The following is a 57,671-nucleotide window of genomic DNA, read 5'->3' on the forward strand; positions in this document are numbered from 1 at the left end:
TGCGGCGCAGGCCAGGTGGGCTGGCAGATCGCCCGCCATTTGGCGAATGAGCGCAATGACGTCACAGTTGTGGATAACAATCCGGACTTGGTGCGGCGTGCAACCGATACGCTTGATGTGCAAGGCGTTGCAGGCTTTGCAAGTTACCCTGACGTGCTTGATCGGGCAGGGGCGCGGGATGCGGATATGATTATCGCCGCGACCTATTCTGACGAGGTCAATATGGTGACCTGTCAAGTGGCGCATTCGGTGTTTGATGTTCCGCGCAAGATTGCGCGCCTGCGGGCGCAATCCTATTTGGATGCCATCTATTCTGACCTTTATCGCCGCGATCACATGCCCATCGAGGTGGTGATCAGCCCCGAACGCGAAGTCGCTGCGGCGGCGTTGAAACGTCTGGCCGCGTCTGCAGCTTTTGACACGGAATTTTTCCTAGAAGGCAAAATGCAATTGATGGGCATCGTTTTGGACGAAGATTGCCCCGTTGTTAATACGCCGCTTCGGCAGCTTTCTGACCTGTTCTCAACCCTGCGCGCTGTGGTGGTTGGGGTTCGCCGCGATGGCACCTTGTTTGCGCCGGAGCCGGGCGATCAGCTTTTTGTGGGCGATGATGTCTATGTCATGGCCGATGTCCGCGACACGCTGCGCACGATGGAGATCTTTGGCAAAACTTCCCAGACCCAAGAGCGCGTTGTGATCATTGGCGGCGGTAATGTGGGCCGCATGGTGGCTCAAGAGTTGGAAGCGCTGCCAAACCGCGCAATCCGCGCGAAGATGATTGAGAAAGACCGTAAAACGGCTGAGATTTCTGCAGATGCCCTTGAGCGCACCATTGTGTTGAATGGCGACGGAATGGACGCGTCGCTGCTGCGCGAAGCAGGCACATCACGTGCTGATGCGGTTCTTGCGGTGACGGATGACGACAAAACCAACATCCTGTCTGCTGTGCGCGCGAAATCCCAAGGCTGTCCGATGGCAATTGCGCTGATCAATGACCCAACTTTGGTGCCTTTGATGGCACCATTGGGAATCGACGCCCATATTAACCCTCGTGGCACCACGGTTTCCTCGATCCTGCGCCACATCCGCCATGGGCGCGTGCGTGACGTTTACTCTTTGGGCGACGCTGAAGCCGAGATTATTGAAGCCGAAGTCCTTTCGACCTCACCGATTACGGGCGAACAAATAAGAGACATTGATTTCCCAGAAGGGGTTCTCATTGGCGGCGTTCTGAAAGACGGTGAGTTGCTTAAGCCAACCGGCAACATGCGCATTGAAGAGGGCGACATTATAGCGCTTTTCTCGTTGTCCAAAGATGTCGGTGAAGTGGAGCGCCTCTTGCAAGTCTCCATCGACTATTTCTAGGTTCTCATGATCCGCGCCATCCAGAATATCCCCCTTATCCTGCAATTTGCCGGGATCAGCGGGTTGGCGATGTTTCTGCCAGCGATTTATGCCCTGCGGCTTGAAGATTTCCATGAGGCGCGAAGCTTTTTCTACGGCGGTATTCTAACTTTATTTGCCACATCGCTCATTGCAGTGACCCTGCGCGAACCAGAAGGTCGGGACGTGCGGCTACAACGGTATTTGCTGGCGCTTTTTGGGGCCTACACGGTTTTGCCCATCGTTTTGGCCTTCCCATTTTATGAAGCCCTGCGAACGACCAGTTTCTTGAACGCTTACCTTGAAATGGTGAGCTGCCTGACGACCACAGGGCTTGTTTTGTTTGATGAGCCATCCCGATTGTCACCTGCATTGCACCTATGGCGATCGCTTGTTGGCTGGATGGGTGGCATGATGATGTGGGTGGCCGCTGTCGCGGTCTTTTCGCCGCTGAGTTTGGGTGGTTTTGAAGTCACGACGCGTGGCGAAACGGGGCAATATAATGAACAAGGTCAAAGGCTTGGCAGTCTTGACCCGGGCAAGCGTTGGCGTCGGACTGCGGTGCATTTGCTGCCGATCTATATCGGCCTGACGGCGGTTTTGTGGATCTTGCAAATGGTGATTGGCGAGCGGGCTTTGACTGCGGCGACCCATGCCATGTCCGTCATGGCGACCAGCGGAATTTCCAATGTGGGCGGCGTGCAAAATGCATCGACTGGTCTTGGCGGAGAAGTCTTGGTCTTCTTGTTCATGTTCTTCGCTCTGTCTCGGCAAACCTTCGCGACCGATCTAGGGGCGACCCGGCGTGGGCGCTTGTTTGATGACCCTGAGTTCCGCTTTGGGCTTTTTCTGATCGCGATTGTGCCAACCCTTTTGCTTTTGCGTCACTGGTACGGGGCGATTGAGGTTGATGAAGAAGCAAACGTATTGGCCGCATTTAGAGCGGCGTGGGGTTCGGTCTTCACTGTTTTGTCCTTCCTGACCACCACGGGGTTTGAAAGTGCAGAGTGGCAAACGGCACAGAACTGGTCTGGTTTGGGAACGCCTGGCCTTATTCTATTAGGTCTTGCCATGGTCGGCGGTGGCGTCGCGACAACAGCGGGTGGCGTCAAACTGCTCAGGGTATATGCGCTTTATCTGCAAGGCCTGCGAGAGATGGAAAGGCTGGTGCATCCGAATTCTGTGAGTACCACGGGCATGAGGAGCCGGCGTATTCGAAGCAAAGGCGCTTTGATTGCCTGGGTCTTTTTCATGCTGGCTGCACTGTCCATGACCGCAGTCACGTTGTTGCTGACAGGGCTCGGTATTGGTTTTCAGGACGGGATCGTTTTGGCAATCTCAGCGCTATCGACGACAGGACCGTTGGCGCAAAGCGCCGTTTCTGTACCCATCGACATCCTTGGTGAAAGCTGGGGCGTCAAAGCGGTTCTCTCAGCAGCCATGGTTCTTGGACGTCTTGAAACCCTCGCCATTATCGCACTTTTGTCTCCCAATCTTTGGCAAAAGTGACGAAATACGGGGGAACTAAGTGGAATTCCTCGCGTTTTGGGGGTGGAAACTTGTTTACTGTCCCTCCATACTTATGGTTAGGTATCCTTAACCGCAGCATAAGAAGAATAAAGGCGAACAAACAATGGCTTCGGATAGACAGAACCTCCAGGACGCATTCCTGAATCACGTACGTAAGACCAAGGTTCCGGTCACAATCTTTCTCATCAATGGTGTGAAATTGCAGGGTGTCATCACTTGGTTTGACAATTTCTGCGTTCTTCTGCGCCGCGATGGGCAAAGCCAACTGGTCTATAAGCATGCGATTTCGACAATCATGCCGGCCCAGCCGATCAGCCTTTATGAGGGCGAAGACGCCCAATAAACGAGGGTGTAGAACTATCCTATGATGGAACACGAAACGCATGTCACCCGCGCTTGGGTGCTGCGTCCCGAAGTAAAATCCGCAGATCAAAAACGCGACGCCTCTTCTGCTTTGGAAGAGGCGGTTTCACTTGCGGCTGCGCTTCCGAATTTGGAAGTTGTCGGCGCAGACGTTGTGCGGCTACAAAAAATTCAGCCCGGTAAGTTGTTTGGCTCAGGCAAGATTGAAGAACTTGCCGCAAAACTGAAGGCTGAAGAGGTCGAATTGGTTCTCATTGATGGACCCGTGACGCCTGTTCAGCAGCGCAACTTGGAAAAGGAATGGAAGGTTAAACTTCTGGACCGGACCGGGTTGATCTTGGAAATCTTCTCTGACCGTGCGCGAACCCGAGAAGGGGTACTGCAGGTCGAGATGGCGGCGCTGTCCTATCAACGGACCCGGCTTGTGCGCGCTTGGACCCACTTGGAACGCCAACGTGGTGGTTTGGGCTTTGTGGGTGGTCCTGGTGAAACCCAGATCGAGGCGGACCGCCGGGCGATTGACGACCAACTGGTGCGTCTCCGCCGCCAATTGGCGAAGGTGGTCAAAACCCGCGAGCTGCATCGCGGTGCGCGGGCCAAAGTGCCTTATCCAATTGTTGCGCTTGTGGGCTACACCAACGCCGGAAAGTCTACGCTTTTCAACCGGGTAACCGGGGCTGAGGTGCTCGCGAAAGACATGCTTTTTGCGACACTTGACCCAACCATGCGGCGGCTTGAGTTGACCGATGGGCCAGAGGTCATCCTGTCCGATACGGTGGGCTTCATCTCTGATCTGCCGACCGAATTGGTCGCAGCCTTCCGCGCGACTTTGGAAGAGGTGTTGGCCGCGGACATCATCCTGCATGTGCGGGATATTTCGCATCCAGAAAGCGATAATCAAGCCGAAGACGTGCATACCATCCTGACCCAACTAGGTGTGTCAGAGGATATTCCCCAGCTTGAGGTCTGGAACAAGATCGACCTTCTTGAAGAAGACGATATTGCAGCGATGCATGCCAAAGCGGCGCGGGCAGACGATATCTATTCGATTTCAGCCATCACTGGCGAAGGCATCGACCTGCTGCTTGCAGAGGTCACAAAGCGCCTTCAAGGCGATGTGAAAGTCGAAGTGCTGAATTTGCCGTTCTCGGCTGGAAAAGAACGGGCTTGGTTGTTCGCCGAAAACATTGTCGAAGATGAGACGCAAACAGATACCGGTTTTGACATCACGGTGAAATGGACCCCGCGTCAGGCGGCCAAGTTCAAATCACTTTAGGCGGTGCGTGGCTTGGGCTTAATTGGCCTCTGCGAACAGTCCCAGACCTTTCAAAGATGCCTTGGCCGTGATCCAAAGTTCAGCTTCGCTGTGCAACGCCTTTGAGAGCGTGTTGAGGCCAAGTAGGGACGCTTGAAGGGCCAGCGCCTTGGCATGTGCATCGGTGTCCGCCGGGAGTTCTCCGTTTTGGATGGCGATCGTCAAAAGGTGTTCCAAACGTGCTGCGCTTTGTAAAATCCAGTCTTCTAAGAATGGACCGAGTTCGTCGTGGCTGCCGGCGAGCTCTGCAAGCGCATTCACAATCATGCAACCGCGGTGGTGCCGATCCTCTGCGCGCACCCTGCAGATCGTTTTGAACATGACAGTGATCAATGGAAGTATGGGTTCGTCGTCATCAATCTCGGCCAATACATGGTCGGGCGAGAGGGCCGCATATGATGTCAGCGCGGCTTTAAACAGCGCTTCCTGCGAGCCGAAGGCGTTGTAATAGCTGGATCGAGTGATCCCCAGGCGTTCTGACATGGCTTTTACGGATGTGGCCGCATAGCCGTCGCTCCAGATTGCCTGCATGGCTTCTGAAACGGCCAGATCTTTATCGATTTTTGACGGGCGTGCCATTTTGCTCCTTCACAGCTTCGTGAACAATTTCATTTTGTACATATATGGACAAAACCAGTTCACCATGTTTTATACATAGGTGTTCAAAACTGATTTCGTCAAGCTAAACTCGCATGATTTGTACATGGGGCACGCCTTTTGGGCGTGGCCGCGGGATCGGTTTGTCCAAAAACGCAAAAAGGACCAAAAATGATACGACCGATCATTCTGGCGGCCTGTCTTGTGGCAGCGACCGCGCTAACTGGGTGGGCGGAGCCGAAGCTCCCTGTGCCCGAAATTTCTGAAGACCAGCCGTTTCCAGTTCAGGAAACGCGCGTGCTGGACAGTACCATGACATGGATTGAGACCGGCGAGGGCGCACCAGTGCTCTTCCTGCATGGCAATCCGACGTCGTCTTACCTCTGGCGCAATGTTTTGCCTGAAGTCGGCAAGACACACCGCGCGATTGCGGTGGACCTGATTGGTATGGGTGGGTCAGGCAAGCCTGACATTGCTTATACATTCGCAGATCATGCCCGGTATCTCTCTGCTTTCATTGATAAAATGGAACTAACTGAGTTTGCGCTTGTGGGTCATGATTGGGGGGCGGCGCTTGCTTGGGACTTTGCATCCCGTCACCCTGAACGAGTCACAGCACTTTCCTTCATGGAAGGCGTATTGCCGCCATCCTTCCCATTGCCTGGTTACGAGGTCATGGGTGAAACCGGAGAGGCGCTGCGCGCTTTGCGCACTCCTAATGTGGGTGAAGAGCTGGTCATCACGCAAAACATGTTCGTCGAACAAATGCTGCCGGGATTTGTAAATCGCCCGCTTGGTGAGAAAGCAATGGCCGCATATCGGGCGCCGTTTGAACGCCCGGCGGATCGTTTCCCAACTTTGCAGTGGCCGCGCGAACTGCCGATTGGTGGCTCTCCTGAAACCAGTGTTGACCTGATGGGGCGGATCACCCGCAGCATGGCAGCACCCGCGTTCCCGGTTCAGCTGCTTTATGTGGAGCCCGGCGTCATTGCCCCTGCCGAAGCGGTGGAATGGTACCGCGTGACGATCCCTGGACTGGAAACCCATTACGTCGGGCAAGGGCTGCACTTCTTCCAAGAAGATCACCCAAAAGCCATCGGTCTTGCCATCTCTGATTGGCTGCGCCGCCAGAACTAATCTATTCTTAAAAAACTAGGATTAAAAATGTTTACCTATCACGACGAAACCACTGCGCCGAGCGCGTCAGTGCCGCTGCTGCAACAATCTAAGAAGGCTTATGGTTTTCACCCTAAACTCCACCAGACCATGGCCGAAGCGCCCGCAACTTACGCAGCATATCTCGAAACCTACCGATTGTTCACGGAAGAGACCTCGCTGACACCACTTGAGCAGCAGGTGGTGATGATGGCGTCAAATTTTGAGAACCGCTGCCATTATTGCTGTGCTGGCCATACCATGTTGATGAAGATGATTGATGCGCCAGCGGACGTGATTGAAGCGTTGCGCGATGGACGTGAACTCGCAGATCCAAAGCTGGAAGCGCTGCGGACATTCGCACGGGACCTGCTTTTGATGCGGGGCCATGTAGGGGATGAGCGTCTGGAGGCGTTTTTGGCAGCTGGATATGATCGAAAGCAGGCGCTTGAGGTCTTGGTTGGCCTGTCTTCTAAACTCCTGTCGAACTTTACCAATGCCCTTGCACATACGGAACTGGACGACGCGGTTGCGCCATTTGAATGGATCCATCCGGACCAGCGTGCGGCCTAAGCTTAACGGATTTTGGTACCAAACCGCGCATCTGAAAACAGGTGCGCGGTTTTTTTTGCGTTTAGGGCAGAAGCCTCGTAACGCCAACCGCAGCCGCACGCGCGAGGTCTTCATCCAATGACATCGGCACATATTCCCCGCGACGCCATAGCTGGGCCATGTCGTCGTAATAACGGCTTAAGAAGTGACCCGATTGACCCGTGGAAATGATAAAGACAGAACTGTCAGGATCCGCAAAGTCATAAACGCCGCGATAGGCTGCTGCATGGCTGTTCAGGAACGGATCTGGTCCTTTGCCAATGGTCTTGCCGCGCTGCAAAGTGTTATCCCCACCGCTGGTGGATTGGCGGATGTTTACAAAGGCTTTCAACAAAGACACTTCGCCCAACACTTGGTGGTCATGGGTGGCTTGGTGCGCATCGCCCCAGCGCAGGCTTTCCAGGTTGCGGCCGTATTTCTCTTCAATCCAGATGATCGCGTCATCCAGTGCAAGGCGAGCAACATCGGAGCAGCTTTCAACGGCAGCACTCTGGATCACGTCACACCAAGCGCCAGCGCCATCTACGTCACGGAAAACCCGCTCAATAAACAGAGGCTCGACATGGGTGAACTCCACTTCCAACGGGCCGAGCTCGTCTTTAATGAGACGGGTCTGAAGAGCGCGCATCCATGCGGAATAGATCAGCGGTTCGGGTAGATGCTCGTTCATCTCACCGTTCCACTCAGCCAAAAGCGCTAAGGCGCGCTGGCGTTGGCGCTCTGGCGTGCCGTCTGGTGCGCTTTCACCCGTGAACCAAAGGTCTGCGGCGACGAGCGGCAAGAGGCTGCGCGCCGTGAAGCTGACAGTATCGAGCTGCGCCTCGATAAAGCTATCACGCGTGTGCACTTGACGCCCTTGCATCAAACGCTCCCAGCGATGAACGCGTTGGCTGTCACCCCAAGTGAAGGACATGTGCAGCGGGAAGGCCCGGTCGATGACTTTGTTGTTTGTGTTTCCGATTATACCGCCGATTGGCGCGATGAACTCGGGGTTGGAGGCGTAAGGAAGGCGGCCTTGCCAACGGTTTTCGGGGCGCCAGCCAAGGCTTGGCATACGGCCTTTGGATTGGTGCAACGCCGCTCGGCGTGGGTTTGCGCCCACGGTTTTCATTGCGATATTTTCACGATCAGCAAGAGTTAGGTTTTGGGCAGGCGCAATGTACTTTTCCGCCGCTGCAATCGCGCTGCGTACGTCGTCCGCGTACATCAGGCCAATCGCGGCATCCATTGATGTGTCACGTGGGCTTAAAGAGGTCCAACTTAAAGCAGCAACGTGGCCCTTGGGAGTGACGGTCTTTAGGTCGAATTGATTGCCCTCAAGGATCGGACCGTTGTCCGACCAACGCAGAGTTAGCGTGATCGGCTCAGCGTCTTTGATGTTGATGATAGAGCTACGCGTGCGGAACTCTTTGAACCCATTTGGTGTGCGATATTGATTTGGATTGGCTGGGTTTAGCTCTTCAATCAAAACGTCTTGGTCGTCGAGATAGGCAGATGTCAGCCCCCAACCCAAACGGTCGCTGCGCCCCGTGAGAACCGCTGGAATGCCGGGAATTGTGCCGCCTATCACGCCGCCTTTTGAAAGCTCCATACGGGCCAGATACCAGATGGCAGGTGCACTCAATTCCAGATGCGGGTCGTTGGCCATCAGCGTGCCACCAGAGGCCGAGCGGTTGGTGGCTGCGGCCCATGCGTTTGACGCACCTGCCATACCGCGGGGTTTGAATGGTGACAGCGGGTGGTGGGCGCGTGGCGCGGCCTCAACATAGCGTTTTGTACCGGGCACCATCGCCGAATACTCGGGCAGGGCAGCAATGCCCGCGCCCGGGAAGTCGGGCATGATGTCAGAAAGCCGCGTCTCGTCAGGTATCAACAATGAAATGCGCGCTCTGAGCACCTCCTCTTCCAGATGACCCGCCAATTGCAACGCCATAACGCGCTGTATTGAGAGGGAGTCAGCAACCCGCCAAGGCGCGATAGGGGCATTGAACAGGAACATCTCGGGTGCACCGCGGCCAAGCGCTTCGCTGTTCACCTCATTGATGCGCGCGTTTACGCCGTTGGCATAGGCGCTCATCATCGCGCGTGTGTGGTCAGATAAGGCGTCGACCGATTGCACTGACAACGGATAGATATCAAGCCGGCGGATTAGACGGTCAATCTCCACCGTTTGCGTGCCAAACACCTCGGACAAACGCCCTTGGGCCGTGCGGCGCATGGTCACCATTTGCCATAGCCGGTCTTGGGCATGGGCATAGCCGAGACCAAAGAACACATCTTCATCCCGAGCGCCAAAAATATGCGGCACATTGGCGTTGTTGCGAACGATTTCGACGGGCGCAGTTACAAAGCCCGTTTGCAGGTCTTTGTCATAGTCAGGCAAGGAGCGGGAGGCAAAATAATAGATCAGCGAAGCCGCCAATCCCATCACCACCAGAAGGCCACTTACGATTCGTAGAAGCCATTTAAAAATCACTGCCATATCTTGCCTTTATTCGTACTGCGTCGCGGGGTAATGCTTGCGAAAGTATTACTGCATTACTGGGAAATGTTGGAAGGGGAAAGCACATGGCAGAGCAGAAGGCAAAAGTCGCGTTTTTGGGGCTTGGTGTGATGGGGTATCCAATGGCGGGTCACCTGAAAGCTGCTGGTTACGATGTCACGGTGTTCAACCGCACCACTGCCAAGGCGGAGGCTTGGGTGGCCGAGCATGGTGGCGCCTTGGGTGTGACCCCAGCAGAGGCAGTCGCAGGGGCGGATTTCGTCATGTCCTGTGTGGGCAATGACGATGACCTGCGTCAGGTCTGCGTCGGAGAGAGCGGGGCATTTGCCGCGATGAAACCTGGGGCCATTTTTGTCGATCACACCACGGTTTCCGCAAAAGTCACATCAGAGCTTTATCGTGCTGCGAAAGAAGCAGGGCTGAATTTCGTCGACGCTCCAATCTCTGGCGGCCAAGCCGGTGCGGAGAATGGCGTCCTTTCTGTCATGTGTGGTGGCGATCAAGAGGCTTATGATGCCGCCGAGCCAATCATGCAGGCCTATTCCCGCATTTGCCGCCGGATTGGCGAGAGTGGGGCCGGTCAGATGACAAAGATGTGCAACCAGATTGCCATTGCGGGGGTGGTGCAGGGCCTGTCAGAAGCGCTGCATTTTGCTGAAAAAGCTGGTCTTGATGGTCGGTCCGTTGTTGAAGTGATCAGCCAAGGGGCGGCCGGCAGTTGGCAAATGAGCAATCGCTACGAAACCATGCTGGATGATCACTTTGATCACGGGTTTGCGGTTGACTGGATGCGCAAGGATCTAGGGATTTGTCTCGATACAGCGGATGAGACCGGCGCAAGCTTGCCGGTTACCGCTTTGGTGGATCAATTCTACAAAGATGTTCAGAAAATCGGTGGCGGGCGTTGGGATACGTCGAGCCTGATCAAGCGTTTGCGCGCTTTGGACTGATTGAGTGTACCCTCGCCCGGTCAGGACGAGGGCCCCAACTTTTAGGGAATAATACGGGTGTATTTTGTACCCTCGAGTGTCGCGCCTATACGCAGACCCGCACGTCCAAAGACAACGGCCAAAACTGGTGCGGTGAGTGTCGTGGTTTCCGCAGCAAGGCTGTCGCCGCGATCAGACACAACATACTCCAAATCTGCGCCTGCCGCCCAGCCGCTAGAACGGCGGAAATTGTAAAGCGCATCCTGAGTCATGAAAAACAAAACATGGGCATATTGCTGCGCGCCGATCTGAAGGCCAAAGTTGGCGCGGGCGTTGGAATAATAGTCAACGGTTACACCATCAACCAGCAATGCCCCACGGCCAAATGCGCCGCCCACACCCAGACCCGCCTCGGTCACCAGTGGCATCACCAGCATACCGGCGGATTTTGCTTCCAAATCCACGGTGTTGGGGAACTTGCTATACATGTGGTTCAGCGTTTGGCTGACTCGCGCGTCAATCGTGGCCGCGCCATTGCCGCCAATCCCGTTGCCGCATGCGGCGGTCACAGATGCACCGGCCAAAGCGGTCATCGCGAAAGTTCGTCTGTTCATACGTGTCATGATCTTGCCCGTATCCAATATAACTGCAAATCGCCGCATTTATGCGGTCGTTGAGCGAACTATAGCCAATCGCCCAAGCCTTGTCATCCAAAGCCGGGTTAATTGAGCGAGTTAGCGCTGATTTTTGCAGTGTTAGGCGAGGGCCTTCGCCACATCAGGCGCGAAATAAGTAAGGATCCCATCACAACCAGCGCGTTTGAAAGCCAAAAGGCTCTCGATCATCGCTTTGTCTCCGTCGATCCAGCCGTTCTGTGCGGCCGCTTTGATCATCGCGTATTCGCCAGAGACTTGGTAGGCGAAGGTCGGAATGCCAAAGGTGGATTTCACGCGGGTGCAGATATCCAGATATGGCATGCCGGGTTTGACCATCACCATATCCGCACCTTCTTGCAGATCACGCTCCACAAGGCGCAGCGCCTCATCCCCGTTGCCCGGATCCATCTGGTAGGTTTTTTTGTCACCTTTCAATGCCCCTGATGCGCCGACCGCATCTCGGAACGGGCCATAGAAAGCACTGGCGTATTTTGCAGAATAGCTCATCAGCGTCGTATCTTGATGGCCCGCGGCTTCAAGCGCCGTGCGGATCGCGCCAATGCGCCCATCCATCATGTCTGAAGGGCCAATGATGTCAGCGCCTGCATCTGCCTGGCTGAGCGCTTGCTTGACCAAAGCTTCAACTGTGCGGTCATTGACGATCTCGCCGTTCTCCACAAATCCGTCATGGCCGTTGATGTTATAGGGATCTAGCGCAACATCCGTCATGACAGCGATATCGGGAACGGCCGCCTTGATAGCTCGTGTCGCGCGGTTGGTAAGGTTTTCCGGGTTCCAAGCCTCTGCACAGTCTTCGGTCTTCAACGCAGCGTCGGTGTAAGGAAACAGGCAAATCACTGGAATGCCCAGATCGTGTGCTTGTTTTGCCGCTTCCACCACGCGATCCACCGAATAACGGACAACGCCCGGCATGCTTTCGATGGGTTCCTCAATGCCTTCACCGTCACGCACGAAGACCGGCCAGATCAGGTCTGAAACCGACAAAGTGTTTTCCTGCACCAAAGCACGAATGGCGCTGGATTGGCGGGTGCGGCGCAGGCGCGCTGCGGGGAAAGATGCAACTTTTGGGCGCATGTTAACCTCTCAAAGTGTTGCTAATGAGTTGCCACGGATATTCCTTCGCGACAAGGGTAGGAATTGCCGCGCTTGCAGGGTATGTGAGGGCGCTCATGACGAAGGACCTATCCCTTGAATTGGTATGAAACCGTACTCGAACTGATTGATCTGCGCAGTTTTTCCAACCTGTGGTTCTGGATCATGCTGGCGGTGATTTGGTCTTCGGCCAGCCATTGGATCCTTGGGGTGCCTTATGATCTTGTGCTGCGGGCACGGCGTAAGGGAGGGCAACATGAAGACGATTTGCATGATCTCGTGCGCATTAACGTGGGTCGTTTGATGTATATCAGCCGTGTTTCCGGGTTGTGGATGACCTCTTTTGGCTGCTTTTTGCTGAGCATTGTTGCTGTGCTTGGGTTCTATTACCGGATCGAATTTGCGCAGGCGACGTTTCTCATTTTTTTCCCGCTGGCATTTGTCGGCCTTTTAACGCTTGCGACAGCGCGCGGCATTGAAGCGGATGCCTCAAGCGGAGAAGAGCTTTACAAACGGCTGGCGCGGCATCGGGTTTATGTTCAATTGATTGGTACTATGTCCATTTTCGTGACCTCCATGTGGGGCATGTATCAGAATTTCCAGATATCTCCACTTGGCTAGCCAGACCAGCAATCAGGCAGGGTATTAGGACGCTCAAATGCAACAGAACCACGTGACCATCGGCGGCGCGCCGGAAGGCTATGATGCCAAGTTGATCTTAGATGAGGTCGCCAAATCCGGTGGCCCGGTCATCCATGTCGCGCGCGATGACAAGCGGTTGGCGGCCATGCAGGCCGCGCTTGCATTCTTTGCACCAGACATGCCCGTTGTGACGTTTCCAGGTTGGGATTGTTTGCCTTATGACCGCGTGTCGCCCAATGCAGATATCTCTGCTGCGCGCATGTCGACCTTGGCGGGGATTTTGCATGGGGCCATGCCCAAGCAATTTGTGCTGCTCACGACCCTGAATGCCGCGACCCAGCGTGTCCCGGCGCGTGAAGTGTTAAAAGACGCGGTGTTTCGGGCGCAGGTGGATTACCGCGTGGATGAAAAGGCGCTGCGCGCGTTCTTGGTCCGTATGGGCTTTACCCAAGCGCCAACGGTGATGGAACCGGGCGATTATGCGGTGCGCGGCGGCATTATTGATATCTTTCCTCCGGGCGATACCGGCCCTGTGCGGCTTGATCTTTTTGGTGACGTCCTTGATGGCGCGCGCCGGTTTGATCCTGTGTCCCAGCGCACCACGGAAAAGCTTGATATCATTGAACTTGCGCCGGTTTCTGAGGTCATTCTAGACGAGGCTGCTATCACGCGGTTCCGCCAGAATTACCGCATCGAGTTTGGTGCTGCTGGCACGGATGACCCACTTTATGAGGCGGTTTCTGCAGGGAAAAAGCATCAAGGGGTGGAGCATTGGCTACCCTTCTTTCATGAGAAGCTTGAGACGCTGTTTGATTATCTGCCAGATGCGTCCGTGTCGCTGGATGATCAAACGGACGCGGTGCGTCTCGCGCGTTGGGACTCTGTCGCGGATCAATACGAAACCCGCAAACACGCGCTTGAGCAAAAGACGCGGCTTGATTCCGTTTATAAACCGGTGCCTCCTGAGCTGCTCTATATGGATGACAGTGCCTGGACCAAGGCGATTTACAATACGCGCGTTCTGAATTTCAAGCCGCTGCCGCAAGCGTCGGGTCCTGGCGCGATTGACAGTATGGGGCGGATTGGGCGGAACTTCTCGCCAGAACGTCAGCAGGAAAATATTAGCCTCTTCGGTGCCTTGGCGGATCATCTGAAAGCAAAACTTCAGGATGGACCGGTTGTTGTGGCGTCATATTCTGAAGGTGCGCGAGAGCGGCTTTCGGGGCTTATTGAAGATGAAGGTCTGTCCGAAACGATCCTCATCGACAATGCCAAATCGATTGGAAAATCGGGCCTGTATCTGACAGTCTGGGCGCTGGAAAACGGTTTTGAAGCACCGGGCCTAACGGTCATTTCAGAACAGGACGTGCTTGGGGACCGGTTGATCCGCGCGCCAAAGAAAAAGCGCCGTGCTGAGAACTTCCTGACTGAAACACAATCGCTGTCACCCGGCGATCTGGTGGTGCATGTGGATCACGGGATCGGGCGGTATCATGGGATGGAAGTGATTTCCGCTGCCGGGGCAGCCCATGAATGCTTGAGCCTTGAATATGCCGAGAGTTCGCGCCTTTATCTGCCCGTAGAGAATATCGAACTGCTCTCACGTTATGGCCATGATGAAGGCCTGCTTGATAAGCTGGGTGGCGGCGCTTGGCAGGCTAAGAAAGCCCGTCTCAAAGAGCGTATTCGCGAGATGGCGGATAAGCTGATCCGCGTGGCTGCCGAACGCGCCTTGCGCAAAGCGCCGGTGTTGGAAGCGCCTCATCATGCATGGGAAAGCTTTGCGGCGCGCTTCCCGTATCAAGAAACCGATGATCAACTTTCAGCAATCGAAAACGTGTTGGATGACCTGACCGCCGGTCAACCCATGGACCGTTTGGTGTGCGGTGATGTGGGCTTTGGTAAAACTGAAGTAGCTATGCGGGCTGCTTTTGTGGCGGCCATGACGGGCGTGCAAGTGGCGGTGATTGCGCCAACCACTCTGCTGGCGCGTCAGCACTTGAAAAGCTTCCAAGAACGGTTCCGGGGTTTCCCATTGGAAGTGCGTGGCTTGTCACGGTTCATCTCTGCCAAAGAAGCAGACCAGACCCGCGAGGGGCTTGCCAAAGGGACCGTTGATATTGTGGTCGGCACCCATGCGCTTCTGGCAAAATCCGTGCGTTTTAAGGACCTTGGTTTGCTGATTGTCGATGAAGAGCAGCATTTTGGGGTTGGACATAAAGAGCGTTTGAAACAAATGCGCTCTGATATTCACGTGCTGACCCTGACCGCGACACCGATCCCTCGGACTCTGCAACTCTCTCTGTCTGGCGTGCGTGACCTGTCGATCATTGGCACGCCGCCGGTCGACCGTCTGGCGATCCGCACCTATGTCAGTGAATTTGATGCGATCACTATTCGGGAAGCACTGCTGCGAGAACACTATCGCGGTGGTCAGAGCTTCTATGTGGTGCCGCGCATTTCCGATCTGCCAGAGATCGAAGAATTCCTGAAAGAGCAATTGCCAGAGCTGACCTATGTGGTCGCCCATGGTCAGATGGCAGCGGGTGAGCTCGATGATCGGATGAACGCCTTTTATGACGGCAAATATGATGTGTTGCTGGCCACGACCATTGTGGAATCCGGTCTGGACATTCCGACCGCGAACACGATGGTGGTGCATCGCGCGGATATGTTTGGTCTAAGCCAGCTTTACCAAATCCGGGGTCGTGTGGGTCGCTCCAAAACGCGCGCTTACGCTTACCTGACGACGCAACCGCGTAAGAAACTGACAGCAACAGCCGAAAAACGCCTGCGCGTTCTTGGCTCACTGGATACCTTGGGCGCTGGGTTTACACTGGCAAGCCAAGATCTCGATATTCGCGGGGCGGGCAATCTGCTCGGCGAAGAACAATCGGGTCAGATGCGCGATGTGGGTTACGAGCTTTATCAATCCATGCTGGAAGACGCGATTGCTAAGATCAAAGCGGGTCAGCTGGAAGGCCTATCAGAGCATGACGATCAATGGGCGCCGCAGATCAATCTGGGTGTGCCGGTTCTGATCCCAGAGAAATACGTGCCCGATCTGGATGTACGTCTTGGCCTATATCGTCGTTTGAGTGGACTGACCACCAAGGTCGAATTGGAAGGCTTTGCCGCCGAACTCATTGACCGCTTTGGTAAATTGCCGCGCGAAGTCAATACCTTGCTCTTGGTCGTGCGCATCAAAGCGATGTGTAAGAAAGCGGGTATCGCGAAGCTGGATGGCGGGCCAAAAGGCGCGACCATTCAGTTCCACAATGACAAGTTTAAGTCCCCGCAAGGGTTGGTGGAATTTATAACCGATCAAAAAGGGCTAGCGAAGATCAAAGAGAATAAGATCGTCGTGCGCCGGGATTGGAAAAAAGACTCGGATAAGATCAAAGGTGCTTTCGCCATTGCCCGCGATCTTGCGCACAAAGCGCGAGTTTAGAGGCGAGGCCTTTAGGCCTCGCTCAAGACCCGCGGTCCAAGGCGTAGCATGGCTGCCAGAGCAATCGCTTCAAACACCAGAACGCCTAACAGCAATGGCAGCGGGGTGCCGTCAAAGCTGAGGCTGATCGGCATGGAAAGCGCCGCTGCGGCGATGGCTGAGACCGCGCCGCTGATCGAAGCCGCCATGCCGGCCACATGGCCCAAAGGTTCCATCGACAGGGCATTAAGATTGCCCAGCGTGAAGCCGATGGACACGAACAAAGTCGTGGACCATGCAAAGAATACCCAGACATTCATCAACCCTAGGGCCCAAAGCGCGAGGGCGATCACAGTTGATGCCACAATGCCGATGAGCGCCGATTTGATCATAATGCGCATGCCAAACCGCATCACCAATCTCGCGTTCACCATGTTTGCAGGCATCGCGATCAGGGCAGACGCCGCAAAGAAAATTGGGAAACTGCTGCCTATATCATAAGACTGGACGTAAATCGGCTGGATCGTTGCCACCATTGAGAAGAGAGAGCCGAAGATAAAGATCTGCGCAACCAGTGCGTATCGAAACACGCGGTTCGCGAAGCAGGCGATGAAACCCTCTTTCACCAAAGTGAAGGAAACGGGCCGTCGCGCGTCTCCAATATGGGTTTCTGGCTGGCGCAGGCCCACCCAAAGCGAGAGGATCAACGCAAAAAGTGCGAAGGAAAAAAAGATCGCACGCCAACCAAAACCAAGCATGATCATCTGACCCAGCGCAGGCGCAATGGCGGGCACCAGAGAGAAAATCGTCATGGCAAACGAGATGATCGAGGCCATACGTTCGCCTGAATAAAGATCACGCACCAGCGCCTGACCCGCTACACGAGGACCAGCAACGGCAATGCCTTGCAAGAAGCGTCCCATCAGGACCTGATCCAGATCTGAGGCGAGGCCAGCCCAAAGCGCGCCCACGGTGTAAATGGCGAAACCACCAAGAATGATGGGTTTTCGACCATATGCGTCGGATAAAGGACCCGCCACAAAAGTACCAATCCCCATGCCCAGCACAAAAATACCGATCACCAGCGTGGCGTTCTCTGGTTCAGACGGGCTGAGCTCTTGGCCGATCTGTGTCAGTGCAGGCAGCATCGCATCGATGGAAAAGGCGATCGTGGCAAAAAGCATTGCGAGCAACGCAATGAACTCCGGCTGCGAAAGGCGGCGCGGTGTGGTCATGAGAGTATTCCAGAACAAGAAAAGGTCCCTCGAAATGCGGGACCGTTAGCGCCAACCTATCTGGTCGGCGCTGAAATACAAGCGGTTATTGGGTCACGCGTTGCTGGTTTGCTGCTCGCGCAATTCTGCGATCACCTTGCGCCACAGTTCTGGCTGTTGCGCACCGGGTACCGCGTGACGGCCGCCAACAATGAAGGTTGGCACTGAATTAACGCCCATTTCCCGGGCGGTTGCGTCCCTTTGTTTAATCTCTTCCACGTCTGCATCGCTTTTCAGAAGGCGTTGCACAACAGCCGCATCCATACCGACGCTGTCAGCAAGATCTCCGAGAACCTCGTGATCGCCAATGTCGCGCCCGTCGATGAAATAAGCATGGAACAACGCATCGACGATGGCGTTTTGCTTGCCTTCGATTTTGGCCCAACTGATCAGGCGGTGCGCGTCCAAAGTGTTGGGTGTGCGTTTGATGGCTCCTACATCCAACTTGATGTTCGCCGCTTCCGCATGCTCGACGATCTGTGAGTACACCTTTACCGCATTCTCTTGGCCGCCAAATTTGGTTTCCAAATACTCGGCCCGGTCCATGCCACCCGCAGGCATGTCAGGGTTCAATTGGAAGGGATGCCACTCAATCAGAAACGGGTGATCGCCTTCTTGTTCCAAGGCGCGCTCTAGGAGGGTCTTACCGATATAGCACCAAGGGCAAATCGGGTCGGACATGATATCAAGTTTGATCGGATCCATTGGAAGGGGCCTTATACTCGGCGCGCAGCCGTTTGCGGTTGAGCTTACCATTGGCGTTTGTCGGCAAAACGTCAACGCGTTGATAAATGCGGGGCTGCTTGTAACGGGCGAGTGTGTCTTTGGCAAAGGTTTCGAGCGTCGCCTGGGTTACATTTTCGTCAGCGACATAAAAGGCGGCGATCAGATGGGTGTCGGCTTTGACTTCGACATCCGTGACGCCGATTTGTTGCAGGCCGGGACAAGCAGCAAGCGCGTGTTCTACCTCTAATGGCGATACTCTGAAGCCACCCGCATTCATCATGTCATCTGCGCGGCCTTCGTAATGAATGCTGCCGTCTTCGTCCATGCACCCCAGATCGCCCGTAAGGAACCAGTCACCTTGAAAACGATGTTGCGTCTCCTCGGGGGCATTCAAATAGCCAAGCATGAGGCCGGGGTCGTCCTTTGACACAGCGACTTGGCCCGTTTCGCCAATCGGAACAGGGCCTGTGTCATTTATCAGTGCAACGTGTCGCCCGGTTTGCGGCCGACCTAAAGCGCCCTCAGCAGCGCGGCGGCCGGGGGCGTGTGATACGAATGTGGAGCATTCAGACATTCCAAAGGCTTCGAGAATGTCGGTGCCTGTTCGTATGTTCCACTGTTCGCGCAGGGGTTCAGAGAGCTTCTCTCCTGCAGACAGTGCGTGGCGTAATGCTGGAAAGCTGGGCAAATCCTTTGAATGCAGAAGCTTTCGGAAGATGCCGGGCACCGCAGCGAAAAGCGTTGCTTGATGGGTATTTAGGATGCCTCCGATCTCATTTATATCTGTATCGGGCTCTAGGATCAGGCTGGTGGCCCCAAGGCTCCACGGATCCATCAGGCCAGTGCCCAAAGTGAAGGTCCAGTTGAACGCCCCCGCGTGAAGCAGCCGGTCGGTTTTAGAAAGTCCCGTCCAATCCTCAAACATCATTTGCCGTGCCCAGATGGCGCGATGGGCGTGCATGACCGCGCGGGGCTGACCTGAGGTGCCGGAGGTGTAGACGATATAGGCTAACCGGTTTGGATCACCCAATTGGTATTGTGCTTTCGGGCCTGATTTCAGCGGCACCAAGTTTGACTGAGCTAAGCACAGACATTCTGGATTGCCGATGGCGATGCCAGGTGCGTGGACGACCAATGCTGGTTTTAGCTCATCCAGCATTTTGTCCACTTCGCGATCGGTCAGGAGGCTAGAGGTCGGAACGGGCACCAGACCCACTGCGAGCGCCGCGAGATAGGTGATTGGGAAATCAACCGTGTTTCCAAGGCGAATGAGGACTAGGTCACCAGCGGTGAGCCCAAGATCCAGAAAGCCCTGTGCGATACCTAGAACGGCGCTTTCTATCTCGCCGAAACTGTAATTTTCCGCACTGCCTTTACTGACAACTGAAAGTGCAGTTTTCTCGCTCAGATCGGCAGCGTGACGCAACACATACTGCGCCATGTTGAATGGCGCAGGGCAGGGTGGTAGCGCGCCTTTATCAAAGACCGAAAGCATATGGGCTTGCTACTGGGCTTTGCACAACAGCGCAATATCCTTACCTTTTTCCGCTACGTGATAGGCTTGATGTTTGCAGCATTGCGCCCTAATGACAAGGTATGAGCGAACTGACACCGAAATCTTTGATCCAAGTAGCGCGGGAAAACGGCAGCCAAGAGGAAGCCGAACCGTTGGACTTGGGTATGCGCGTGCGCGAATTGCGCAAATCCCGTAATTGGACGCTAGAACAAGCGGCCAACCAAGCGGGTTTGGCGCGTTCGACCCTGTCAAAGATTGAAAACGGTCAGATGTCCCCGACCTTTGATGCGCTCAAGAAGCTTGCCGAAGGACTAGAGATTTCGGTTCCACAGCTCTTTACACCGCCCGTCAAAGGCCAGGTGAATGGGCGCATGGTTTTCACGAAAGAAGGCCAGGGCGCTGCACGCCCGACAACGACCTATGAACATGAGCTTTTGGCAGAGAACCTGACCAAGAAGAACATGCTGCCATACCGTGCGCGGGTTCGTGCGCGCAGTATGGATGAGTTTGATGGCTGGGTGCGGCACGACGGCGAAGAGTTTTTGTACGTGCTGACCGGTGTCGTGAAGCTCTACACCGAATTTTATGAGCCGGTAGAAATGCGCCGTGGTGACAGCGCGTATTATGACGGCTCTATGGGCCACAACGTAATCTCACTGAGCGATGATGACGCAAATATCCTTTGGGTAACATCGCTGGTTTAAGCGTTTGATTTTGAGACGGATTCCAACGACGTCTCAAGATCTCCATAGCCAGTGAAGCGATATTCAAAAGCAAGTCCAAGTCGCTCAGCGCAGTCTTTTGCTTTGTCGATCAGAGCCTGATCTTCTTTTTGGGCTTGATAAACAAGCTTCTCGTAATTGCCGAAATACATGTCCCGAAGCTCTGGATGGCGATCAAGCCCCATCGGCCTCCAGACAAAAGCGTCAAACTGACGGACCAGAAAATCTGTTAGATAGAAGGTAGTGATCTCATCTGCTGAAACTTCTGCAAATCGTTCATTGCCTTCAAAGAAGCTGTAGCAATGCGGTCCGGCAATCATTTCCACGCCCAGTTCGGCACAGAGACTTTTGAGAATGCCGCCTGTGCCGCAATCGGCATAGACCACAAAGATCGTATCAAAATTGTTCTTTTCGCGCGTGACCACATCGCGCACCGCATCGGGGATTTTTTGCGGATGGATATGATAGATCGCCGGCAGGCACTGAAGCTCCATATGGTCCCAACCATTGACCTTTTTCAGATCAACAATTTCGCGCGCCAAGGCACCGCAGGCGATCAGAAGGATACGGCCCTTTGAGGCAGCGGGCGCTAAACCTTCTTCGGTCAGCTGTTGGTCGGTGAAGTCAGTCATTTGCGCCTCCAAAAAGAAAAGCCCGCGCTGGAAAGCGCGGGCCATGATCAGGGGAGATCTAAAACGGGCTTAAGCGCTCATTTGGTTGTGTTTGCGTGACATCATCTCTTTGGCAGTTTCCACCGCTACAGCGGCGTCACGGCAATAGGCGTCTGCGCCAATCGCTTTGCCGAACTCTTCGTTCAGCGGCGCACCGCCCACAAGTACGATGTAGTCGTCACGTTTGCCTGTGGTCACGAGATGGTCGATGACGACCTTCATGTAAGGCATAGTGGTGGTCAGCAGAGCGGACATACCAAGGATGTCAGGCTGTTCTGCTTCCAGCGTCTCCATGTAGCTTTCGACAGCATTGTTGATGCCAATGTCGATCACTTCAAAGCCAGCGCCTTCCATCATCATACCCACAAGGTTCTTGCCGATATCGTGGATGTCACCCTTCACAGTGCCGATAACCATTTTGCCGATCTGAGGCGCGCCGGTTTCTGCCAGCAATGGCTTCAAGATCGCCATACCGCCCTTCATCGCGTTCGCCGCCAGAAGCACTTCTGGTACAAACAAGATACCGTCACGGAAGTCAGCACCAACAACGGTCATGCCGCCCACCAGGGCACGGGTCAGGATGTCATAAGGTTCCCAACCACGTTCCAGAAGGATGTTAGTTGCTTCTTCAATTTCTTCTTTCAGACCATCGTAAAGGTCGTCAAACATCTGATCGACGAGCTCGTCGTCGTTGAGTTCCGACAGGATGATTTCTTCTTCGTCTGACATTCAAAGGTTCCTACGGATGTTCGTTTTCCTGACATCCACTTATTCAGTTTTCTGGTTCGGTGCCTGTCTTAATAGCGACTTCGGCGAGATCAGTTCCGACTTATAGACAGGAAATTCGGGGATTGCAGGCGAAAAAGATTCATCGAAATCATGTGCCGGATTGCATTTGTTCTTGTTTTGTTCCAGTCTTTAGCCATGTCGGATGATGTTTTTTCTCAAACCACGCTAAAAATCGATGAAACCCGCCGTAAAGCCCGGGGAGCGTTGACGAATTTCAGTGGCCGCTATGAAGAATCAGAACGAGTCGAAACCCATGATGATTGGGATATTGAAGAAGACCGGATGGCGTTCAAAACCCATGTGGAAGAAGAGCACGCCAAGTCGATCATTACACGCAATAGCTCACCGGATTTGCCCTTTGATCGATCGATCAATCCGTATCGGGGCTGCGAACATGGCTGTATCTATTGTTTCGCTCGCCCGACCCATGCCTATTTGGGCTATTCACCGGGATTGGATTTTGAAACGAAGTTGATTGCCAAGGTAAATGCCGCGGAACTTTTGGATAAAGAGTTGCGGCGGCGCGGATACCCGGTAGCACCCATCGCTATTGGGACCAACACCGACCCTTACCAACCAATTGAAAAGCAATACCAATTGATGCGTCACATTTTGGAAGTGCTGCGTGCGTTTCAGCATCCTGTCACGGTTGTGACAAAGGGAACTTTGATCGAGCGCGATGTCGATATTCTCGCAGATATGGCCACCAATGGCTTGGCGCAGGTCGGGGTTTCCGTCACGTCTTTGGATCCGCGCATTTCTCGGCTGATGGAACCCCGTGCACCTGTGCCTAACCGACGCTTGGCTTTGATTGAGCGGCTGACCCGAGCGGGTATCCCTGTCAGGGTGATGATGGCACCGGTTGTGCCCGGCATAAATGATCATGAAATTGAGCGTATTCTTGGATCAGGTGCGCAAGCAGGAGCGACCGCGGCCAGTTGGATTTCTTTGCGATTGCCGTTGGAAGTGTCTGAGCTGTTTCAGGAATGGCTGAACGCACATTTTCCTGACCGCGCCAAAAAGGTGATGTCTCAAGTGCGAGATATGCACGGGGGCAAAGATTATGACCCGGAATGGGGGAAGCGCATGCGCGGTGAAGGGCATTTTGCCGAGATCATGAGCCACCGCGCGGCTTTAGCGATGCGGCGCAATGGGCTGAGTAAATCTTTGCCGGCGCTGCGAACGGACTTATTCACGGTGCCCTTTGAACAGGGCAACCAATTGAGTTTGTTTGAATAAGTCTAGTTAGCGAACCGTATTAACTGCGTCGACGACGTCTGCGTTTCGGCGCTCCGCCGTCGTCTTCGGTGCCATCTTGTGCGGACGAGAAACCACCGATTTGATCTGCGATTGATTCCAAAGTTGGACGTTCAGATCGAGGGCGTGTTTCAAGCGCTTCGCGCATTGCCACCAAATGCTCTCCTTTAGTGCCACAACAGCCGCCGATGATCGTCGCGCCTGCATCACGCGCCATAACCGCATAGTCAGCCATCAATGTCGGTGTGCCATCGTAATGAATGTGTCCATCTACGTATTTTGGAATACCGGCATTGCCCTTCGAAATAATTGGGCGTTCAGTCCCCTGTGCAGAGAAGCCCAAGACTGTGCGCAGCAAATCAGAAGCGCCAACACCACAATTGGCCCCAAAGCCGATAGGTGGGTTTGGCAATTCTTCGACCAGTTTCACCAAATCCGCAGATGTCACGCCCATCATGGTGCGACCAGCAGTGTCAAAGCTCATGGTGCCGCACCACGGCATATCTGCAAGCGCAAACCCTTCCGCAGCAGCTTTGAATTCTTCAGGAGCGGAAATGGTTTCCAGCCAAAGAACGTCGGCACCACCTTCCTTCAATCCTTCTGCCTGTTCATGAAACATTTCCACTGCATCAGCATGGGAAAGGTCACCGACAGGCTCCATGATGTCCCCAGTCGGTCCAACGGAACCCGCGACCACAATGGGTCGATTTGCGGCATCTGCAATCTCGCGACCCAGTTCTGCAGCTATTCGATTCAATTCAAGGACACGGTTCTGAGCATCGTGCAATTTCAAACGAGATGCGTTTCCGCCGAAAGAATTGGTGAGGAACAAGTCGCTGCCAGAATCCACAGCGATTTGGTAAAGCGCTTTGATTTTAGCGGGCTCATCCGCGTTCCAAAGCTCCGGTGCGTCACCAGACATCAGGCCCATATTAAACAGGTTCGTGCCCGTCGCCCCGTCGGCCAGCAGCCAGTCGCGGGTTTCAAGCAGTTTTGTCAGAGCGTTTGTCATTGGTGTGTCCTAGGCGCGAGTCGCAAAAATATTCCTCCCAATGCCAGTTTGGCACAGGGAGGACAATTGCAATCTCTTCACGATGATTATGAAAGCCAGTTTACTCGGCTGGGAATGTTGGTGTTTTTGCCTCAGCGTAAACAGGAACTGGCTTGGGTGAGGCGCGTTTGACCGAGCGGATCAGGTCAACTGCCGCCAAGGCGAGTTGCGCAGGTCCAGGCGCCGCCATGTAAAGCGGTTGCCAGCGTGGGTTAAAGCAAGCCTTGAATTGACGCAAACCTGGGCCGCCTGCTTTGGTAAAGAAGTTCCGACGCAAGGATTTTTCAAGCCAATTGTGATGTGTCAAAGCGCCCGCAGGAGCAGCGGCGAGGGAAACACACGAGACGTTTTCGTGTTTTGCCGCCTCAATGGCTGTTTGTACGAGGAGGTGCATCGTTCCGTCCGGTGCATCATCAGTGGCGCGCATGAGGTCTAAGCACCATTCGTGGCTTGTTTTATGAAAACTTACGAAGCCGATGAGCTGCTCGCCAAGGTAAGCCAAAAATACCGCTTGACCAGAGACATAGCTTGCTTCGAACTGGCCCATCGACAACCCGCGCGCACCGCCATTGCGGGCTTCCCAGGCTTCGCTGATCTGCGCCATATCTTCAAAGGGAAGGGTGTCTTTTGCGATTGCAATCTGAACACCAGCCTTTTCCGCCTGACGCAATTTGCGCCGCAGCTGACGGTACTTTGAACCTTCAAGTGCGTGGTCGCTTGGTACGATCAGAGCTTCATCGGATACATGGAGTACGGTCCAGCCTTCGCGGCGCGCGCGCAGTGCATGACGGCGGGAGATTTTGTATTTGCACACAACGCGGTTCTGCTCGCGCGCAATGCGCTTTAGGGGAGCGGCGAGATCGGAGGAATCTCCAATCACTGGATCAAAAATTGTCGTTAGCGTTTGGCCTGTCCGAACAACGCCACATGCACCGGCCGTGCAATGCAGGATGGATCCACCGTTTTGGCGCACAACACCCAGCTCGGCACGCGCTGACTTATTGGTCAAAGCGGTGTCGATACAGCCGTTGACGCTCTCTGCCCAACCATCAGCGCCGCGGGCAATGGGGCGCAGCACCATGATACCGCCGATTGCAGCAGGGATGGCGTAATAAACCATCCGGAACGCGAGGATCGCGGCCATCAGCTCCATTTCAGGGAAATGCGGAAGCATCGCAAGGACTGTAAGCTCGAATGGGCCGACGCCGCCGGGAGTGCCTGAAAGGATAGCTGCGCCGAGCGCAATCAGATAAATCGGGAAGAGGGCGGCAAAGCTGATATCAACGCCTGCTGGCACAAGGATCCAAAACGCTAAGGCCGCTGCTGCGACGTCCAATAGGCAGAAGCCCAGCAAGGCACCCATGGCGGGAAGTGTCGGCATTTCAACATCTTGTCCTGCACGTTTCAACACAGGGTTTAAGAAGGCGATGCCGGCAAGGCCTGTTAGAATGGCCAGAACCGAGCACGGAATGGCGAGCGGAATGTCAGCGGCTGGCAGAATGAGCACAGCGATAGAGGTGATCGCTGCCCAAGATGCCAAGAAAGCAAGTGTTACAAACGCGGTGATCTTCGCGCTTTTCACAAGACCCAGGCCCGGTTGCATGCGCCAACGTATGAACGCGCCAACCACGGCACCTGCGCCGGTGGTCTGACCAACTGAAATTGCCGCAGCACCAGTAAGCGTGGCGCGCCGGTCAGAAACGCCCGTTCGGAAATGGCGATGAGCGATCACATCATAACGCGCGACGGCCCAAAAACTGACCCCGGTCGCAGCAAAGGCCAGCGCCCATTGCCACAGCGACACGGCCATGACCGCGCCCCAAAGCTGCGCGAAATCAATATGTTGGAGTTGATTGTAAAGTGCCCAACAGCAAACGATCCCGATCCCAATCGGAATAGTATGCCGCAGCACAGTTCTTGTGCGACGGATTGCCTGCCCCAAAATCCTAGTCCTCAGTATATTCTGATCCCTCCGTCGCGTTCGGCGCGGAAGGTTGTCGGGAATATTAACAATGTCCGGATTAAAGGAGGTTTAAAGCGAGCGCGATGCGACACGTCATCCGCTCGCCTTTTGGTTGTTTTTGCAACAGTTTTCGAAGTCCCGTTTACGCGTCGGGGTCTTCAGCAAGCTGTCCTTTGGCGGCGATCAGGCACTCTTTGCGCTTCGCGCGGATCTCGTCAGAAGTGACTTTACCTTCAAAATCCGCTGTGACTTTACGGATCACATCCTCATCGCCTGCCTCCTCAAAGTCGGCCACGATGACGGTTTTGGCATAAGCTTCAGCCTCATCGCCGGAAATGCCCATCTTTTCAGCCGCCCACAGGCCCAACAATTTGTTGGCGCGCGCTTCGGCTTTGAAGGTCATTTCTTCATCATGTGCAAATTTCGCTTCAAATGCTGTTTCGCGGTCGTCAAATGTGTTCATGTCCTACCTCTTGGAACTTAACGCGTTTCTCTTAATGATATGCGCATCTGCGACGGATGTCGCAAGAGGTAAGCCGACCTTGCGGCATGTTTATTCATAGCTTAAAGAGCGCCTAAGAAGCGGGGAGTCGGTTCCCGCCCATCTGGAAAGAGCTCTCATGGCACGCGGCAAAAAACTCTACGAAGGCAAAGCAAAGGTTCTTTATGAAGGTCCAGAGCCGGGCACCATTGTGCAATACTTCAAGGATGATGCCACAGCGTTTAACGCTGAGAAGAAAGATGTGATTGACGGCAAAGGTGTGCTGAACAACCGCCTGAGCGAGTTTTTCATGCTGGGTCTGGACCAGATTGGCGTTCCGACACACTTCCTGAAGCGCCTGAACATGCGTGAGCAACTGGTGCGCCGCTGCGAGATTGTTCCGCTGGAAATCATCGTGCGCAATTTTGCCGCTGGATCGATGGCCAAGCGTTTGGGTATGGAAGAGGGCACAAAGCTGCCGCGTCCGATCATCGAATATAGCTACAAAGACGATGCTCTGGGTGATCCGCTGGTTCCAGAAGAGTATATCGCGGCCTTTGGCTGGGCGAGCCAGCACGATATGGACGACATCTATTCAATCGCAATGCGCGTGAATGACTACCTGTCCGGTGTCATGTATGGCGTTGGCATCAAACTGATCGACTTCAAAATCGAAGTGGGTCGGGTGTTTGAAGGTGACTTCCAGCGTTTGGTTGTGGCCGATGAAATCAGCCCTGATAGCTGCCGTTTGTGGGATATTGAGACCGGTAAGAAGCTCGACAAAGACGTGTTCCGTCAGGATTTGGGCAATTTGACCGATGCTTATACCGAAGTCGCACATCGTCTTGGGGTTCTGCCGAAGAACCCGACGCCGGTGACCAAGCCGACGCTGATCAATTAAGGGAAGGCCCTGCCGATGGCAGGGCTTTTTGAGTATTTTTGCAAAGAAGAAGCCAGAGGGTGGTTTCTTGACGAGCTGGAGAGAAATGACATGAAAGCACGTGTCTATGTGATGCTGAAAAACGGTGTTTTGGACCCACAAGGTGAAGCGGTGCGCCATGCGCTCGGTTCCCTTGGCTTTGACGGCGTAGAAGGCGTGCGTCAGGGCAAGGTGATTGAGCTGGACTTGGCGGAAGGCACCACCGAGGCAACTGTGACCGACATGTGTGAGAAGCTCCTGGCGAACACCGTGATCGAAAGCTACCGGGTGGAGCTGTCCTAATGAAAGCGGCGGTTGTTGTTTTTCCGGGATCAAACTGTGACCGCGACCTCGCGGTGGCATTTGAGCGCGCCGGAGCAGATGTCACCATGGTGTGGCACAAAGAGACTGAGCTGCCTGAAGGCATCGATATTGTTGGTGTTCCTGGCGGCTTTTCCTATGGCGACTACCTGCGCTGTGGTGCGATTGCTGCGAACTCTCCGATCTGCCGCGCGGTTGTGAAACATGCTCAAGCGGGCGGTTACGCCTTGGGTGTTTGCAATGGTTTCCAGATCCTGACAGAGACCGGTCTTTTGCCCGGCGCGTTGCGTCGTAATGCGGGTCTAAAATACATCTGCCGGACGGTAGGCTTGAAAGTTGAAACTTCTCAGAGCGCTTTCACCGTTGGCTACAATGCCGGTGACGTGATCGATATCCCGATCGCGCACCATGATGGCAACTACTTTGCGGATCCTGATACGCTGTCTTTGTTGAAAGACAACGACCGCGTTGCTTTCACCTACACCGACAATCCAAACGGGTCCGTGGAAGACATTGCGGGTGTGCTCTCTGCGAACAAGCGGGTGCTTGGCATGATGCCTCACCCAGAGCGCGCGGCGGATTCCGGCCATGGCGGCACCGATGGGACGGCAATGTTTAGCGCATTGATGGACCAAGTGGTCACAGCCTGACTTGAGTGCGCCGCTCAGGCGGCGTACCGTACCGCTTATGAGCGGGGAAACTTTGAATAGCACCAAACCTAGTCGACTGCGGACGATCTCGTGGCGCGTACGCGCGTCGATTTTGCTGCTGACGGTGGTGGCAGGCGCAGTGATTTGGTTCACCAACGCGCTGCTGACGGACCGGTTCACCCAAAACACCCATAACCGCGCAGAACTACGGCTTGCGCTTTATTCCGGGAACCTGCTTTCGGAACTGCGTCGCAGTGCAATCGTGCCCCAGCTTTTGGCGCGGGACCCGGAATTGATCCGCGCCTTGGAAACCGGGGACTTTAGCTCGTCCACAGCGCGATTGATCTCTTTTGTTGAAGAAATTGGTGCGGCGTCGCTTGTGTTGCTCGATACCGATGGACGTACCGTTGCGGCGACGGATCGCAACCGTTTGGGCGAAAATCACCGGCAATCGGCCTATTTTGTCGATGCGATGCGCGCCAATGCAACGGTGTTCACCGTCGAGCCACGGCAAGGGGTGGGCTATAGTTTTACCTATTCGCGTCGTCTGGATAACCAGAATGTAGCGCTTGGGGTCATCGTTGTTGAGGTGGATCTACAGAAGTTCGAACGCGCTTGGGCGGGGATTTCCGATGCGGTGCTCGTGACTGACTCAGAGGGCACCATCATCCTTGCGACCGAGCCGCGCTGGCGTGGATTGACGGAAGAGGCGGCACTTGTGCGCCAACCGGCGCAAGGGGCCATTGAACGGGCTATTCAGGCGACTTCGGATTGGACGTCACTTTCCGCGGACGCGTATGTGCAGGGCGAGGCGGTGATGCGCAAGGAATCCCGCATCCCGTTCAGGGGGTGGCAGATGGCCAGTTTCACCACCTATGCCTCTGTGCGCGAACGGGTGAATGCGGTGCTTGCGCTGGAAATCATGGGATTCGCCATTCTACTGGCGCTGGCCTTCTATTTTCTCAGCCGAAAGAACGCGTTGCGTATGGCGTTGTTTCAACGTGAATCGGCGAGCCTTCGCGCATTGAACCATAGGCTGCAGCGAGAAATCGCCGAGCGTGAACGCATGCAAATGAGCCTTGAAGTGGCAGAGCAAAGCCTCGCGCAGAGCTCGAAACTGGCCGCTTTGGGCGAGATGTCTGCCGCGGTTTCCCACGAACTTAATCAGCCATTGGCGGCGATGAAAACCTACCTTGCTGGTGCGCGACTTTTGCTAAGGCGGAACCGCCCGGAAGAAGCGCTGACATCGTTTACACGCATTGATGATCTGATCGAGCGCATGGGGTCCATTACCAAGCAGCTCAAGAGCTACGCGCGTAAGGGCGGCGAGGACTTTCGCCCAGTAGAACTTGGGGGTGCGCTCGGGTCAGCGCTTTCGATGATGGAGCCGCAACTGCGCCAGAGACATGTTAAAATCAGCCGTATCATTCCTGATGATCCGGTGATGGTCATGGGGGATCAGGTGCGCATTGAACAGGTGATGGTGAACCTGTTGCGCAACGCCCTTGATGCCACCAAAGGGGTAGATGACCCAGAGATCGAAGTCCTGCTGGCTGCCGGTGAAACTGCCACTTTGACCGTGCGCGACAATGGTCCGGGTATTCAGGATCTCGATAGCCTGTTTGAACCATTTTACACCACCAAACAGCCCGGCGATGGGGTTGGGCTGGGGCTTGCCATTTCCTCGGGGATCGTGAACGACCTAGGGGGACGGTTGACCGCTCGCAATGGGCAGGCGCCGGATGGCAAAGGGCAGGGGGCTGTATTTGAGGTGCAGTTGCCTATCTTAAGTGGTGAAATTGAAGCTGCGGAATAAGCGCGGAGACGACGAATATGGCACAGGCAATGAAGATCGCGATTGTGGATGACGAGAAAGACATGCGTCAGTCCATCAGCCAATGGTTGGCCCTGTCAGGATATGACACGGAAACATTTGCCAGCGCCGAGGATGCGCTGAAGGTGCTAGGGCCTGAATATCCGGGCATCGTGATTTCTGACATTAAGATGCCGGGCATGGATGGCATGCAGTTTCTGAAGAAACTGATGGGGTCAGACAGTGCGCTGCCGGTTATTATGATCACCGGCCACGGTGACGTACCCATGGCGGTCGAGGCGATGCGCGTGGGCGCGTTTGATTTCCTTGAAAAGCCGTTTAACCCGGATCGCATGAGCCAGTTGGCCAAGAAGGCTGCAAATGCGCGCCGCTTGACCTTGGACAACCGTATTTTGCGCAAGGAGCTGTCTGACGGCTCCCAGCTGATGAAAAAGCTGATTGGCTCTTCACCGGTTATAACGCGTTTGAAAGAGGATATCCTCGATCTGGGGCAGGCCGATGGCCACGTTCTGATCGATGGCGAAACCGGCACCGGTAAGACGTTGGTCGCCCATGCGCTGCACGCGGTGGGCAGCCGTGCAGGTAAGAAATTCGTTCTGGAAAGCTGTTCCGCTCTGGAAGAGGACGCATTGGCGAAACGCCTGTTTGGTCCAATGTTGCCGGAAGACACGCAATTGCCTGCGATTGAAGAAGCGCGCGGCGGTACGCTTGTGTTGGAAGATGTCGAAGCGCTGTCTGACACGCTACAGGCGCGTTTGCTGAGTGTGATCAACGATCAAGGCACGCCCGCTGAAACCCGTATCATCGCGATTTGTAACCTGCAGGAACAAAACCGTACCTGCGAAGACGCGCTGCGGTCTGATCTGTTCTATCGCCTGGCTGCATTGCGCATCACGGTGCCACCGCTGCGTCAACGGGGCGAGGATATCCTGACGCTGTTTACCCGCCATGCAGAGCAATTCTCGGATGAATATGGCTGTGACGCACCGCAGGTATCCGCACAAGAGGCGGCGCAATTGTTGCAAGCGCCTTGGCCGGGCAATGTGCGTCAGCTGATCAATCTGGCGGAACGCGCTGTGCTGCAATCTCGTCGGGGTGGGGGCACCATTGCGTCGCTCTTGATGAATGATCACGAAGAAATGCAACCGGTTATGACCACCGAAGGCAAGCCACTGAAAGAATACGTGGAAGCGTTTGAGCGTATGTTGATAGACAACACCATGCGTCGCCATCGAGGCTCGATTGCGTCGGTCATGGAGGAGCTGTGCCTGCCACGCCGGACCTTGAACGAGAAGATGGCAAAATACGGCCTGCAACGGGCGGATTATCTCTAAGTTTGCAACAGCTTGTCACGCTTAGTGATCGCAGGTGTCATTGGTTCGTTACACGAAGATTGGTATCTCACGGCCATTCTTTTGACCGGAGTTTCCAATGACATCTTACGCCGCTTACCTCTTTGATATGGATGGTCTTCTGCTGGACACCGAGCGGCTGTTTATGGTGCCGTTTGTCGAGATGGCCGTGCGTGAAGGTATTCAGAGGGGCGAAGCAGAAGCGTTCTATTTGAGGCTGATTGGCACGAGCAGTTCGGTCACTTCTGAGCGTTTGAAGGTATTTCTGCCGGCGCACCTGAATGCGACGGAATTTGAGCAGGAATGGCGCGAGCGCTACGAACAGTTGTTGGAAGGTGGCGTGCCTTTACGTCCCCATTCTCGTGATGTGTTGTCAGCTTTAAAACGCAATGGCGCGCGCATGGCGGTTGTGACGTCCACCCACGGGGCATCGGCACGCAAAAAGCTCCAACAAGCGGAACTCATCGATTTTTTTGAAGTCGTTAAGGCCGGGGACGAGGTGTCCGCGAACAAGCCTGATCCAGCGCCGTACTTGGAGGCTGCCGCCGCACTTGGTGTTTGTGCAAGCGAGTGTGTGGCATTTGAGGACAGTGACACGGGCACTACTGCAGCAGTTCGAGCAGGCTGTCACACATTTCAAATTCCCGACCTGCGACCCGTGGGCCAACCTTTCCCTGAGCTTGAACAGGAAATCGAACAAGACTTGGCCAAGGCTGCGCTAAAACTTGGTGTATTTGACACGGCATTAACCTCTTAAGCGGGTCTAATCTGCGATTCCCCATTGTGTTTTCCACAGGGCTACCCTTATGTAGGGGGGACGGATTGCGTTTTTTCACGCTCCGCATGAGTTTCGCTGGTTGAAACAGCCGCAGGCCCCCAAAAAGCGCCCGGATTTCATCCAGACCGATTATGCCCTTGCACAAACGAGGGCAAAAAAACCGCCCGGACCGCGACACCGCGACGGGCATGTCATTGGCGCCGACAAAGGCGTCGGAGAAGAACCGCGATGAAGCGCGCGCTGATAGAGACAAACCGAGCAGAGGCCGCAAGCGGCCCCCTTGGTCGCACGCCAGCCATCGCCACGACTAGACACTCCTTGCAAACCAATGCTCCGCCCGGACTGACACTCCGACGGCTTGATGACGCACGGACGTGCATACGGACAACATGGCTAAGAAAATGCTTATCGATGCCACCCACGCTGAGGAAACTCGCGTTGTGGTGGTCGACGGAAACAAAGTTGAGGAGTTCGACTTTGAATCCGAAAACAAACGCCAGCTCGCTGGCAATATCTATCTAGCAAAAGTAACTCGGGTTGAGCCGTCGCTGCAGGCGGCCTTTGTAGACTATGGCGGAAATCGTCATGGTTTCTTGGCGTTTTCAGAGATCCACCCGGATTACTATCAGATCCCAGTGGCGGATCGTGAAGCGCTGATGGAAGAAGAACGCGCCTATGCGGAAGCGATGAAGGCACGCGACGAAGAAGAAGACAAACCCAAGCCAAAACGCAGCCGTCGCTCGCGCGCTAAATCGCGCAATAAGCAGACTGAGGCAGCGGCACCAACAGAGACCGCAGCAGATCAGATCGAAGGTATGGAAACCATTGATCTGGATGAGGACGGTACTGAAGCGGCTGTTGAAAACGCGCCAATTGATGATGCAGCGCCGGCTGTAGAAGCTGAAACTGCAGCACCAGAGGGTGAATCCGAGGCGGCGCCTGAAGCGGAAGCAGAAGAAAAGCCGAAGAAAAAAGCCCCTGCAAAGCGCAAGCCGCGTGCACGCAAATCCACCAAAAAGGAGGATGAAGAAAAGGTTGCATCGGAAGCACCTGCAGAGGAAGCGGCAGATGCCGCACCCGTTGAGGCGAAAGAAGAGCCAAATACAGAAGACACACCTGCGGACAAAGATGATGACGCGCCGGGTAAAACCATGGCAGCGAAATCTGATGGCGATGAAAAAGACGCGGTTGCCACTCAGGATCCTGAAACTGGTGAGGAAACCGTAAAGGACGCCGCACCTGTGGAGGAAGAGCCAGCAGAAGACGCCGCGGCCGAAGAAACCGCTGAAGACGCTGCTGAAGCCAAAACAGATGCAGCGCCTGCGGAAGAAGCTAAGTCGGAAGAAACTGCCGAAGCACCAGCTGAAGCTGAAGAGACCAACGCAGAAGAAGCGAAAGCCGACGATGCCGACGAGGAAAAACCACGTCGTAAGCGCTCTAAAGCCAGCGAAAAAGACGCGTCTATTGAGTCTGTAGCCGACGATGATGACAGCGAAGACATCCGTCCACCGCGCAAACCGCGCCCGCGTCGCTACAAAATCCAAGAAGTCATCAAGGTGCGTCAGATCCTTCTGGTTCAGGTGGTGAAAGAAGAGCGCGGCAACAAAGGCGCAGCGCTAACAACCTATCTCAGCCTTGCAGGCCGTTACTGCGTTCTGATGCCAAACACCGCACGCGGTGGCGGGATCAGCCGCAAGATCACCAATGTGACCGACCGCAAGAAGTTGAAAGAAATCGCGAATGAAATCGACGTGCCAACAGGCGCGGGTCTGATAATTCGGACCGCTGGTGCAAAACGCACCAAGACCGAGATCAAGCGCGACTATGAATATCTGCAACGGCTTTGGGAGCAGATCCGCGAGCTGACGCTGAAATCCTCAGCGCCGGCCAAAATCTATGAAGAAGGCGACCTGATCAAACGCTCGATTCGCGACCTGTATAACCGCGAGATTGACGAAGTGATGGTGGAAGGCGAACGCGGCTACCGCATCGCCAAGGACTTCATGAAGATGATCATGCCGTCCCACGCCAAAAACGTGAAAAACTACCAAGATCAGCTGCCGCTTTTCGCGCGCTATCAGGTGGAAAGCTACCTTGGTGGCATGTTCAACCCAACGGTGCAGTTGAAATCCGGTGGCTATATCGTGATCGGTGTCACTGAGGCGCTTGTGGCGGTCGATGTGAACTCTGGTCGTGCGACCAAAGAAGGCTCCATTGAGGACACAGCTGTAAAGACCAACCTTGAGGCTGCCGAAGAAGTGGCGCGCCAGTTGCGTCTACGTGACCTCGCCGGTCTGATCGTGATCGACTTCATCGATATGGACGAGCGCAAGAACAACACCGCTGTTGAGAAGCGCTTGAAAGATAAGCTGAAAACCGACCGCGCTCGCATTCAAGTGGGTCGCATCTCGGGCTTTGGTTTGCTGGAAATGTCCCGTCAGCGTCTGCGTCCGGGTATGATTGAGGCGACCACCCAGCCATGTCCGCATTGTCATGGTACGGGTCTTATTCGCTCTGATGACAACCTTGCGCTCAGCATTCTGCGCCAGATCGAGGAAGAGGGCACCCGCCGTCGCTCCCGTGAGGTTCTGGTGAAGGTGCCGGTGGGCATTGCCAACTACCTGATGAACCAGAAGCGCGAGCATATTGCGCAGATCGAAGCGCGTTATGGCCTGTCTGTGCGTGTCGAAGGTGACCCACATCTCGTGTCGCCTGACTTCACGCTTGAGAAGTTCAAAACCGCGACCCGCATTGTACCAGAGGTGCAAGCACCGGTCGTATCTGTCGATACAAGCTTGATGGAGCAGATCGACAGCGACATCGAAGACGCGGAAGTGGTGGATGAAACGCCTGCGGAGGATGAAGAGGCGAAGCCGAAGAAGCGTCGTCGTCGTCGTCGTCGTCGCAAGCCGCGTGGTGGTGATCAGAATGGTGAAGAGGGCTCAACCGAGAACGCGGACACATCTGATGCGGAAACATCCCAAGAAACGGATGGCGAAGCCGTAGATGCTGCGCCTGTAGGGGCCGCTGAAGAAGCACCTGCCGAAGTATCTGAAGAAGCCAAAGAAGAGAAGCCAAAGCGCAAACCACGTCGCCGCTCTTCCAGCAAGTCTAAGAAGGCCGAGGAAGAAGCGAAGGCTGCGGAGCCAGTGGCTGAAGAAGCGCCCACAGAGGCCCAAGCGCCAGTTGAACCGGTGGTCGACGCAGCGCCAGCGCAGGCTGAACCTGCCGCAGAAGTTGCTGTTGCCGAACCTGTGGCAGAGCCAGCGCCTGAACCGGTCGCTGAGACTGTGGTTGAAGAGCCCAAAGCGGAAGCGCCAAAGGTTGAAGAGCCGAAATCTGACGCGCCACCCAAGCCAAAGCGCAAGGGTTGGTGGTCGATGAAGTAACCGACTGATGGGTTAGAATTGCAAAACGCCGGGTCTTTGATCCGGCGTTTTCGTTTTGGGCTAACCCTTTTGAACCGTGAAGAAAATGCGCGCGCCGTCTTCGCGACGGTCGATCAGTTCGTGGCCCTGTTCATTACAAAAATGTGGCACATCGACGATGGACGCCGGATCATCAGCAATCAAAACAATCTGGTCACCGGATGCCAAAGGCATCATGCGTTTGCGCAATTTAAGGACGGGAAGGGGGCAAAGCAGCCCGACCGCGTCGATCTCAGTTATTTCGGTCATGAAGCCGAATTAGCCTTGATGTTTCAACAAGTCCACAGGCTTGTGATGGTGCGTGTGCCCATATGCCCCGTGACGCTCGTGTCTATTTCGCCTATGTGAGACATATGTTTGGAATAGACATCATAGATGCGGCCCTATTGCCGGCCATGATCGTTGCGCTGATGGCGGGGTTTATCTCTTTCCTCAGCCCATGCGTGCTGCCCATCGTGCCGCCCTACCTTGCTTACATGAGCGGAGTTTCGGTGACGGAACTGTCTGAAGGCAAATCCGAAAACAAAGCCATATTGCCTGCGCTGTTCTTTGTGCTGGGCCTGTCGACGGTGTTTTTGTTCCTTGGCTTTACGGCATCGGCGATCGGGACGCTGTTTTTGCAATATCAGCAATGGTTTAACACCATTGCAGGTCTGTTGGTCATGGTGTTCGGCGCGCATTTTGTTGGCGTCTATCGCATCGGTTTCTTGGACCGTGAGGCGAGATTGGACGTCGGTGACCGCGGCGGCAGTGCCTTTGGTGCATATGTGCTGGGTCTGGCTTTTGCCTTTGGGTGGACGCCATGTATTGGCCCTCAGCTTGGCGCGATCTTGTCTATGGCTGCCTCTGAGGCGTCTGTGACCCGTGGCACGCTCCTGCTCGCAGTCTATGCGCTGGGGCTCGGTATCCCGTTTCTTTTGGTCGCTGCCTTCCTGCCGCGCCTCAAAGGGCCGATGAACTGGATGAAGCGCCATATGGAGCAGATCGAGCGCGTAATGGGCCTCTTGCTGTGGACCATTGGTCTTTTGATGCTCACCGGTGGTTTTTCTGCCTTCTCCTACTGGTTGCTAGAGACATTCCCGGCCTTGGCGGTTTTGGGATAACAGGTTAACCTGCGGCAAAACGAACCTGTGCTAAAGCCACGGGAGTCACGATTGGCCGAGCAGATGCCCAAAACAGTAAAAACGCGCCGGGTGTTTTACATTCCGGGTTACGACCCGATCCACCCCCGTCGGTATCGCGAACTTTATCGCAAAGAGGGCGCGGCGCAGGCGGAGATTTCTGGCTATGACATCAATTTGCGCCCAAAGACCACCAAGGGCGGCTATGGCTGGCGCGTCGAAGGGGCCATGGATGGCGCTGATGTGGTTGCGGATTTCGAGGTGCTCGTTTGGTCCGACATCGTACGTGACAGTATGGAGCAGGGGATCTGGGCCACCTACCGTCAACTGTTCCGCACCGCGTGGTGCTATATTGGATCAGGTACACTGTGGCCACTGATCAAGTTGCGTAAAGGGCCGTTTGTGGCGTCGCTTTATCCGGTGGTGTTTTTACTTGTGCAAGCGCTCTTGGCATTTGCGGTCGCCGCTGTGATTTGGTGGGGCATCTCTTTGGTGCTGCCTTGGTGGCTCGGTGTGGTTGGGCTGGCCGTTGTGCCCTTCATCCTCAAGTGGTTCAAAGACAACGACAATCGGTTTTTGGCCTATTACCTGATGCATGATTATTCCTACTCGGCTTCCACCGACGGAGCCAACCCGCCCGAGCTTGAAGCGCGTATGGCGGAATTTGGGGATCGTATCGCTGAGGTTTTGGAGAAAGACACCGATGAGGTGCTGATCGTGGGCCATAGCTCTGGCGCGCATTTGGCGGTGTCGGTGATTTCAGACCTTTTGCGGGATGGTCGCGTGAACCCTGATGGGCCCGCTCTGAGTTTCCTGTCTTTGGGCCAAGTTGTGCCCATGGTGTCCTTTTTGCCAAAGGCCCACAGGTTGCGGGCGGATTTGGGATATTTATGCCAAAAAGAAGAGATCACCTGGGTGGACGTTTCGGCCCCGGGGGATGGTTGCGCGTTCGCGCTTTGTGATCCTGTTTCGGTTACGGGTGTTGCGCCAAAGAGTGGCAAACGCTGGCCGCTGATCTTATCGGCCGCCTTTACGCAGACCTTGAGCCCGGAACGTTGGAAACAGCTGCGGTGGGCGTTTTTTAGGCTGCATTTTCAGTATCTTTGCGCCTTTGATAACCCCGGCGATTATGACTATTTCCAGATCACCGCTGGACCTTTGACATTGGGCGACCGGTTCAAAGATCGCCAACCCTCTGCATCACGTATTGAAACACCGGTGAACAAGTTCACCTCGGTCACCTCATGACGCGCCTGCCGCCCAAACCCACGCCAAGGCCTCCAAGAGTGAGCTTGCGGCGCTATGCAAAGCTCTTTCGCCAAGACATCCTGTCTGCGCAACCAGCACGGCTTTATAAAGCTTGGATGGCGGAGTTTAAGACGCCTTTTTTCAGGTCATATTTGGTCAATCAGCCGGATCTGGTGAAGACAGTTTTGAAAGACCGACCGGAGGACTTTCCAAAATCCGGGCGTGTGGCTGAAGGGCTGCGACCGCTGCTCGGCAATTCGCTTTTTGTTACAAATGGCGAGGTGTGGAAAAAGCAGCGGCGCATTGTCGATCCGGCGTTTGAAGGCGGTCGATTGCGCGACACATTCCCGGCCATGTGGGCTGCGTCCGAGTCAGCGGTTGCGCGGCTGTCCAAACGGGTTGGGCAAGACATTGAGATTGAATCAGAGACCAGCCACGCCGCAGCGGATGTGATCTTCCGCACCTTGTTTTCAATCCCGATTGAACATGAGATTGCGAGCAAGGTGTTCGCTCAATTCAAAGATTACCAGCGCAGTCAGCCCCTGTTTAATGTTGCCGCTCTGATCCCTTTGCCGCGATGGATGCCCCGGTTCCACAAGCGCAGCACCAAATCAGCGGCGGCATCCATTCGCGCTTTGATCGCCGAACTCACCCAGACGCGTATGGCAGAGATCGAAGCAGGCACCGCGCCGGATGACCTTGCCACCAAAATCATGACCACGCGTGATCCCGAAACCGGCGACAGTTTTTCGGCGGAAGAGATGGTGGACCAGGTGGCGATCTTCTTTTTGGCGGGACATGAGACCAGTGCGTCATCGCTGGCGTGGACGCTATATCTGTTGGCGCTTTACCCGGAGTGGCAAGAGAAGGTTGCAGAAGAAGCGCAGGTTCTTACGGAAGAAGACTTTGGTCTCGTGCGCCAGTTGAAACTCAGCCGAGATGTGTTTCGGGAGTCTTTGCGGCTTTATCCACCGGTGCCCATGATGGTGCGCGAAAGCAAATGTCCGGTACAGTTCAGGGATCGCGATGTGAAGGCCGGGAGCCAGGTGGTTTTGTCCCCTTGGCATTTGCATCGCCATGAACGGCTTTGGGACAATCCCGATGGGTTTGACCCAAGCCGGTGGGCCACGGAGAATGGCAAACAATGTATGCGAGAGGCTTATATTCCGTTTTCAGCCGGACCTCGGGTTTGCACAGGCGCTGGCTTTGCCATGGTGGAAGGGCCGTTGCTTTTGTCGATGATCTTGCGGGATTTCAGGATAGATGCGGTTGCGGGTCGTGAACCGGTTCCGGTGGCGCATTTGACCGTGCGCAGCAAAGACGGGATCTGGTTGCGGCTGAGCCCTCGTACATAGGCGCAAAAGAAAAGAGGCGCCGGAGCGCCTCTGGTTCGGTGTTTGCCTGCTGGGATTAGAACCAGCCTGAGACTCGGCGTGCGCCGCCAGATATATCGTCGCCGATGCCTTCGACAGTCGCGCAGCTGGCCAATGCGGCGCAGGCAAGTAGGGTAAATGCTAATGCTCTCATTTATTCCTCATACCACCAGATTTCCGGTGTCATCCAATAGCCTTCGCCATAAATCGGCGTGACTTCCGGGTACCGCATTTCCTTGATATGGGCAATGCGCCCTACCGCATAGTTCCAGAACGGGATCACATAGCGACCTGCCATCAAAGTGCGGTCCAGCGCTTTGGTTGCTGCGATGAAGTCCTCTTGGCTTTCTGACGTCAACATGGCGTTAATCAAACCATCCACCGCAGGAGACTTAACACCCATTAGGTTACGAGCGCCTTCTTTGTCGGCAGCTTCCGTGCCCCAATATAGGAATTGTTCGTTGCCTGGGCTTAGGGACAGACCGCGACGGAACCATGTGATGTCGAAATCATAGCTGCTGGTGCGCTCTGTGTATTGTGCGCCGTCCAATGCGTCGATCTTAAGCGCCACCCCCAAGCGATCCAGCGCTTCTTTATAGATATCAACCACGGTCTGGGTTTCCGTGTCGCCTTGGCGCAAGACAATGTTGAGCACCAATGGTTTACCTTCCTGGTCAACAAGCTCGCCGTCCGTGATGGTGAAGCCAGCGTCTTCAAGCAAGCTTGCTGCCTTGCGGATATTGGCGCGGTTGCGCGCTGTTCCGTCGGCGACAGGCAAGTCGTAGCCCTCGACAGCGCCTTCTGGGAGTGCCGCCGCATGCTCGTTCAGGAAATCCAATACGCGGCCTTGTGCAGGGCCATGCTCCATTCCAAGAACTGAGTTGCTGAAGTAAGATGTGATGCGTGGCTGGCGGCCGCCGGTGATTGTGTCGTTGATGAACTCAAAGTTGAAGGCCTGAAGTAACGCCTCACGGACGCGGATGTCATCCAGAGGCGCGCGGCGGGTATTCATGACTAGACCGGTCATGCCTGACGGTTTCTGATGTGTGAATTCAGATTTCACCACGTCGCCGGATTGTGCACGGGGGAAGTCATAGGCTGTCGCCCATTTCTCGGCGTTGAATTCACGCAAGAAACTGACTTCGCCCGCTTTGAAGGCTTCGTTCAATACGCCAGAGTCGCCAAAGAACTCAATCCGAAGCTCATCAAAATTGTGTGTTCCGCGTCGGAAAGGTAATTCTTTGCCCCAATAGTCGGGGTTTCGCGTGAGGGTGACATATCGGTTCGCTTCAAAGTCGCTGACCATATAGGGCGCTGTGCCCATTGGAACCTGCTCAAGCGTGCTGTCGTTGATGTCGATCCCGTCCCACTGGGCTTTCTTTAGGATGGGTCGCAAGCCAGCGATCAGAGCGAGCTCGCGATCCTCAACAGCGAAGGTTATGCGGACAGAGCGCTCGCCAGTTTGTTCGATGGTTTCGATTTTGTTCCAGAACCCGTGATAGCGTGGGTGACCCACGGTTCCGAGGGTTTCATAAGACCACAAAACATCTTCAACGGTGACCGGACTTCCATCCCAGAATTTGGCCTCTGGACGCAGGGTGAACTCAACCCATTCGCGATTAGGGCCGGTCTCGATGCTTTCCGCCAAAAGGCCATAAAGCGCGAAAGGTTCATCGCGATTTCGGCCCATGAGGCTTTCGTAAGCGAAAAAGCGTAACTGCCACGGCACTTTGCCTTTGCGCACGAATGGATTGAGCGAATCGAATCCGCCGCTATTGCCGGTGACGATTCGTCCACCTTTAGGTGCATCGGGGTTTGCATAGGGCAGAGAGACAAAATCCGCCGGAAGCTCTGGTTCCCCATACATAGCGATTCCATGTTTGGGTTCTGCAATCGCGGTAGACCCCATGAAAATAAGAGCCAAAGCGGCGCTTTTTTGAATAAATCTGCGGAAACTCACTGATGCCATCTGCCGAACAATCCCTCGTAGCCCTTGTTTCTTTGGGCTTAGCGTAACGAGGGATTCCTGCCATTTCAAACTTTTAGCTTGGACTCTGCGCGTGAGATTGCTTATAACGGAGTCACTGCTCGATAGGTTTCTTGCCTGTATGAAACCTGCCTCAATAACTTTACGCCCGCTTCGTGCGGGCGTTTTTTTTGGCAGAACGGTCTGAAATGAGGCACCCGTAGGAATACGGCCTGAGGCTCTGATCTGTGATTTCCCCTTATTTTGCTTATGCAGCATGTTATGTTGCAGCCGCAAAGCAGCGCAAAGAATTGAAGAGGACATTTCCATGACAGTGCAGGGCAAGACGGCCATCATCACCGGATCAAATTCTGGAATCGGTTTGGGTGTAGCCCGCGAATTGGCCAAGGCCGGTTCCAATGTGGTTCTGAATTCTTTCACCGATCGGGATGAGGATCATGCGTTGGCGGCAGGGATTGCGGAAGAATTCGGGGTAACGGCCACTTACGTTCAGGCGGATATGTCCAAAGGTGACCAATGTCGCGCGTTGATTGAGAAGGCCGGTGGCTGTGACATCTTGGTGAACAATGCAGGTATCCAGCACGTTGCTCCGATTGATCAGTTCCCGCAGGACAAATGGGACGCGATCATTGCGATCAATATGAATTCAGCTTTCCATACCATGGCAGCGGCATTGCCTGTCATGCGTGAACGCGGCTGGGGCCGGGTGGTAAACATCGCATCCGCCCACGGCTTGACCGCGTCGCCCTATAAGGCGGCTTATGTGGCCGCAAAACATGGGGTTGTTGGGATGACCAAGACCGTAGCTTTGGAAACGGCACAAGAGCCGATCACCTGTAATGCGGTCTGCCCGGGCTATGTGCTGACGCCATTGGTTGAGGCGCAGATCCCTGACACGATGAAAGAATACAATATGAGCCGCGACGAGGTGGTGAAGAACGTCATGCTGACGCGCCAACCCTCTAAGGAGTTTGCGACCGTCGAGCAGATGGGCGGCACTGTTGTGTTCCTGTGTTCTGATGCAGCAGCTCAGATCACCGGGACAACGATCAGTGTCGATGGCGGTTGGACTGCGCTCTAAGCGAGAATTGCACTCTCAAAGATGAGGGGCGTTGCCCCTCAAACTCCCCAGAGTATTTTTGCAAAGAAGAAAGGGACGGGTTGTGGTTCGAATAAACCTGGCTTTGCAGGGCGGCGGTGCGCATGGTGCCTTTACCTGGGGGGTGCTGGATGTGCTATTGAGCGCGCCCAACATTGAGATTGCCGCAATCTCTGGGACGTCCGCTGGTGCTCTGAATGGGGCCGCCTTAAAAGCGGGTTTTCTTTCTGGTGGTGCGGAAGCCGCGCGGGAGAACTTGGACTGGCTATGGGGCAAGATGGGCGCATTGTCAGGCCCCGCGGTCAGCCAATGGCTCGCAGGTTGGGGGATGGGCAGCTGGGGCGCGGGCGCGGTGGCCAAGGCGCTTGAGTATTCCGCGCCCTTTATGATGGCTGATATGGCAAGCCGGATGATGTCGCCCTATGCCTATGGTCCCTTTTACAGTCATCCTTTAAAGCCAATTGCGGACGCCTTTTCCTATGAAAAAATCTGCGCGCAGGACGGACCGCAACTGTTTGTCTGCGCCACAAATGTGCGCACGGGTAAGGCGAGGGTGTTTACCCGTGAAGAGATCAGCACCGATGTGATCTTGGCGTCGGCCTGCCTGCCGACCCTGTTTCAGGCCGTCGAGATTGACGATCCGCAAACCGGCCAGCGCGATGCGTTTTGGGATGGGGGCTATACGGGCAACCCAGCGCTATGGCCGTTTTTTGAGCCGCATTTGCCCGATGATATTCTGATTGTGAATATCAATCCGATTGAACGCGCAGCGACGCCAGTCACGCCGCAGCAAATTCAGTCGCGTATGAATGAGATCAGCTTTAACTCTTCTTTGTTGAGTGAGTTAAGGGCGATCTCTTTTGCAAAACGGTTGATTCATCAAGGTGCCATCAAAGAAGGCGACATGAAGGATGTGAATATCCATATGATCGCTGATGATGAGCTGATGAATGAGCTGTCTGCGGCCACAAAAATGGTGCCGGTTCCGACGATTTTGACAGAGCTTAAACATGCGGGCCAAAGGGCCGCGCGCAGTTTCTTAGAACATCATCGCGACAAGATCGGCAAAGAGAGTTCCGTCGACATCTCTGCCATGTATGGCTGATTATTCCGCTGCCTTTTGCGCCGTGTCTTCTAGGTCCAGCATTGGCTGGCTTGGGTCTTTCGCATTTGGATAAACAAGACCTGCGGAGATCACCAGTTTTGCTGCATCTTCCACCGACATGTCGAGCTCGATAATGTCGCTTTTTGGGAAGAACAACAGGAAGCCCGATGTTGGATTCGGTGTTGTGGGCACAAAGACCGACATGAGTTGATCCTCATGTGGCGCGCGTTCATTCACTTCGCCTTTGGCTGTTGTCGAAATGAAACCCACCGCCCAAATGCCTTTACGCGGATATTGCACAAGGCAGGCTTTTTCAAAACTACGGTCCGCTTGGGCAAAGACGGTTTCTGCGATCTGCTTCACACCCGAATAGATGGAACGCACGACTGGCATGCGATCGACCAGGTTTTCAGCGTAGCGGATCAGGGAACGGCCCATCAGGCCTTTTGCGATCCAGCCGATGAAAACCGTAAAGATCAGGAAGAAGACAACACCAACGCCGCGGATGTTGATTTTCACATCCTCACCGATCCAAGCATTGTAGCGCTCGGAGCCGATCACATAGCGCACCAGATTGTCCGGTTGATAGAAGTCCGGCACGAAGGGCAGAACAAACCCATCGACCCAACCAATAAAGGTCCAGATCAGCCAAATGGTGAACGCTACCGGCGCGATCACCACAAGGCCCGTTAGAAACGACGAGCGCAGCCGGGCGAGAAAGCCAGGTTTGGAAGGGGCGACTGGTTCGTCAAAGGGTGTGGTCATCGGGTGCTCATTGTCTTTCTGGCTAGATAGGTTCTCTGGCCTGAGCCTTCAATAACGCGAGAATGACGATGCGTTAACCCTTCAAATCACATTCTCGATCTAAATCGCTTGCTCCAAATCAGAATGCGCCTTTGCAATTGCCGCTGCCAGACGCGCGTTGTTCAAAACCAAGGCGATGTTTGCTTCCAAAGAACGCCCTTCAGTGAGTTCAAAGATTCGCGCGAGCAGGAATGGCGTCACGCCTTTGCCTGCGACGCCTTGCTCTTCGGCTTCTTGAGTGGCTTGCGCGATGATCGGGGCGAGCTCTTCCGCTGGGATTTCGGCGTCTTTCGGGATCGGGTTGGCGATCAATTGGCCACCGGGAAGACCCATCGCGGTGCGCATCGCTTGGCTTGCGGCGATCTCTTCTGCTGTGTTCAAGCGCAATGGCGCTTTAAGCCCTGCGCTTTGGGACCAGAAGGCTGGGAAGGCATCTTGGCCGTAAGCGATCACTGGGACGCCTTGGGTTTCCAGGACTTCCAATGTTTTCGGGATATCAAGAATGGCTTTTGCGCCCGCCGCCACAACGCTGACGGGGGTTGCCGCCAGCTCTGTGAGATCGGCAGAAATGTCAAAGCTTAGCTCAGCGCCTTTGTGTACGCCGCCAATGCCGCCGGTCGCAAAGACTTTGATGCCCGCAAGATGCGCGCCGATCATGGTGGCTGCGACGGTGGTTGCGCCCGTGCGTCCTGTTGCCATGCAAACAGGCATATCGGCGCGGGAGACTTTCATCACATCTTTCGCCGTTGCGAGCGCTTCAAGTTGCGCATCATCCAAACCAATGTGCAGCGTGCCATTCAAAACCGCAATGGTGGCCGGTGTCGCGCCGTTTTCGCGGACTGTTGCCTCTACTTTGCGCGCCACTTCCACGTTTTGTGGGTAAGGCATGCCGTGAGTGATGATGGTGCTTTCCAAAGCGACAATAGGCGCTCCCGCGTCTTTGGCTTTGGCGACTTCGGGGGACATAACAAACAGCGTCATTTTGGGCTGCCTCCTGATACATAGGTTGCCGCCGCGCGCAGGGCGCGGTTGAGGCTGTCTTCTCGGTTTGCGCCATCGTTTTCAGAGGCGATATGGGCGGCCATGAATGTGTCACCCGCGCCGGTCACTCGGGTCACCATGACCGATGGTGGGATTTGTGTGATGATGCCATCAGGCGTTGCGTCACTGGCGCTATTGCCGCCATCAGTCACAAGGGCGCGGCGCGCGCCACGATCTAGCAAGCCCTTGGCGGCTTCCTCTGAGGAGGTGAATTCTTTTTGGCAAAGCAGGCCCGCTTCCTCGAGGTTCACATAGAGTGTCGCACGGTCGTGCACGAGGAACGGCAGAAGGCGTTCCGCTTTGCCGGGGCTTGCCGGGGCCACGCGCAGGTCCGCTTTGGCAAAGGCCGGGCTCACGGCGATCTTTTCGAGCAAGCGCTGGGTCAGGTTTCCGTCCAACGCGATGAAGCCTTCATAAGGCGCATCATCGCTGCCCAAAGTGCCATCATTCAAAGCCCGCAGAATTTTGCTGCCAGCCGCTTCTAGCGAATGCGCGTCGGCAATGGCTGCGATCAAACCGTTTGCGCCTTCCACAGCCATGTAACGGTCTGTTGGTAGGTCTTCAGATCGGTAGACATGGGTGGTGTCCATGCCCAACTCTTCACAGGCCTGAATCAATTCATCGCCCTGAGTGTCCCGGCCGATTGCCGTCAAGAGCGAGGCTTTTAGGCCAAAGCGCGCCAGCGTCATGGCGATGTTCATGGCAACACCGCCGGGAAGGCGCGTGATGCGGCCAGCGACGTCAGAGCCTTGGCGCATGTGAACCGGGGCACGGCCGATCACGTCCCAAAGAACGGAGCCGATGCAGAGAATGTCATGTGATTTGCTCATAAATCCGCTTTTGGACCGTTTGGTCAGTTCTTACAAGCGGTGTTCTTAGTTGGGCACGGCAAAAGTCAGTGCTGCCCAAAGACTTTCCCAATCCAGTTCCAAATTTTCAGCCAACGCAGCGGAAGGCCGGCGTAAAACGACAGAGTCGATCAGATAGCGATGGCCGGGTTCTACTGGAACCAGAACATGGCCGACCGGATCTGTTCGGAGCAATGTGATGGTCACAAGCCCATCGGGTGACTTCTCAAATACCTCGACCTGAGCCCCTGCGCGCGGAGAGCCTTGATAGAAGAGCTGTAAAGGCAAACCATCCGATAGATCGTCGACATAGGGGTTCTTCAGCGCGACAAACTCGATTTCCAATCCCGCGTAGTCATCGACCCCGACACCTGTTCCAAGCGCCACCAATGACTTTGCATAGCGCCGATAGCCTTCCTTGATTGGATAGATAGGATCGGGCAGGGCGGATGTGTCGAGCTCCTTGTGGTCGACAAAGGCCTGAAACTTTTCCGGTTTTTGGTAGGTCAGACTGGACAGCGTGGTCTCATGGATGATGCGCAACAGCCCGTTTTGCGATGGAGAGACTTTGATAGCGGGTCTATCCCCAGAACGCCGCACGATGTCTTGAACGTCTTCGCCCAGTCTCGTTTCAGACCGGGCAACCCGCCGTTCAAACCAACCGAGGGAAACCCCTTCAAATTCCTGACCATTGCGAAAGTCCGCAATCACCGCTTCACCAGTTTCCACTTGAAACTTCTGAGGTTCGATCCAAAACTCATGGGCGAAGCAGGGGGTGGCGCATAGCGCTGCCAGTACACAAGATTTGAGTAGGCGTATGTATTTCAATCCAAAAAGCATGGCACACAAGCTGGCGCATTTGCTGATTTTGTCAATCTTCTCGGTATGCGTTGGTGTGGCAGCTTTCGCGCCGCAAAACGCGCGGGCCCATGAACTCAATCCCACGGTGATGGATTACATCGTCGAAGACGGGGTTTTGACCATGGCGCTGCGGTTAAATGCCGAGGCGTTTTTGGCAGATCTAGATCTGGATGGTCTGGCTGACACTAACGATGCGGACGGGGTTGGCGGTTATGATTCCCTGCAAGACGCACCGGGTGTGGATATTCAGGCGATGTTCACGAAGAAGGTCGGTGGGTTTCTGGAAGGCCTTTCTGTCAACGCAGATGAAACACCGCTGAAATTAGATCTGGTGTCGATCCAAACCCCAGCGATTGCCCTGCCTGAAGTCGCGCGTCTTAGCGAAGTGACGTTCACATCAGACGTCCCGCGCAGCACGCAAGCACTGACCATGGCATGGGGGCAGGGATATGGCGAGATAGTTATTCGCCAGCAAGGCGTTGATGAACCCTATACAGGCTTTCTTGTCGGCGGTGAGGTCACGCCTCCAATTGCGATCTATGGCGGCGCGGCTTTGACGGGATGGGAGACGTTTGTCGGCTATATACCCGTTGGGTTCGATCATATTCTGCCCAAAGGGCTGGATCATATTTTATTTGTGTTGGGCTTATTCTTCTTATCTCTGCGCATGGGAGCCTTGCTGTGGCAGGTGACGGCCTTTACCGCAGCGCACACGGTCACATTGGCCCTTGGCGCTTTGGGGATCGTGAATGTGCCCGGCAGCATCGTGGAGCCGATCATCGCTGCATCGATCGTCTATGTCGCGGTGGAGAACATATTCTCTAACGGATTAAACAAATGGCGACCAATTGTGGTCTTTGCCTTTGGCTTGTTGCACGGGCTTGGGTTTGCCTCAGTTCTGGGGGATTTTGGCCTTCCAACGGGGCAATTTATCCCAGCGCTTCTGGGCTTTAACATAGGGGTGGAACTTGGTCAGCTGACCGTGATTGCCATCGCGTTTCTGGCCGTCGGGCTCTTGTTCGGTAACAAGCCTTGGTACAAGAGCTATATCGCAAACCCCGCATCAGCAGTCATTGCGCTGGTCGGGGCCTATTGGGTGATCGAACGGGTGTTTTTGTAGGGTGGGGTTTTACCCCACCTAAAACCGGTAGAACGGTGGGGTGAAACCCCACCCTACGTTTATTTCATCGCGTCCATGAAACGCTGCATTTGCGCCAGTGGGTCGTCTTGACGCCAAATCTCTTCGCCAATGCCGAAGAAATCAGTCACTGGTGCGAGTTTGCGGATCGTATCCTCATGCAGCGCGCCTTCCGCAACCACTGGGACTTCGATCATCTGAGACCACCATTCAAACAGCTCATGTTCTGCAGTTGTGCCATCACCAAGCGGTGTTTCAGCGACAGGGCCAAAGCACACATAATCTGCCCCCATTTCACCGGCGGTCATGCCATCATGGCGGGAGGCGCCGCAGAAAGTGCCGACAATGGCGTCATCACCCAGATCCTTGCGCACCTTGCGCACAGACCGGGACCCATCGGTTAGATGCACGCCATCAAGGCCTAGGCGTTCGGCAAGCAACACATGTTCTGAAATCACCAAAGCTGTGTCGCGTGGATAGCAGACTTCGCGCACAGCATCTGCGGCGCGGCTCAGGCGGTCTTCATCGCGGGTTGCCAAGGCCACACGCACACAGGCCACATCCACCGCGTCCAAAACCTTGGCCAGCGCCGTCGGGAAGGTGCTGAGTTCAAATTCTGGTGGGGTGATCAGATAGATCTGTGGTTGCTCGATATCGGACATGGTGCTGTTCCCAAATGATCTTTTTTAGGAGGATCGTTTGCGCTGCTATAGCGCGGAACATCTCATTTGACCATCCTTGGTTAGGCGTAAACCGTCAAACAGCGAAATGCCTTGTTTTGCTGGGCCTGTCTTTGTAAGACCCGCTGAAAGTTTCCGGAGACACCCATGCCTAGCCCAAACCCACAGCCAGCCATTGTTCTTGTGCGTCCACAAATGGGCGAGAATATCGGCGGAGCCGCGCGGGCCATGTGGAACTTTGGTCTGGATCGCATGCGCATCGTGAACCCTCGGGATGGGTGGCCAAATCAGAAGGCGATTGCCATGTCCTCTGGGGCGGGGCGGTTGCTTGAAGAAGCGCAGATATGTGACTCGGTCGCCGACAGTATCGGTGATTGCACCTATGTGTTTGCGACAACAGCACGGGCGCGCGATCTCACCAAGCCAGTCATGACCCCGGAACATGCTATGGAAGTCGCGCGGGAGAAGATTGCCGCGGGCGAAAAGGTCGCCGTGCTTTTCGGCCCTGAGCGCGCCGGTCTTGAGAACGAAGACATCGCCCATGCCAACGCCATTATCAACGTCCCGGTCAATCCGGAATACGCCTCACTCAATTTGGCGCAATGTGTTTTGTTGACCGCTTACGAGTGGATGCGCGGCAAAGTTGACGTTGCACCTGAACGCATGGAGTTGGCCAAAACCGAATGGGCCAATCAGGCTGAAATCGAAGCGCTGGCGCGGCATTATGAAGAGCGGTTGGATGAGGCTGGGTTCTTCTTCCCAGAACCAAAAGCCGAGGGCATGAAGGTGAACCTGCGCAATATGTGGTCGCGCCTGCCGCTGACTCGGGCCGATGCGCAAATGCTTCATGGCATGCTGCGGCAGCTATTGCGTCGCAAAGACTAGTCGGACCATCCGACGCAGCCTTTGAAAAACCCGTTCCATTGGCTTGAAGAGTGCAGGGCGCGGCCCTAGTCTCCGGTCAAACCGCAAGGACAAAGCTATGAGCCAAAAGCGTAATATTTTCGAAGACGTTTCCGAGACGCAACCAACCAAAGAACCCACCAAGGGCGCGATTGATGCGGCGCCCAAAGGCGCGCGGCGGGGTATCCGCGCTTGGTTGATTGCGCTTTTCGCCCTGGTGGTTGTGATGATCGTTGTGGGCGGTTTGACCCGTTTGACCGATAGTGGCCTGTCGATCACCGAATGGAAACCGGTTACAGGCGCAGTTCCTCCGACATCCGAGACGGTTTGGCTGGAAGAATTTGAAAAATATAAACAAATTCCCGAATACCAATTGCAAAACCAAGGGATGACTCTTGCAGAGTTCAAGGTCATCTACTGGTGGGAATGGGGGCACCGTCAGTTGGGCCGGGTGATTGGTCTGGTTTGGGCGGTTGGTTTTCTTGGCTTCGCTGTCACGCGAAACATTCCGACCGGTTGGACCGGTCGTCTGTTCCTGATTGGCGCTTTGGGCGGTCTTCAAGGGGCAATTGGCTGGTGGATGGTCTCTTCCGGTCTAGAAGGCGCCATGCTGGATGTCGCCTCATATCGTCTGGCAACCCATCTGGGCCTAGCCTTTTTGATCCTAGGCTTCATCACTTGGTACATTCTTTTGCTCGGCCGCGAAGAGCGTGACTTGCTTCAAGCGCGTCGAGGAAAAGAGGCAAAGCAATTCTCGCTGGCAACTGGTCTTTTGCACGCGACTGGGGTTCAAATCCTGCTTGGCGCTTTGGTTGCTGGCATCGATGCAGGGCGCAGCTATACCGATTGGCCACTCATGGGCGGGCGCGTGCTGCCCGAAGGCATGTTTGACCTAGCGCCGCTCTGGACCAACTTCTTTGAAAACGCCGGGACCGTGCAGTTCATCCACCGTATCTGGGCCTATCTTCTGTTGGCTTTTGCCATCGTTGTATGGCGTCGCGGACAGAAATCTGCCCATGAGAAAACCCGCTTCGCATTCAACCTCGTCATGGCTGCTATGACGATTCAGGTGGTACTCGGGATCATGACAGTTTTGTACGTTGCCCCATGGCAGCTTGCAATTGTGCACCAGTTAACAGCGGTTGCCGTTTGGGTGTTGATCCTGCGGGCCCGTTTCCTCAGCCACTACCCAATCTCGACTGGGATTAAGGGAGGCTAGACTTATATGAATGCTTTCAATGATTTGATGGCGTTTCAAAAGGATACCGAGGCGTTGGCCCAAGTGGCGGGCCGCCTTGGATGGGACCAGGAAACCATGATGCCAGGGGCGGCTGCTCCGCAACGTGGCGACGAAATGGCGGCGATAGAGAAAGTCCTCCATGCGCGTCGCATCGATCCGAAAATCGCTGACTGGCTTGAAGCCGTGGATGCAGACGCGCTTGATGAGGTTGGCAAAGCCCAGCTGCGCGAGATCCGTCGGTCTTTTGAGCGTACCTCGAAGATTCCTGCGGAACTGGCAGCTGAAATCGCACGCGTCACCAGCATGTCGCAAGGCACTTGGGCGAAGGCTCGCGCTGCGGAGGATGTGGCTGCGTTTCTGCCTGCGCTAGAAGAGGTTGTGCGCCTGAAGCGTGAAGAAGGTCAGGCGCTAGCGGACGGCGGTGATGTTTATGACGCCATGCTGGATGATTACGAGCCTGATATGACCGCCGCACGCTTGTCCGAGATGTTTGACGCCATGCGTCCACGGCTTGTGGATTTGCGTGCCAAGGTGCTCGCCGCCAAAGCGCCCCGCGCTTTAACAGGTTGGTATCCTGAGCAAGCCCAGCTGGCTGTATCAGACAAGCTTGCAAAGGCCTTTGGATATAACTTTGACCATGGCCGCATCGACAAAGCGGTACACCCGTTTAGCTCTGGCTCCGGTCTTGATGTGCGCATCACAACGCGGGTGGCGAAGGAAGATCCATTCAACTGCTTCTATTCGACAATCCATGAAGTTGGGCATGCGTGCTACGAGCAAGGTATTGATAACGCTTATCTTCTGACGCCAATTGGCCGTGGCGTGTCTATGGGCGTGCATGAAAGCCAAAGCCGCATTTATGAAAACCAACTTGGCCGTTCCAGTGCGTTCACTGGGTGGCTGTTCGACCTGATGCGCGACAGCTTTGACGAATTTGACGTTCCAAACGAACAGGCGTTCTACGCCACCGTGAACCGGGTCAACAAAGGCTATATTCGCACGGAAGCGGATGAAATCCAGTACAACCTGCATGTGATGCTGCGGTTTGATCTGGAACGCGCATTGATGAGCGGTGATCTGGCAGTGACCGATCTTGAGGCCGCTTGGAATGACCGGTTTGAGTCTGATTTCGGCTATCCGGTCGACAAGCCAAGCAATGGCGTTTTGCAGGATGTGCATTGGTCTGTTGGTTTGTTTGGCTACTTCCCGACATATGCATTGGGCAATCTATATGCGGGATGTCTGCACGAAGCGCTGCGCAAAGCGGTGCCTGATCTGGATGACCAATTGCGGGACGGCAATACATCCGCTGCGACCGGATGGTTGCGCGAGAACTTGCAGCGGCATGGTGCCTTGCGGTCGCCCCAAGAGACCATTGCCTTGGCCAGCGGTATGGAGCCGGGGCCTGAGTCCATGCTCAATTATCTCGAGAAGAAATTCTCCGAAATCTATGATATCTAAAGAAAAAGCCCGCTTCTTAAAGCGGGCTTTGTTCAATTGAAGGGCAGGGCGGAAGATTACTCTTCTGCGCCGCCTTCTTCCTCATCTTCGTTTTGTTCTGCGATCCAAGCCACAGAGACAACCTCTTCGCCTTTGCCGGTGTTGAACACTTTCACGCCACCAGCAGACCGGCTGCGGAAGGAAATGCCATCAACGGGCACCCGGATGGACTGACCTTTGGAGGTCGCCAGCATGATCTGATCGCCCAGCTCGACTGGGAAAGAGGCCACAAGATCGCCGCCGCGCATCGCTTTATCCATCGCTGCAACACCCATGCCGCCACGACCACGCACCGGATAGTCATGTGAGCTTGAAAGCTTGCCCGCACCACCGGATGTGATCGTCAGGATCAGGTTTTCGGCTGCAGACATTTCCGCGTAACGCTCTTGGCTGATAGACGCATCCGCACTTGCTTCCTCATCCGACGCGCCTTCGTCATCGGTCGCACCAGCCACGGCGCGGCGCATTTTCAGGTAGGCGGCCCGTTCATCGGTTGTCGCGTCAAAATGGCGGATGATGGACATGGACACGACCTTGTCACCATCGCCCAGCTTCACACCGCGCACACCGGTAGAGGCGCGGGAATTGAAGACACGCACGTCAGTCGCTGGGAAGCGGATCGCGCGACCAGAGTTGGTGACCAGCATCACATCGTCATCATTGGACGCGATGCGGGCATTGATCATCTTCCAATCAGCACTATCGCCTTCAAACTTCATGGCAATTTTGCCGTTAGACTTCACATTGGTGAAATCAGACAGCTTGTTGCGGCGGACGGTGCCGTGGTCGGTACAGAAGACGACCTGTAGATCATCCCATTCTTTTTCGTCCCTATCCACCGGCATGATCGCCGCGATGGAAACGCCAGTTGGAATTGGCAGAATATTGACGATTGCTTTACCTTTGGCCGTACGTCCACCCAGCGGCAAGCGCCAGGTTTTCAACTTGTAGACCATGCCATCGGTTGTAAAGAACAACAGTTGCGTATGGGTGTTCGCCACGAAGAGGGTTGTAACAACATCTTCTTCTTTGGTTTGCATCCCAGAGATGCCCTTACCGCCACGCTTTTGGGCGCGGAAGTCGGCCAAAGCAGTCCGTTTGATGTAGCCGCCAGAGGTGACAGTCACGACCATATCTTCGCGTTCGATCAGGTCTTCGTCGTCCATGTCACCGGACCAATCAACGATCTCGGTACGGCGTGGCACAGCGAATTTGTCTTTGACCTCAGTGAGTTCATCCGTGATGATCCCCATGATGCGTTCGCGGGAGGACAGAATTTCAAGGTATTCCTTGATCTTTCCTGCCAGTTCTTCCAGCTCGTCAGTGACTTCTTTCACACCAATCTGCGTCAGGCGTTGCAGTCGCAGCTCTAAAATGGCGCGGGTCTGAGTTTCGGACAGGTTGTAAGTCCCGTCGTCATTCATTTTATGGGTCGGATCATCGATCAGCTGGATATAGCCAGCAATATCAGAGGCAGGCCAGCGGCGTTCCATCAGTTTTGCGCGGGCTTCAGCCGCATCCGCAGAGGCGCGGATTGTCGCGACGATCTCGTCCACATTGGATACAGCCACCGCCAAGCCACAAAGGATATGGCTGCGTTCACGCGCTTTGCGCAACTCGTAAGCAGTGCGTCGCGCCACAACTTCTTCGCGGAAATCCACGAAAGAGGTGAGGAACGCACGTAGAGTCAGCTGTTCTGGTCGGCCGCCATTCAACGCCAACATATTGCAGCCAAAATAGGTCTGCATCGGCGTGAAACGGAAAAGCTGGTTCAGAACCACCTCGGCCGTTGCGTCGCGTTTTAGCTCAACAACAACGCGCACACCGTTCCGGTCAGATTCGTCCTGCACATGGGCGACGCCTTCGACCTTCTTTTCGCGCACTTGTTCGGCGATCTTTTCGATCATCGCTGCTTTGTTTACTTGATAAGGAATTTCATCAATAACAATGGCGTAGCGGTCTTTCCTAATCTCTTCCACGCGCGTTTTCGCGCGTACGATCACCGAGCCGCGTCCTTCTAGATAGGCTTTGCGCGCGCCAGAACGGCCTAGCATAATCCCGCCGGTCGGGAAGTCAGGGCCTGGAATGTATTCGATCAGCTCTTCACTCGACAGATCGGGATTTTCGATCAGTGCAAGCGTGGCTTCGCAGACTTCACCGAGGTTATGAGGCGGAATGTTCGTGGCCATACCCACGGCGATACCGCCGGCACCATTGACCAGCATATTCGGGAACCGCGAAGGCAACACCGTTGGTTCGCGGTCTTTGCCATCATAGTTGTCCTGAAAATCGACCGTATCTTTTTCGATATCCGCCAGCACAAAGGCCGCTGGCTTGTCCATGCGCACTTCGGTGTAACGCATCGCCGCCGGGTTATCGCCGTCCATGGAGCCGAAGTTACCTTGGCCATCCAAGAGCGGCAGGGACATGGAAAAATCCTGCGCCATACGCACCAAGGCATCATAGATCGCGCTGTCACCATGAGGGTGGTATTTACCCATGACGTCGCCGACTGGGCGGGCAGACTTGCGATAGGATTTGTCGTGTGTATTGCCGGTCTCATGCATCGCATAAAGGATGCGTCGGTGAACCGGTTTTAAGCCGTCTCGAAGGTCAGGAATCGCGCGGCTCACGATCACGCTCATCGCGTAATCGAGGTAGGAATTGCGCATTTCCTCTTCGATGGTGATCAAAGGCCCATCATGCTCCATGCGAGCAACGGGGGTTTCTTCTTCGTTTTCAGGCGTTTCTGGCGTGTCGTTCACGTACCGTGCTCGCTTTTTTTATACATCAATATTTTGTTGTCACTTTTATAACAGACCCCGGATATAGGGTGCAATGGTCCTGTGAAAAGAAGCGGGTTAAAGCGGCTAAATTTGTCTTAATGTCGTGGTTTTTACGACCATTTTTGCCCAATTTATTTCGGCCGCTGCGGGAGCGATCTAAGGAGACGTCAATGTCTTCAGAATGGCGTTTCAATCGCTTCTTATGAGGTCAAAATGTGCAAAGCTGTGGATTCATCCGTGCAAATGCAAATTGTGTCCTTCAGCAGCTCACGGATTTCGTAAGAATCGTGGTAATCACAAAGAAAGCGACGCGGAACAGGATGGATTGGTAACGTGCTACAGGTATTACCTGTTGTTTACGGATCAAGACGTTGTTAAAGGGTTCGTTAGCGATAACATTTAAGCCGCTGGTGCGGTTTTCATACGGACAGGGGGTCTTATGGTTTCGCGCATTATTCCGGTTGAGCGGTTTGATCTGATCATTTTCGGAGGTACGGGCGATTTGGCCCGTCGTAAGATTTTACCGGGTCTTTTCAAACGTTTCGCGGATGGTCAGGTGCCCGATGGTTCCCGGATAATCGGTGCGGCACGATCAGAAATGGACCGCGGAGAGTTTCGACAATTTGCGAAAGACGCGGTGATTTCGGCGCAAGGCGACGCAGTTGAGCCTACTGTCCTGGAAAGTTTTCTGGAAGCGCTGGATTATGTGACAATTGACGCTTTGGGGGAGATCGGTTGGTCTGAATTGTCAGAGAAGTTGCAGGGTGACAGTGTGCGCGCCTTCTATTTCTCTGTCGGCCCGAGCCTTTTTGATGATCTCGCGGTTCGCCTGCAAAAGCACAAATTGGTGGAGCCAGATACACGGATCGTGGTCGAAAAACCCTTTGGGCATGATCTAGAAACCGCGAAGGCGTTGAACAAAGTGCTTTCTGCGTATTTCGATGAAAGCCAGATTTACCGGATCGACCATTACCTCGGTAAAGAAACCGTTCAGAACCTGATGGCTGTGCGCTTTGGGAATATGCTGTTTGAGCCCCTCTGGAACAGTCAGTACATCGATCACGTGCAGATCACCGTTGCCGAAGAAGTAGGCGTGGGTGGACGTGGTGGCTATTACGACAAATCCGGCGCGATGCGTGATATGGTTCAAAACCACCTGATGCAGCTTTTGTGTCTGACGGCAATGGAGCCGCCAGCGAAGTTTGATCCAGATGCCGTGCGCGATGAAAAGCTGAAGGTTATCAGAGCGTTGGATCCGGTTGAGCCGCATCATGTGGTGCGTGGTCAATATAGCGAGACCGATGACGAAAAAGGGTTTCGCGACGACGTCGAGAACGCGAAATCCTGGACCGAAAGCTTTGTGGCCTTGCGTTGCCAAGTCGGCAACTGGCGTTGGTCGGGCACTCCGTTTTATTTGCGGACAGGCAAGCGTTTGCAGGCACGGGACTCTGAAATTGTGGTGGTCTTCAAAGATACACCGCACTCGATCTTTGGTGCCGAAGCAGGTGGCGCGCGCAACGAGCTGCGCATTCAGTTGCAGCCGGACGAAGGCATCACGCTTAAGGTGACAATTAAAGAGCCGGGTCCCGGTGGCATGCGCCTGATGGATGTGCCGCTCGATATGTCATTTGCGGAAACCTTGGGCGATCATGCGGACACGCCTGACGCCTATGAGCGGCTGATTATGGATGTGATCCGCGGCAACCAAACGCTCTTTATGCGGGACGATGAGGTGGAAGCGGCTTGGGCTTGGACCGACCCAATTATTCAGGGCTGGGAAGCAGTGCATGACGTGCCCAAACCTTATGACAGCTACAGCCAAGGCCCAACGGACGCGATGCTTTTGATGCAGCGCGATGGCCGCGAATGGAGAGAGATTGGCGCATGAGAATAGAGACTTACCCAGATTTTGAGATGATGGCGATCAATGTCGCACAGCGCATTTGTGGGGATCTGAAAGCCGCGCTCGACAGCCAA

At 54.9% G+C, this 57,671-nt stretch carries 50 protein-coding genes (2 of these 50 only partly in view); 29 read left to right on the plus strand and 21 right to left on the minus strand.

Annotated features, from left to right (window positions below; all coding sequences use genetic code 11):
* The 4 genes from trkA to hflX form a co-directional block, all read left to right on the plus strand.
* Positions 1-1,365, plus strand: the 3' portion of a protein-coding gene (trkA, locus tag TA5113_RS13830) for a Trk system potassium transporter TrkA (protein WP_058314312.1). It extends 15 nt beyond the left edge of the window; the window shows 1,365 of its 1,380 coding nt (coding positions 16-1,380); its start codon lies beyond the left edge, outside the window; it ends in the stop codon at positions 1,363-1,365.
* A gap of 6 nt (positions 1,366-1,371) precedes the next feature.
* Positions 1,372-2,892 carry a TrkH family potassium uptake protein gene (locus tag TA5113_RS13835; RefSeq protein ID WP_058314311.1) on the plus strand — a complete coding sequence of 507 codons (1,521 nt, stop codon included), beginning with the start codon at positions 1,372-1,374 and terminating at the stop codon, positions 2,890-2,892.
* A 124-nt stretch (positions 2,893-3,016) separates the two neighbouring features.
* The gene (gene hfq / locus TA5113_RS13840; RefSeq protein ID WP_058314310.1) at positions 3,017-3,256 is read left to right on the plus strand and encodes an RNA chaperone Hfq; all 240 of its coding nucleotides are present in this window, start codon (positions 3,017-3,019) and stop codon (positions 3,254-3,256) included.
* A gap of 24 nt (positions 3,257-3,280) precedes the next feature.
* Positions 3,281-4,552, plus strand: coding sequence for a GTPase HflX (hflX, locus tag TA5113_RS13845; RefSeq protein ID WP_058314492.1), 1,272 nt, complete (start codon positions 3,281-3,283; stop codon positions 4,550-4,552).
* Between the two features lie 18 nt (positions 4,553-4,570).
* On the opposite strand, the gene TA5113_RS13850 is transcribed toward hflX, so the two are convergent.
* Positions 4,571-5,170 carry a TetR/AcrR family transcriptional regulator gene (locus TA5113_RS13850; protein WP_058314309.1) on the minus strand — a complete coding sequence of 200 codons (600 nt, stop codon included), beginning with the start codon at positions 5,168-5,170 and terminating at the stop codon, positions 4,571-4,573.
* A gap of 189 nt (positions 5,171-5,359) precedes the next feature.
* Here TA5113_RS13850 and TA5113_RS13855 point away from each other — a divergent pair, with 189 nt between their 5' ends.
* Complete coding sequence (locus TA5113_RS13855) at positions 5,360-6,325, plus strand: haloalkane dehalogenase (RefSeq protein ID WP_082625834.1); 966 nt, start codon at positions 5,360-5,362, stop codon at positions 6,323-6,325.
* A 27-nt stretch (positions 6,326-6,352) separates the two neighbouring features.
* Positions 6,353-6,916, plus strand: coding sequence for a carboxymuconolactone decarboxylase family protein (locus TA5113_RS13860; RefSeq protein ID WP_058314308.1), 564 nt, complete (start codon positions 6,353-6,355; stop codon positions 6,914-6,916).
* A gap of 61 nt (positions 6,917-6,977) precedes the next feature.
* Here TA5113_RS13860 and TA5113_RS13865 read toward each other — a convergent pair whose 3' ends face one another.
* Positions 6,978-9,437: a penicillin acylase family protein gene (locus TA5113_RS13865; RefSeq protein ID WP_058314307.1), complete on the minus strand. Its 2,460-nt coding sequence runs from the start codon at positions 9,435-9,437 to the stop codon at positions 6,978-6,980.
* Between the two features lie 86 nt (positions 9,438-9,523).
* Between TA5113_RS13865 and TA5113_RS13870 the strand changes: the two genes are divergently transcribed.
* Positions 9,524-10,408, plus strand: coding sequence for an NAD(P)-dependent oxidoreductase (locus tag TA5113_RS13870; protein WP_058314306.1), 885 nt, complete (start codon positions 9,524-9,526; stop codon positions 10,406-10,408).
* Positions 10,409-10,449: 41 nt separating this feature from the next.
* Here TA5113_RS13870 and TA5113_RS13875 read toward each other — a convergent pair whose 3' ends face one another.
* Entirely contained in the window at positions 10,450-11,010 is a 561-nt protein-coding gene (locus TA5113_RS13875; RefSeq protein WP_058314305.1) for a lipid-binding SYLF domain-containing protein, read from the minus strand.
* A gap of 132 nt (positions 11,011-11,142) precedes the next feature.
* Positions 11,143-12,138 (minus strand): porphobilinogen synthase, encoded by a 996-nt coding sequence (gene hemB, locus TA5113_RS13880; RefSeq protein ID WP_058314304.1) that lies wholly within the window; start codon positions 12,136-12,138, stop codon positions 11,143-11,145.
* Positions 12,139-12,252: 114 nt separating this feature from the next.
* Here hemB and TA5113_RS13885 point away from each other — a divergent pair, with 114 nt between their 5' ends.
* Positions 12,253-12,777, plus strand: a complete 525-nt coding sequence (locus tag TA5113_RS13885) for a hypothetical protein (protein ID WP_058314303.1) — start codon at positions 12,253-12,255, stop codon at positions 12,775-12,777.
* Between the two features lie 37 nt (positions 12,778-12,814).
* Positions 12,815-16,249 (plus strand): transcription-repair coupling factor, encoded by a 3,435-nt coding sequence (mfd, locus tag TA5113_RS13890; protein WP_058314302.1) that lies wholly within the window; start codon positions 12,815-12,817, stop codon positions 16,247-16,249.
* An 11-nt stretch (positions 16,250-16,260) separates the two neighbouring features.
* On the opposite strand, the gene TA5113_RS13895 is transcribed toward mfd, so the two are convergent.
* The 3 genes from TA5113_RS13895 to TA5113_RS13905 form a co-directional block, all read right to left on the minus strand.
* Positions 16,261-17,463, minus strand: coding sequence for a multidrug effflux MFS transporter (locus TA5113_RS13895; protein WP_058314301.1), 1,203 nt, complete (start codon positions 17,461-17,463; stop codon positions 16,261-16,263).
* Positions 17,464-17,556: 93 nt separating this feature from the next.
* Positions 17,557-18,207, minus strand: coding sequence for a DsbA family oxidoreductase (locus TA5113_RS13900; protein ID WP_058314300.1), 651 nt, complete (start codon positions 18,205-18,207; stop codon positions 17,557-17,559).
* The gene (locus TA5113_RS13905) at positions 18,188-19,723 is read right to left on the minus strand and encodes a class I adenylate-forming enzyme family protein (RefSeq protein ID WP_058314299.1); all 1,536 of its coding nucleotides are present in this window, start codon (positions 19,721-19,723) and stop codon (positions 18,188-18,190) included. The genes TA5113_RS13900 and TA5113_RS13905 overlap by 20 nt, the downstream gene beginning before the upstream one ends.
* 101 nt (positions 19,724-19,824) lie before the next feature.
* Here TA5113_RS13905 and TA5113_RS13910 point away from each other — a divergent pair, with 101 nt between their 5' ends.
* Entirely contained in the window at positions 19,825-20,448 is a 624-nt protein-coding gene (locus TA5113_RS13910; protein ID WP_058314298.1) for a helix-turn-helix domain-containing protein, read from the plus strand.
* Here TA5113_RS13910 and TA5113_RS13915 read toward each other — a convergent pair.
* Positions 20,445-21,098 carry a DUF1638 domain-containing protein gene (locus TA5113_RS13915; protein ID WP_058314490.1) on the minus strand — a complete coding sequence of 218 codons (654 nt, stop codon included), beginning with the start codon at positions 21,096-21,098 and terminating at the stop codon, positions 20,445-20,447. The two genes, TA5113_RS13910 and TA5113_RS13915, sit on opposite strands and share 4 nt — an antisense overlap.
* A gap of 69 nt (positions 21,099-21,167) precedes the next feature.
* A complete protein-coding gene (locus TA5113_RS13920) occupies positions 21,168-21,866 on the minus strand; it encodes a cobalamin B12-binding domain-containing protein (RefSeq protein ID WP_058314297.1) in 699 nt (232 codons plus the stop codon).
* Positions 21,867-22,016: 150 nt separating this feature from the next.
* Between TA5113_RS13920 and TA5113_RS13925 the strand changes: the two genes are divergently transcribed.
* Positions 22,017-23,165 carry a PA0069 family radical SAM protein gene (locus TA5113_RS13925; RefSeq protein WP_370736447.1) on the plus strand — a complete coding sequence of 383 codons (1,149 nt, stop codon included), beginning with the start codon at positions 22,017-22,019 and terminating at the stop codon, positions 23,163-23,165.
* Positions 23,166-23,184: 19 nt separating this feature from the next.
* On the opposite strand, the gene bmt is transcribed toward TA5113_RS13925, so the two are convergent.
* From bmt to TA5113_RS13940, 3 genes are all read right to left on the minus strand, one after another.
* Positions 23,185-24,195, minus strand: a complete 1,011-nt coding sequence (gene bmt, locus TA5113_RS13930) for a betaine--homocysteine S-methyltransferase (protein ID WP_058314296.1) — start codon at positions 24,193-24,195, stop codon at positions 23,185-23,187.
* Between the two features lie 100 nt (positions 24,196-24,295).
* Positions 24,296-26,044 (minus strand): phosphatidylglycerol lysyltransferase domain-containing protein, encoded by a 1,749-nt coding sequence (locus tag TA5113_RS13935; protein ID WP_131726406.1) that lies wholly within the window; start codon positions 26,042-26,044, stop codon positions 24,296-24,298.
* Between the two features lie 295 nt (positions 26,045-26,339).
* The gene (locus TA5113_RS13940) at positions 26,340-26,660 is read right to left on the minus strand and encodes a DUF1476 domain-containing protein (protein ID WP_058314294.1); all 321 of its coding nucleotides are present in this window, start codon (positions 26,658-26,660) and stop codon (positions 26,340-26,342) included.
* A gap of 157 nt (positions 26,661-26,817) precedes the next feature.
* Between TA5113_RS13940 and purC the strand changes: the two genes are divergently transcribed.
* The 7 genes from purC (at position 26,818) to TA5113_RS13975 (ending at position 35,921) form a co-directional block, all read left to right on the plus strand.
* A complete protein-coding gene (gene purC / locus TA5113_RS13945) occupies positions 26,818-27,579 on the plus strand; it encodes a phosphoribosylaminoimidazolesuccinocarboxamide synthase (RefSeq protein WP_058314293.1) in 762 nt (253 codons plus the stop codon).
* A gap of 90 nt (positions 27,580-27,669) precedes the next feature.
* On the plus strand, positions 27,670-27,900 hold the full coding sequence (gene purS, locus TA5113_RS13950; protein WP_058314488.1) for a phosphoribosylformylglycinamidine synthase subunit PurS: 231 nt from the start codon (positions 27,670-27,672) through the stop codon (positions 27,898-27,900).
* Complete coding sequence (gene purQ, locus TA5113_RS13955; RefSeq protein WP_058314292.1) at positions 27,900-28,568, plus strand: phosphoribosylformylglycinamidine synthase subunit PurQ; 669 nt, start codon at positions 27,900-27,902, stop codon at positions 28,566-28,568. The genes purS and purQ overlap by 1 nt, the downstream gene beginning before the upstream one ends.
* A gap of 37 nt (positions 28,569-28,605) precedes the next feature.
* Positions 28,606-30,384 (plus strand): sensor histidine kinase, encoded by a 1,779-nt coding sequence (locus TA5113_RS13960; protein WP_058314291.1) that lies wholly within the window; start codon positions 28,606-28,608, stop codon positions 30,382-30,384.
* A 17-nt stretch (positions 30,385-30,401) separates the two neighbouring features.
* On the plus strand, positions 30,402-31,736 hold the full coding sequence (locus TA5113_RS13965; protein WP_058314290.1) for a sigma-54-dependent transcriptional regulator: 1,335 nt from the start codon (positions 30,402-30,404) through the stop codon (positions 31,734-31,736).
* A 97-nt stretch (positions 31,737-31,833) separates the two neighbouring features.
* Entirely contained in the window at positions 31,834-32,511 is a 678-nt protein-coding gene (locus TA5113_RS13970; RefSeq protein ID WP_058314289.1) for an HAD family hydrolase, read from the plus strand.
* A gap of 410 nt (positions 32,512-32,921) precedes the next feature.
* Entirely contained in the window at positions 32,922-35,921 is a 3,000-nt protein-coding gene (locus tag TA5113_RS13975) for an Rne/Rng family ribonuclease (protein WP_058314287.1), read from the plus strand.
* A 60-nt stretch (positions 35,922-35,981) separates the two neighbouring features.
* Here TA5113_RS13975 and TA5113_RS13980 read toward each other — a convergent pair whose 3' ends face one another.
* The gene (locus TA5113_RS13980) at positions 35,982-36,209 is read right to left on the minus strand and encodes a sulfurtransferase TusA family protein (protein WP_058314286.1); all 228 of its coding nucleotides are present in this window, start codon (positions 36,207-36,209) and stop codon (positions 35,982-35,984) included.
* 104 nt (positions 36,210-36,313) lie between these two features.
* Between TA5113_RS13980 and TA5113_RS13985 the strand changes: the two genes are divergently transcribed.
* From TA5113_RS13985 to TA5113_RS13995, 3 genes are all read left to right on the plus strand, one after another.
* Positions 36,314-37,063 carry a cytochrome c biogenesis CcdA family protein gene (locus TA5113_RS13985; RefSeq protein ID WP_058314285.1) on the plus strand — a complete coding sequence of 250 codons (750 nt, stop codon included), beginning with the start codon at positions 36,314-36,316 and terminating at the stop codon, positions 37,061-37,063.
* Between the two features lie 63 nt (positions 37,064-37,126).
* Complete coding sequence (locus tag TA5113_RS13990) at positions 37,127-38,329, plus strand: hypothetical protein (protein ID WP_181949473.1); 1,203 nt, start codon at positions 37,127-37,129, stop codon at positions 38,327-38,329.
* The gene (locus TA5113_RS13995) at positions 38,326-39,684 is read left to right on the plus strand and encodes a cytochrome P450 (protein WP_058314284.1); all 1,359 of its coding nucleotides are present in this window, start codon (positions 38,326-38,328) and stop codon (positions 39,682-39,684) included. Before TA5113_RS13990 ends, TA5113_RS13995 begins: the two co-directional genes overlap by 4 nt.
* 55 nt (positions 39,685-39,739) lie before the next feature.
* On the opposite strand, the gene TA5113_RS16820 is transcribed toward TA5113_RS13995, so the two are convergent.
* Both TA5113_RS16820 and TA5113_RS14000 read right to left on the minus strand, forming a co-directional pair.
* Entirely contained in the window at positions 39,740-39,856 is a 117-nt protein-coding gene (locus tag TA5113_RS16820; RefSeq protein ID WP_106387455.1) for an entericidin EcnA/B family protein, read from the minus strand.
* Positions 39,857-41,671: an extracellular solute-binding protein gene (locus tag TA5113_RS14000; RefSeq protein ID WP_058314283.1), complete on the minus strand. Its 1,815-nt coding sequence runs from the start codon at positions 41,669-41,671 to the stop codon at positions 39,857-39,859.
* Between the two features lie 325 nt (positions 41,672-41,996).
* Here TA5113_RS14000 and TA5113_RS14005 point away from each other — a divergent pair, with 325 nt between their 5' ends.
* Positions 41,997-42,770 carry a 3-hydroxybutyrate dehydrogenase gene (locus tag TA5113_RS14005; protein ID WP_058314486.1) on the plus strand — a complete coding sequence of 258 codons (774 nt, stop codon included), beginning with the start codon at positions 41,997-41,999 and terminating at the stop codon, positions 42,768-42,770.
* Between the two features lie 82 nt (positions 42,771-42,852).
* Positions 42,853-43,893: a patatin-like phospholipase family protein gene (locus TA5113_RS14010; protein ID WP_058314282.1), complete on the plus strand. Its 1,041-nt coding sequence runs from the start codon at positions 42,853-42,855 to the stop codon at positions 43,891-43,893.
* Here TA5113_RS14010 and TA5113_RS14015 read toward each other — a convergent pair whose 3' ends face one another.
* From TA5113_RS14015 to TA5113_RS14030, 4 genes are all read right to left on the minus strand, one after another.
* Positions 43,894-44,658, minus strand: coding sequence for a DUF502 domain-containing protein (locus TA5113_RS14015; protein ID WP_058314281.1), 765 nt, complete (start codon positions 44,656-44,658; stop codon positions 43,894-43,896).
* Between the two features lie 99 nt (positions 44,659-44,757).
* A complete protein-coding gene (locus TA5113_RS14020; RefSeq protein WP_058314280.1) occupies positions 44,758-45,678 on the minus strand; it encodes a pseudouridine-5'-phosphate glycosidase in 921 nt (306 codons plus the stop codon).
* Entirely contained in the window at positions 45,675-46,568 is an 894-nt protein-coding gene (locus TA5113_RS14025) for a PfkB family carbohydrate kinase (RefSeq protein ID WP_082625826.1), read from the minus strand. Before TA5113_RS14025 ends, TA5113_RS14020 begins: the two co-directional genes overlap by 4 nt.
* 45 nt (positions 46,569-46,613) lie before the next feature.
* Entirely contained in the window at positions 46,614-47,426 is an 813-nt protein-coding gene (locus TA5113_RS14030; RefSeq protein WP_058314278.1) for a DUF4198 domain-containing protein, read from the minus strand.
* Between TA5113_RS14030 and TA5113_RS14035 the strand changes: the two genes are divergently transcribed.
* Positions 47,425-48,567, plus strand: a complete 1,143-nt coding sequence (locus TA5113_RS14035; RefSeq protein ID WP_106387454.1) for a HupE/UreJ family protein — start codon at positions 47,425-47,427, stop codon at positions 48,565-48,567. The two genes, TA5113_RS14030 and TA5113_RS14035, sit on opposite strands and share 2 nt — an antisense overlap.
* 59 nt (positions 48,568-48,626) lie before the next feature.
* Here TA5113_RS14035 and TA5113_RS14040 read toward each other — a convergent pair whose 3' ends face one another.
* Complete coding sequence (locus tag TA5113_RS14040) at positions 48,627-49,247, minus strand: thiamine phosphate synthase (RefSeq protein WP_058314277.1); 621 nt, start codon at positions 49,245-49,247, stop codon at positions 48,627-48,629.
* Between the two features lie 165 nt (positions 49,248-49,412).
* Between TA5113_RS14040 and TA5113_RS14045 the strand changes: the two genes are divergently transcribed.
* The 3 genes from TA5113_RS14045 (at position 49,413) to TA5113_RS14055 (ending at position 52,869) form a co-directional block, all read left to right on the plus strand.
* Positions 49,413-50,150: an RNA methyltransferase gene (locus TA5113_RS14045; RefSeq protein WP_058314276.1), complete on the plus strand. Its 738-nt coding sequence runs from the start codon at positions 49,413-49,415 to the stop codon at positions 50,148-50,150.
* Between the two features lie 97 nt (positions 50,151-50,247).
* On the plus strand, positions 50,248-51,387 hold the full coding sequence (gene ctaA, locus TA5113_RS14050; RefSeq protein ID WP_058314275.1) for a heme A synthase: 1,140 nt from the start codon (positions 50,248-50,250) through the stop codon (positions 51,385-51,387).
* A 6-nt stretch (positions 51,388-51,393) separates the two neighbouring features.
* Positions 51,394-52,869, plus strand: coding sequence for a carboxypeptidase M32 (locus TA5113_RS14055; protein WP_058314274.1), 1,476 nt, complete (start codon positions 51,394-51,396; stop codon positions 52,867-52,869).
* A 56-nt stretch (positions 52,870-52,925) separates the two neighbouring features.
* Here TA5113_RS14055 and gyrA read toward each other — a convergent pair whose 3' ends face one another.
* The gene (gene gyrA / locus TA5113_RS14060; RefSeq protein WP_058314273.1) at positions 52,926-55,673 is read right to left on the minus strand and encodes a DNA gyrase subunit A; all 2,748 of its coding nucleotides are present in this window, start codon (positions 55,671-55,673) and stop codon (positions 52,926-52,928) included.
* Positions 55,674-56,133: 460 nt separating this feature from the next.
* On the opposite strand from gyrA, the gene zwf reads away from it, so the two are divergent.
* Complete coding sequence (zwf, locus tag TA5113_RS14065) at positions 56,134-57,582, plus strand: glucose-6-phosphate dehydrogenase (RefSeq protein WP_058314272.1); 1,449 nt, start codon at positions 56,134-56,136, stop codon at positions 57,580-57,582.
* A protein-coding gene (pgl, locus tag TA5113_RS14070) for a 6-phosphogluconolactonase (protein ID WP_058314484.1) crosses the window boundary here: on the plus strand, positions 57,579-57,671 show its 5' end (the start). Its footprint extends 582 nt past the window's final position; only the first 93 of its 675 coding nucleotides appear in the window; the start codon lies at positions 57,579-57,581; its stop codon lies off the right edge, out of view. Before zwf ends, pgl begins: the two co-directional genes overlap by 4 nt.

It is taken from the genome of Cognatishimia activa, from assembly GCF_001458335.1.
Lineage (GTDB): Bacteria > Pseudomonadota > Alphaproteobacteria > Rhodobacterales > Rhodobacteraceae > Cognatishimia > Cognatishimia activa.

Coding starts and splice junctions, on each gene's coding strand:
- TA5113_RS13895 (WP_058314301.1), bottom strand. CDS start 17,463: ATGACCACACCGCGCCGCCTTTCGCAGCCGGAGTTCATTGCGTTGCTC.
- hflX (WP_058314492.1), top strand. CDS start 3,281: ATGGAACACGAAACGCATGTCACCCGCGCTTGGGTGCTGCGTCCCGAA.
- TA5113_RS14025 (WP_082625826.1), bottom strand. CDS start 46,568: ATGAGCAAATCACATGACATTCTCTGCATCGGCTCCGTTCTTTGGGAC.
- TA5113_RS13855 (WP_082625834.1), top strand. CDS start 5,360: ATGATACGACCGATCATTCTGGCGGCCTGTCTTGTGGCAGCGACCGCG.
- TA5113_RS13940 (WP_058314294.1), bottom strand. CDS start 26,660: ATGAACACATTTGACGACCGCGAAACAGCATTTGAAGCGAAATTTGCA.
- ctaA (WP_058314275.1), top strand. CDS start 50,248: ATGAGCCAAAAGCGTAATATTTTCGAAGACGTTTCCGAGACGCAACCA.
- TA5113_RS13850 (WP_058314309.1), bottom strand. CDS start 5,170: ATGGCACGCCCGTCAAAAATCGATAAAGATCTGGCCGTTTCAGAAGCC.
- TA5113_RS14030 (WP_058314278.1), bottom strand. CDS start 47,426: ATGCTTTTTGGATTGAAATACATACGCCTACTCAAATCTTGTGTACTG.
- TA5113_RS16820 (WP_106387455.1), bottom strand. CDS start 39,856: ATGAGAGCATTAGCATTTACCCTACTTGCCTGCGCCGCATTGGCCAGC.
- TA5113_RS13980 (WP_058314286.1), bottom strand. CDS start 36,209: ATGACCGAAATAACTGAGATCGACGCGGTCGGGCTGCTTTGCCCCCTT.
- TA5113_RS13905 (WP_058314299.1), bottom strand. CDS start 19,723: ATGCTTTCGGTCTTTGATAAAGGCGCGCTACCACCCTGCCCTGCGCCA.
- TA5113_RS13875 (WP_058314305.1), bottom strand. CDS start 11,010: ATGACACGTATGAACAGACGAACTTTCGCGATGACCGCTTTGGCCGGT.
- TA5113_RS13995 (WP_058314284.1), top strand. CDS start 38,326: ATGACGCGCCTGCCGCCCAAACCCACGCCAAGGCCTCCAAGAGTGAGC.
- TA5113_RS14000 (WP_058314283.1), bottom strand. CDS start 41,671: ATGGCATCAGTGAGTTTCCGCAGATTTATTCAAAAAAGCGCCGCTTTG.
- mfd (WP_058314302.1), top strand. CDS start 12,815: ATGCAACAGAACCACGTGACCATCGGCGGCGCGCCGGAAGGCTATGAT.
- TA5113_RS13965 (WP_058314290.1), top strand. CDS start 30,402: ATGGCACAGGCAATGAAGATCGCGATTGTGGATGACGAGAAAGACATG.
- TA5113_RS13920 (WP_058314297.1), bottom strand. CDS start 21,866: ATGTCAGACGAAGAAGAAATCATCCTGTCGGAACTCAACGACGACGAG.
- TA5113_RS13865 (WP_058314307.1), bottom strand. CDS start 9,437: ATGGCAGTGATTTTTAAATGGCTTCTACGAATCGTAAGTGGCCTTCTG.
- purQ (WP_058314292.1), top strand. CDS start 27,900: ATGAAAGCGGCGGTTGTTGTTTTTCCGGGATCAAACTGTGACCGCGAC.
- TA5113_RS14055 (WP_058314274.1), top strand. CDS start 51,394: ATGAATGCTTTCAATGATTTGATGGCGTTTCAAAAGGATACCGAGGCG.
- TA5113_RS14035 (WP_106387454.1), top strand. CDS start 47,425: ATGGCACACAAGCTGGCGCATTTGCTGATTTTGTCAATCTTCTCGGTA.
- TA5113_RS14005 (WP_058314486.1), top strand. CDS start 41,997: ATGACAGTGCAGGGCAAGACGGCCATCATCACCGGATCAAATTCTGGA.
- TA5113_RS13835 (WP_058314311.1), top strand. CDS start 1,372: ATGATCCGCGCCATCCAGAATATCCCCCTTATCCTGCAATTTGCCGGG.
- TA5113_RS13975 (WP_058314287.1), top strand. CDS start 32,922: ATGGCTAAGAAAATGCTTATCGATGCCACCCACGCTGAGGAAACTCGC.
- TA5113_RS13960 (WP_058314291.1), top strand. CDS start 28,606: ATGAGCGGGGAAACTTTGAATAGCACCAAACCTAGTCGACTGCGGACG.
- TA5113_RS14040 (WP_058314277.1), bottom strand. CDS start 49,247: ATGTCCGATATCGAGCAACCACAGATCTATCTGATCACCCCACCAGAA.
- TA5113_RS13915 (WP_058314490.1), bottom strand. CDS start 21,098: ATGACTGACTTCACCGACCAACAGCTGACCGAAGAAGGTTTAGCGCCC.
- bmt (WP_058314296.1), bottom strand. CDS start 24,195: ATGACAAACGCTCTGACAAAACTGCTTGAAACCCGCGACTGGCTGCTG.
- TA5113_RS13985 (WP_058314285.1), top strand. CDS start 36,314: ATGTTTGGAATAGACATCATAGATGCGGCCCTATTGCCGGCCATGATC.
- purC (WP_058314293.1), top strand. CDS start 26,818: ATGGCACGCGGCAAAAAACTCTACGAAGGCAAAGCAAAGGTTCTTTAT.
- TA5113_RS13900 (WP_058314300.1), bottom strand. CDS start 18,207: ATGGATCCGATCAAACTTGATATCATGTCCGACCCGATTTGCCCTTGG.
- TA5113_RS13925 (WP_370736447.1), top strand. CDS start 22,017: ATGTGCCGGATTGCATTTGTTCTTGTTTTGTTCCAGTCTTTAGCCATG.
- purS (WP_058314488.1), top strand. CDS start 27,670: ATGAAAGCACGTGTCTATGTGATGCTGAAAAACGGTGTTTTGGACCCA.
- hemB (WP_058314304.1), bottom strand. CDS start 12,138: ATGCGCCCAAAAGTTGCATCTTTCCCCGCAGCGCGCCTGCGCCGCACC.
- TA5113_RS13970 (WP_058314289.1), top strand. CDS start 31,834: ATGACATCTTACGCCGCTTACCTCTTTGATATGGATGGTCTTCTGCTG.
- TA5113_RS13910 (WP_058314298.1), top strand. CDS start 19,825: ATGAGCGAACTGACACCGAAATCTTTGATCCAAGTAGCGCGGGAAAAC.
- TA5113_RS14020 (WP_058314280.1), bottom strand. CDS start 45,678: ATGACGCTGTTTGTTATGTCCCCCGAAGTCGCCAAAGCCAAAGACGCG.
- TA5113_RS13935 (WP_131726406.1), bottom strand. CDS start 26,044: ATGGCCGTGTCGCTGTGGCAATGGGCGCTGGCCTTTGCTGCGACCGGG.
- TA5113_RS13860 (WP_058314308.1), top strand. CDS start 6,353: ATGTTTACCTATCACGACGAAACCACTGCGCCGAGCGCGTCAGTGCCG.
- hfq (WP_058314310.1), top strand. CDS start 3,017: ATGGCTTCGGATAGACAGAACCTCCAGGACGCATTCCTGAATCACGTA.
- TA5113_RS14045 (WP_058314276.1), top strand. CDS start 49,413: ATGCCTAGCCCAAACCCACAGCCAGCCATTGTTCTTGTGCGTCCACAA.
- zwf (WP_058314272.1), top strand. CDS start 56,134: ATGGTTTCGCGCATTATTCCGGTTGAGCGGTTTGATCTGATCATTTTC.
- TA5113_RS13870 (WP_058314306.1), top strand. CDS start 9,524: ATGGCAGAGCAGAAGGCAAAAGTCGCGTTTTTGGGGCTTGGTGTGATG.
- TA5113_RS14015 (WP_058314281.1), bottom strand. CDS start 44,658: ATGACCACACCCTTTGACGAACCAGTCGCCCCTTCCAAACCTGGCTTT.
- TA5113_RS13990 (WP_181949473.1), top strand. CDS start 37,127: ATGCCCAAAACAGTAAAAACGCGCCGGGTGTTTTACATTCCGGGTTAC.